This window comes from Paracoccus isoporae, assembly GCF_900101865.1.
GTDB lineage: Bacteria > Pseudomonadota > Alphaproteobacteria > Rhodobacterales > Rhodobacteraceae > Paracoccus > Paracoccus isoporae.
This window is the reverse complement of the sequence record NZ_FNAH01000001.1, coordinates 56,349-111,021: the sequence shown is the minus strand read 5'-3', so window position 1 is coordinate 111,021 and position 54,673 is coordinate 56,349. Positions and strand designations below refer to the sequence as shown.

The 54,673-nt window shown below is 66.7% G+C and carries 57 protein-coding genes and 1 tRNA gene (2 of these 58 only partly in view); 23 read left to right on the top strand and 35 right to left on the bottom strand.

All coding sequences use genetic code 11. The features are described 5' to 3' along the window. A protein-coding gene (locus tag BLT73_RS00560) for a DUF2155 domain-containing protein (RefSeq protein WP_090519938.1) crosses the window boundary here: on the top strand, positions 1 to 380 show its 3' portion. The gene continues 7 nt to the left of window position 1, outside the view; the window shows 380 of its 387 coding nt (coding positions 8–387); the start codon falls outside the window, past its left edge; it ends in the stop codon at positions 378 to 380. Here BLT73_RS00560 and aat read toward each other — a convergent pair. From aat to hisA, 7 genes are all read right to left on the bottom strand, one after another. Further along, entirely contained in the window at positions 344 to 958 is a 615-nt protein-coding gene (aat, locus tag BLT73_RS00555; protein ID WP_218132498.1) for a leucyl/phenylalanyl-tRNA--protein transferase, read from the bottom strand. The genes BLT73_RS00560 and aat overlap by 37 nt on opposite strands. Positions 959 to 972: 14 nt before the next feature. Continuing rightward, positions 973 to 2,322, bottom strand: coding sequence for an acetyl-CoA carboxylase biotin carboxylase subunit (gene accC, locus BLT73_RS00550; RefSeq protein WP_090519935.1), 1,350 nt, complete (start codon positions 2,320 to 2,322; stop codon positions 973 to 975). A 7-nt stretch (positions 2,323 to 2,329) separates the two neighbouring features. Then, the gene (gene accB, locus BLT73_RS00545; protein ID WP_090519933.1) at positions 2,330 to 2,851 is read right to left on the bottom strand and encodes an acetyl-CoA carboxylase biotin carboxyl carrier protein; all 522 of its coding nucleotides are present in this window, start codon (positions 2,849 to 2,851) and stop codon (positions 2,330 to 2,332) included. A gap of 298 nt (positions 2,852 to 3,149) precedes the next feature. Further along, entirely contained in the window at positions 3,150 to 3,473 is a 324-nt protein-coding gene (locus BLT73_RS00540; protein ID WP_090519932.1) for a phosphoribosyl-ATP diphosphatase, read from the bottom strand. After that, positions 3,470 to 4,231 (bottom strand): imidazole glycerol phosphate synthase subunit HisF, encoded by a 762-nt coding sequence (gene hisF, locus BLT73_RS00535; RefSeq protein ID WP_090519931.1) that lies wholly within the window; start codon positions 4,229 to 4,231, stop codon positions 3,470 to 3,472. Before hisF ends, BLT73_RS00540 begins: the two co-directional genes overlap by 4 nt. A gap of 39 nt (positions 4,232 to 4,270) precedes the next feature. Continuing rightward, positions 4,271 to 4,453 (bottom strand): hypothetical protein, encoded by a 183-nt coding sequence (locus tag BLT73_RS00530; protein WP_090519929.1) that lies wholly within the window; start codon positions 4,451 to 4,453, stop codon positions 4,271 to 4,273. A 66-nt stretch (positions 4,454 to 4,519) separates the two neighbouring features. Continuing rightward, the gene (gene hisA, locus BLT73_RS00525) at positions 4,520 to 5,242 is read right to left on the bottom strand and encodes a 1-(5-phosphoribosyl)-5-[(5-phosphoribosylamino)methylideneamino]imidazole-4-carboxamide isomerase (protein ID WP_090519928.1); all 723 of its coding nucleotides are present in this window, start codon (positions 5,240 to 5,242) and stop codon (positions 4,520 to 4,522) included. 173 nt (positions 5,243 to 5,415) lie between these two features. Between hisA and BLT73_RS00520 the strand changes: the two genes are divergently transcribed. Then, on the top strand, positions 5,416 to 5,802 hold the full coding sequence (locus BLT73_RS00520; protein ID WP_090519926.1) for a DUF2147 domain-containing protein: 387 nt from the start codon (positions 5,416 to 5,418) through the stop codon (positions 5,800 to 5,802). 53 nt (positions 5,803 to 5,855) lie between these two features. On the opposite strand, the gene hisH is transcribed toward BLT73_RS00520, so the two are convergent. Together hisH and hisB are read right to left on the bottom strand one after the other, a co-directional pair. After that, entirely contained in the window at positions 5,856 to 6,491 is a 636-nt protein-coding gene (hisH, locus tag BLT73_RS00515; protein ID WP_090519924.1) for an imidazole glycerol phosphate synthase subunit HisH, read from the bottom strand. After that, a complete protein-coding gene (gene hisB, locus BLT73_RS00510; protein ID WP_090519922.1) occupies positions 6,491 to 7,078 on the bottom strand; it encodes an imidazoleglycerol-phosphate dehydratase HisB in 588 nt (195 codons plus the stop codon). The genes hisH and hisB overlap by 1 nt, the downstream gene beginning before the upstream one ends. Positions 7,079 to 7,249: 171 nt before the next feature. Here hisB and BLT73_RS00505 point away from each other — a divergent pair, with 171 nt between their 5' ends. From BLT73_RS00505 to BLT73_RS00495, 3 genes are all read left to right on the top strand, one after another. Beyond that, a complete protein-coding gene (locus BLT73_RS00505) occupies positions 7,250 to 8,998 on the top strand; it encodes a BCCT family transporter (protein ID WP_090519921.1) in 1,749 nt (582 codons plus the stop codon). Between the two features lie 111 nt (positions 8,999 to 9,109). Next, positions 9,110 to 9,574 (top strand): hypothetical protein, encoded by a 465-nt coding sequence (locus BLT73_RS00500; RefSeq protein WP_176804828.1) that lies wholly within the window; start codon positions 9,110 to 9,112, stop codon positions 9,572 to 9,574. 4 nt (positions 9,575 to 9,578) lie between these two features. Next, the gene (locus BLT73_RS00495) at positions 9,579 to 9,926 is read left to right on the top strand and encodes a cell division protein ZapA (RefSeq protein ID WP_245726884.1); all 348 of its coding nucleotides are present in this window, start codon (positions 9,579 to 9,581) and stop codon (positions 9,924 to 9,926) included. Between the two features lie 114 nt (positions 9,927 to 10,040). On the opposite strand, the gene purF is transcribed toward BLT73_RS00495, so the two are convergent. From purF to radA, 3 genes are all read right to left on the bottom strand, one after another. Beyond that, positions 10,041 to 11,531: an amidophosphoribosyltransferase gene (gene purF, locus BLT73_RS00490; protein WP_090519919.1), complete on the bottom strand. Its 1,491-nt coding sequence runs from the start codon at positions 11,529 to 11,531 to the stop codon at positions 10,041 to 10,043. A 123-nt stretch (positions 11,532 to 11,654) separates the two neighbouring features. Next, complete coding sequence (locus BLT73_RS00485) at positions 11,655 to 12,302, bottom strand: CvpA family protein (RefSeq protein ID WP_090519917.1); 648 nt, start codon at positions 12,300 to 12,302, stop codon at positions 11,655 to 11,657. A 44-nt stretch (positions 12,303 to 12,346) separates the two neighbouring features. Further along, a complete protein-coding gene (radA, locus tag BLT73_RS00480) occupies positions 12,347 to 13,711 on the bottom strand; it encodes a DNA repair protein RadA (RefSeq protein ID WP_090519916.1) in 1,365 nt (454 codons plus the stop codon). Between the two features lie 209 nt (positions 13,712 to 13,920). Between radA and BLT73_RS00475 the strand changes: the two genes are divergently transcribed. Beyond that, entirely contained in the window at positions 13,921 to 15,210 is a 1,290-nt protein-coding gene (locus tag BLT73_RS00475) for a lipoprotein-releasing ABC transporter permease subunit (RefSeq protein WP_090519915.1), read from the top strand. Continuing rightward, entirely contained in the window at positions 15,203 to 15,883 is a 681-nt protein-coding gene (locus tag BLT73_RS00470) for an ABC transporter ATP-binding protein (protein ID WP_090519914.1), read from the top strand. The genes BLT73_RS00475 and BLT73_RS00470 overlap by 8 nt, the downstream gene beginning before the upstream one ends. A gap of 165 nt (positions 15,884 to 16,048) precedes the next feature. Here the strand turns inward: BLT73_RS00470 and BLT73_RS00465 are convergent, their stop codons facing one another. Beyond that, complete coding sequence (locus BLT73_RS00465; protein ID WP_090520881.1) at positions 16,049 to 17,713, bottom strand: chloride channel protein; 1,665 nt, start codon at positions 17,711 to 17,713, stop codon at positions 16,049 to 16,051. Positions 17,714 to 17,818: 105 nt separating this feature from the next. Between BLT73_RS00465 and BLT73_RS00460 the strand changes: the two genes are divergently transcribed. From BLT73_RS00460 to aspS, 5 genes are all read left to right on the top strand, one after another. Continuing rightward, positions 17,819 to 19,231: an FAD-binding oxidoreductase gene (locus tag BLT73_RS00460; RefSeq protein ID WP_090519912.1), complete on the top strand. Its 1,413-nt coding sequence runs from the start codon at positions 17,819 to 17,821 to the stop codon at positions 19,229 to 19,231. Between the two features lie 35 nt (positions 19,232 to 19,266). After that, the gene (locus BLT73_RS00455; RefSeq protein ID WP_090519911.1) at positions 19,267 to 19,473 is read left to right on the top strand and encodes a flagellar basal body-associated FliL family protein; all 207 of its coding nucleotides are present in this window, start codon (positions 19,267 to 19,269) and stop codon (positions 19,471 to 19,473) included. Between the two features lie 118 nt (positions 19,474 to 19,591). Then, positions 19,592 to 20,395, top strand: coding sequence for a glycoside hydrolase family 25 protein (locus BLT73_RS00450; RefSeq protein ID WP_090519910.1), 804 nt, complete (start codon positions 19,592 to 19,594; stop codon positions 20,393 to 20,395). Between the two features lie 62 nt (positions 20,396 to 20,457). Further along, positions 20,458 to 21,063: a CPBP family intramembrane glutamic endopeptidase gene (locus BLT73_RS00445; protein WP_245726882.1), complete on the top strand. Its 606-nt coding sequence runs from the start codon at positions 20,458 to 20,460 to the stop codon at positions 21,061 to 21,063. Between the two features lie 81 nt (positions 21,064 to 21,144). Further along, the gene (aspS, locus tag BLT73_RS00440) at positions 21,145 to 22,917 is read left to right on the top strand and encodes an aspartate--tRNA ligase (protein WP_090519906.1); all 1,773 of its coding nucleotides are present in this window, start codon (positions 21,145 to 21,147) and stop codon (positions 22,915 to 22,917) included. A gap of 187 nt (positions 22,918 to 23,104) precedes the next feature. Here the strand turns inward: aspS and BLT73_RS00435 are convergent, their stop codons facing one another. Continuing rightward, entirely contained in the window at positions 23,105 to 23,836 is a 732-nt protein-coding gene (locus tag BLT73_RS00435; protein WP_090519905.1) for a response regulator, read from the bottom strand. Positions 23,837 to 23,980: 144 nt separating this feature from the next. Here BLT73_RS00435 and BLT73_RS00430 point away from each other — a divergent pair, with 144 nt between their 5' ends. Next, a complete protein-coding gene (locus tag BLT73_RS00430; protein WP_090519904.1) occupies positions 23,981 to 24,250 on the top strand; it encodes a DUF1467 family protein in 270 nt (89 codons plus the stop codon). Here BLT73_RS00430 and BLT73_RS00425 read toward each other — a convergent pair. Continuing rightward, a complete protein-coding gene (locus BLT73_RS00425) occupies positions 24,207 to 24,923 on the bottom strand; it encodes an EI24 domain-containing protein (protein WP_245726880.1) in 717 nt (238 codons plus the stop codon). The genes BLT73_RS00430 and BLT73_RS00425 overlap by 44 nt on opposite strands. Further along, positions 24,920 to 25,492, bottom strand: a complete 573-nt coding sequence (locus BLT73_RS00420; RefSeq protein ID WP_090519903.1) for a nitroreductase family protein — start codon at positions 25,490 to 25,492, stop codon at positions 24,920 to 24,922. The genes BLT73_RS00425 and BLT73_RS00420 overlap by 4 nt, the downstream gene beginning before the upstream one ends. A gap of 86 nt (positions 25,493 to 25,578) precedes the next feature. On the opposite strand from BLT73_RS00420, the gene BLT73_RS00415 reads away from it, so the two are divergent. Next, a complete protein-coding gene (locus tag BLT73_RS00415; protein ID WP_090519902.1) occupies positions 25,579 to 25,845 on the top strand; it encodes a DUF167 domain-containing protein in 267 nt (88 codons plus the stop codon). Here the strand turns inward: BLT73_RS00415 and BLT73_RS00410 are convergent. Then, on the bottom strand, positions 25,842 to 26,078 hold the full coding sequence (locus tag BLT73_RS00410; protein WP_090519900.1) for a hypothetical protein: 237 nt from the start codon (positions 26,076 to 26,078) through the stop codon (positions 25,842 to 25,844). The two genes, BLT73_RS00415 and BLT73_RS00410, sit on opposite strands and share 4 nt — an antisense overlap. Positions 26,079 to 26,182: 104 nt before the next feature. On the opposite strand from BLT73_RS00410, the gene BLT73_RS00405 reads away from it, so the two are divergent. From BLT73_RS00405 to BLT73_RS00395, 3 genes are all read left to right on the top strand, one after another. Further along, a complete protein-coding gene (locus BLT73_RS00405) occupies positions 26,183 to 26,959 on the top strand; it encodes a M48 family metalloprotease (protein ID WP_090520877.1) in 777 nt (258 codons plus the stop codon). 6 nt (positions 26,960 to 26,965) lie between these two features. After that, positions 26,966 to 28,231 carry a DUF2254 domain-containing protein gene (locus tag BLT73_RS00400; RefSeq protein WP_090519899.1) on the top strand — a complete coding sequence of 422 codons (1,266 nt, stop codon included), beginning with the start codon at positions 26,966 to 26,968 and terminating at the stop codon, positions 28,229 to 28,231. 154 nt (positions 28,232 to 28,385) lie between these two features. Further along, positions 28,386 to 28,751, top strand: a complete 366-nt coding sequence (locus BLT73_RS00395; protein WP_176804826.1) for a hypothetical protein — start codon at positions 28,386 to 28,388, stop codon at positions 28,749 to 28,751. 58 nt (positions 28,752 to 28,809) lie between these two features. On the opposite strand, the gene ilvN is transcribed toward BLT73_RS00395, so the two are convergent. From ilvN to BLT73_RS00380, 3 genes are all read right to left on the bottom strand, one after another. Then, entirely contained in the window at positions 28,810 to 29,370 is a 561-nt protein-coding gene (ilvN, locus tag BLT73_RS00390; RefSeq protein ID WP_090519897.1) for an acetolactate synthase small subunit, read from the bottom strand. 12 nt (positions 29,371 to 29,382) lie between these two features. Then, complete coding sequence (locus BLT73_RS00385; RefSeq protein ID WP_090519896.1) at positions 29,383 to 31,128, bottom strand: acetolactate synthase 3 large subunit; 1,746 nt, start codon at positions 31,126 to 31,128, stop codon at positions 29,383 to 29,385. A 160-nt stretch (positions 31,129 to 31,288) separates the two neighbouring features. After that, a complete protein-coding gene (locus BLT73_RS00380) occupies positions 31,289 to 32,140 on the bottom strand; it encodes an arginyltransferase (RefSeq protein ID WP_090519894.1) in 852 nt (283 codons plus the stop codon). A gap of 219 nt (positions 32,141 to 32,359) precedes the next feature. Here BLT73_RS00380 and BLT73_RS00375 point away from each other — a divergent pair, with 219 nt between their 5' ends. Next, positions 32,360 to 35,179, top strand: a complete 2,820-nt coding sequence (locus BLT73_RS00375) for a [protein-PII] uridylyltransferase family protein (RefSeq protein ID WP_090519892.1) — start codon at positions 32,360 to 32,362, stop codon at positions 35,177 to 35,179. 86 nt (positions 35,180 to 35,265) lie between these two features. Here the strand turns inward: BLT73_RS00375 and BLT73_RS00370 are convergent, their stop codons facing one another. Together BLT73_RS00370 and carA are read right to left on the bottom strand one after the other, a co-directional pair. Beyond that, complete coding sequence (locus tag BLT73_RS00370; protein ID WP_090519891.1) at positions 35,266 to 37,416, bottom strand: glycosyltransferase; 2,151 nt, start codon at positions 37,414 to 37,416, stop codon at positions 35,266 to 35,268. 64 nt (positions 37,417 to 37,480) lie between these two features. Continuing rightward, complete coding sequence (carA, locus tag BLT73_RS00365; RefSeq protein WP_090519889.1) at positions 37,481 to 38,641, bottom strand: glutamine-hydrolyzing carbamoyl-phosphate synthase small subunit; 1,161 nt, start codon at positions 38,639 to 38,641, stop codon at positions 37,481 to 37,483. 130 nt (positions 38,642 to 38,771) lie between these two features. On the opposite strand from carA, the gene BLT73_RS00360 reads away from it, so the two are divergent. Then, complete coding sequence (locus BLT73_RS00360) at positions 38,772 to 39,233, top strand: GatB/YqeY domain-containing protein (protein ID WP_090520875.1); 462 nt, start codon at positions 38,772 to 38,774, stop codon at positions 39,231 to 39,233. A gap of 18 nt (positions 39,234 to 39,251) precedes the next feature. On the opposite strand, the gene BLT73_RS00355 is transcribed toward BLT73_RS00360, so the two are convergent. The 5 genes from BLT73_RS00355 to BLT73_RS00335 all read right to left on the bottom strand — a co-directional run bounded on the left by BLT73_RS00355 (position 39,252) and on the right by BLT73_RS00335 (position 43,174). After that, positions 39,252 to 39,761: a DUF2244 domain-containing protein gene (locus tag BLT73_RS00355; protein WP_090519888.1), complete on the bottom strand. Its 510-nt coding sequence runs from the start codon at positions 39,759 to 39,761 to the stop codon at positions 39,252 to 39,254. 114 nt (positions 39,762 to 39,875) lie between these two features. Further along, complete coding sequence (gene ctaD / locus BLT73_RS00350) at positions 39,876 to 41,549, bottom strand: cytochrome c oxidase subunit I (protein WP_090519886.1); 1,674 nt, start codon at positions 41,547 to 41,549, stop codon at positions 39,876 to 39,878. Between the two features lie 205 nt (positions 41,550 to 41,754). After that, entirely contained in the window at positions 41,755 to 42,231 is a 477-nt protein-coding gene (locus tag BLT73_RS00345) for a c-type cytochrome (RefSeq protein ID WP_090519885.1), read from the bottom strand. A gap of 85 nt (positions 42,232 to 42,316) precedes the next feature. Continuing rightward, positions 42,317 to 42,997, bottom strand: a complete 681-nt coding sequence (gene lipB, locus BLT73_RS00340) for a lipoyl(octanoyl) transferase LipB (protein WP_281246290.1) — start codon at positions 42,995 to 42,997, stop codon at positions 42,317 to 42,319. A gap of 90 nt (positions 42,998 to 43,087) precedes the next feature. Next, positions 43,088 to 43,174: transfer RNA gene (locus BLT73_RS00335), tRNA-Leu, on the bottom strand. Positions 43,175 to 43,365: 191 nt separating this feature from the next. On the opposite strand from BLT73_RS00335, the gene BLT73_RS00330 reads away from it, so the two are divergent. From BLT73_RS00330 to BLT73_RS00315, 4 genes are all read left to right on the top strand, one after another. Further along, positions 43,366 to 44,469 (top strand): ABC transporter ATP-binding protein, encoded by a 1,104-nt coding sequence (locus BLT73_RS00330; protein ID WP_090519882.1) that lies wholly within the window; start codon positions 43,366 to 43,368, stop codon positions 44,467 to 44,469. Between the two features lie 75 nt (positions 44,470 to 44,544). Continuing rightward, positions 44,545 to 45,618, top strand: coding sequence for an ABC transporter substrate-binding protein (locus BLT73_RS00325; RefSeq protein WP_090519880.1), 1,074 nt, complete (start codon positions 44,545 to 44,547; stop codon positions 45,616 to 45,618). A gap of 51 nt (positions 45,619 to 45,669) precedes the next feature. Beyond that, positions 45,670 to 46,968, top strand: coding sequence for an ABC transporter permease (locus BLT73_RS00320; RefSeq protein ID WP_090519879.1), 1,299 nt, complete (start codon positions 45,670 to 45,672; stop codon positions 46,966 to 46,968). A gap of 3 nt (positions 46,969 to 46,971) precedes the next feature. Then, on the top strand, positions 46,972 to 47,943 hold the full coding sequence (locus tag BLT73_RS00315) for an ABC transporter permease (protein ID WP_090519878.1): 972 nt from the start codon (positions 46,972 to 46,974) through the stop codon (positions 47,941 to 47,943). A gap of 11 nt (positions 47,944 to 47,954) precedes the next feature. On the opposite strand, the gene BLT73_RS00310 is transcribed toward BLT73_RS00315, so the two are convergent. From BLT73_RS00310 to BLT73_RS00275, 8 genes are all read right to left on the bottom strand, one after another. Further along, complete coding sequence (locus BLT73_RS00310) at positions 47,955 to 48,896, bottom strand: AEC family transporter (RefSeq protein ID WP_090519876.1); 942 nt, start codon at positions 48,894 to 48,896, stop codon at positions 47,955 to 47,957. Further along, positions 48,893 to 49,696: an MBL fold metallo-hydrolase gene (locus BLT73_RS00305; RefSeq protein WP_090519874.1), complete on the bottom strand. Its 804-nt coding sequence runs from the start codon at positions 49,694 to 49,696 to the stop codon at positions 48,893 to 48,895. Before BLT73_RS00305 ends, BLT73_RS00310 begins: the two co-directional genes overlap by 4 nt. Further along, on the bottom strand, positions 49,693 to 50,499 hold the full coding sequence (locus BLT73_RS00300; RefSeq protein ID WP_090519872.1) for a TatD family hydrolase: 807 nt from the start codon (positions 50,497 to 50,499) through the stop codon (positions 49,693 to 49,695). The genes BLT73_RS00305 and BLT73_RS00300 overlap by 4 nt, the downstream gene beginning before the upstream one ends. Positions 50,500 to 50,502: 3 nt before the next feature. Beyond that, positions 50,503 to 51,594 carry a DNA polymerase III subunit delta' gene (locus BLT73_RS00295; protein ID WP_090519871.1) on the bottom strand — a complete coding sequence of 364 codons (1,092 nt, stop codon included), beginning with the start codon at positions 51,592 to 51,594 and terminating at the stop codon, positions 50,503 to 50,505. Beyond that, positions 51,591 to 52,187: a dTMP kinase gene (gene tmk / locus BLT73_RS00290; RefSeq protein WP_090519870.1), complete on the bottom strand. Its 597-nt coding sequence runs from the start codon at positions 52,185 to 52,187 to the stop codon at positions 51,591 to 51,593. The genes BLT73_RS00295 and tmk overlap by 4 nt, the downstream gene beginning before the upstream one ends. Positions 52,188 to 52,194: 7 nt before the next feature. Further along, positions 52,195 to 53,337, bottom strand: coding sequence for a D-alanyl-D-alanine carboxypeptidase family protein (locus BLT73_RS00285; RefSeq protein ID WP_090519868.1), 1,143 nt, complete (start codon positions 53,335 to 53,337; stop codon positions 52,195 to 52,197). Positions 53,338 to 53,456: 119 nt separating this feature from the next. Beyond that, positions 53,457 to 54,131 carry a DUF2270 domain-containing protein gene (locus BLT73_RS00280; RefSeq protein ID WP_090519867.1) on the bottom strand — a complete coding sequence of 225 codons (675 nt, stop codon included), beginning with the start codon at positions 54,129 to 54,131 and terminating at the stop codon, positions 53,457 to 53,459. A gap of 80 nt (positions 54,132 to 54,211) precedes the next feature. Next, on the bottom strand, positions 54,212 to 54,673 hold the 3' portion of the coding sequence (locus BLT73_RS00275) for a thymidine kinase (RefSeq protein WP_090519865.1). The gene runs 111 nt beyond the window's last position; only the last 462 of its 573 coding nucleotides appear in the window; the start codon falls outside the window, past its right edge — the gene reads right to left on this strand; its stop codon occupies positions 54,212 to 54,214.

Below are 54,673 nucleotides of genomic sequence, written 5' to 3'. Positions count from 1 at the left end.
GATCCCGTCTTGCCGCCCTGTCCGTCACCGCCCTGATCTCCGGCGCGGCGGCGCTGCCCGCGGCGGCGCAGGACGGGGTGCAGACCGCGCGCGGCAGCGGCGCGATGCTGCGCGCGCTCGACAAGGTGTCGAGCGAGATCACCGATCTCGACCTCGCGCCGGGGGAAGCGGTGGATGTCGGGCGGCTGACGGTGCGGCTGGGGGAATGTCGCTATCCGTCGGGCGACCCGAACTCGGACGCCTTCGCGCAGCTTGTCATCACCGACCGCCACAGCCGCGCGACGCTGTTCGACGGCTGGATGATCGCCTCCTCGCCGGCCCTCTCGGCGCTCGACGATGCGCGCTACGATGTCTGGGTGCTGGCCTGCAGGACCGCCTGACGATCCGGCAGCGGCCGCGAGTCGATCGCCACCTCCAGCCGGATGGCGCGAGCCAGCGCGCGCCGATATGCGTGGCGCGGCATGGTCTGCCCGCCCATGCTCTGCAGGTGATCCGTCGGATACTGCGTGTCGAACAAGGTGAACCCGCACCCATCCAGATGCGCCGACAGCCAGAGCAGAGCGGCTTTCGAGGCATTGCGCCGGGCCGAGAACATGCTTTCCCCGAAAAACGCCCCGCCCAGCGTCAGCCCGAACACCCCGCCGATCAGCGCGCCGCCCTCGTCCCGCATCTCCAGCGAATGGGCGTGCCCCATCTCGTGCAATTCGAGGTAAAGCGCGAAAAGCGTGTCGTTGATCCAGGTCTCCTCGCGCGCCGCGCAGCCCGCGATGACCCCGGCGAAATCCCGGTTCAGCGTCGCAGACCAGCCCGATTGACGCAAGGCGCGCCGCATCGAGCGCGACATATGCACCCCGCCCACCGGCAGGATGCCGCGCTCGGCCGGATCGAACCAGTGCAGCGCGGGATCGCTGGCCGAAACCGCCATGGGGAAGGTGCCATTGGCATAGCCCCACAGCATTTCGGCCGCGCCGATCAAGCCGGTGCGTTGTCCGACAACCAGCGTTCCAGCCAGTGGATCGAGTAATTGCCGCTCAGGATGTCGGGCTCCTGAAGCAGCGCGGTGAACAGCGGCATGGTGGTGTCCACCCCGTCCACGATCAGCTCCGACAGCGCGCGCGACAGCCGCGCAAGGGCCTCGTCACGGTCGCGGCCATGCACGATCAGCTTGCCGACCAGGCTGTCGTAATAGGGCGGGATGACATAGCCGTCATAGATGGCGCTGTCCATGCGCACACCCAGCCCGCCCGGCGCGTGGAACTGGGTGATCTTGCCCGGAGAGGGGCTGAAATTCGGCAGCTTCTCGGCGTTGATGCGCACCTCGATGGCATGGCCGCGGATCTTCAGCCGGTCCTGCGCCAGCTCCATCTCCTCGCCCGCCGCCACCCGGATCTGCTCGCGCACCAGATCGACATCGAAGATCGCCTCGGTCACCGGATGCTCGACCTGAAGCCGCGTGTTCATCTCGATGAAGTAGAACTCGCCGTCCTCATAGAGGAACTCGATCGTGCCCGCACCGATATAGCCCAGCTTGCGCATCGCATCGGCGCAGATATTCCCGATCCGGGCGCGCTCCTCGGGCGTGATCGAGGGGCCGGGTGCTTCCTCCAGCACCTTCTGGTGACGGCGCTGCAGCGAACAGTCCCGCTCGCCCAGATGAACGGCATTGCCGCGCCCGTCGCCGAAGACCTGAATCTCGATATGGCGGGGCTTCTGCAGGTATTTCTCGATATAGACATCCGGGTTGCCGAAGGCCGCCTTGGCCTCGGAGCGCGCGGTGCGGAACGCGACCTCGAGCCCGGCCTCGTCCTGCGCCACCTTCATGCCGCGCCCGCCTCCCCCTGCGGTGGCCTTGATGATGACCGGATAGCCGATCTCAGCCGCGACGCGCTTGGCGTCCTCGACCTCGTTCACACCTCCATCGGAGCCGGGGACGACCGGGATGCCCAGATCCTTCGCCGTCTCCTTGGCGGTGATCTTGTCGCCCATGATGCGGATATGCTCGGCCTTGGGGCCGATGAAGGTGATGCCGTGATCTTCCAGCATCTGCGCGAAGCCGGCATTCTCCGACAGGAACCCGTATCCCGGATGAACGGCCTGCGCGCCGCTGATCTCGCAGGCGGCGATGATGGCGGCCGGGTTCAGGTAGGAATCCGACGACCGGTTCGGCCCGATACAGACCGATTCATCGGCCATGCGCACATGCATCGCGTTGGTGTCGGCGGTCGAATGGACGGCCACGGTCTGGATGCCCATCTCGCGGGCGGCGCGAATGACGCGCAGCGCGATCTCGCCGCGATTGGCGATCAGGATCTTGTCAAACATCCCGGCCTCATTCCACGACCATCAGGGGCGCACCGTATTCGACGGGGGTGCCGTCATCGACCAGAATGCGCTTGACCGTCCCCGATTTGGGCGAGGGAATGTGGTTCATCGTCTTCATCGCCTCGACGATCAGCAGCGTCTCGCCCTCGCTGACCTTCTGCCCGATGCTGACGAAGGGGGCGGAACCCGGCTCGGCCGCCAGATAGGCCGTGCCCACCATGGGCGAGGTCACCGCGCCGGGCAGATCGCCCGCATCCGCGTCCTCCGATGTCGCCCCCGGCGTGGCCGTCGGCGTCGCCGGAGAGGCGGGCAGGGGGGCCGCATGGGCCACCGGCTGCGGCGCGGGCGCGCCCTGCATCATCATCTGCTTGCCATGTTTCGACAGGCTGACGGTCAGGCGGTCATTCTCGCCATATTCGCGCTTGACCGACAGCTCCGACAGCTCGCTGCTGTTCAGAAGCTCGGCCAGCGACTTGATGAAAGCCACGTCGCCATCGTGATTCTTGCCGGATTTGGCATCTGCGGTCATGAGTGTCCTCTGCCTTTTTTCTTCCGCGTCTGCGGCGCGGTCTAATCGGTGGCTTTATATCAAGTATTTCCCGTCTAGGAAAAGCGAATAGGGTTTCGGGCGATTTCGGCCACATGCCGCCCGCCCGGCTGCGGGCTTGCGCGAACTATGCGGCCGAACGCGCCGGCCACACAAGCAATAGCAGCGATCTCAACCATCCCGCCGGCCCGACCGTTGCAAATTCCGCCCAGCCGTCGGGCGAGACGCCGCCGCCCCGGCCACGATCCTGTCGCCCGCGTCGGCCCGCGGCGCGGCCGGTTCAGCGCGCCGCCTTCTCCTCGATGCCCGACCGCCCCTCGCGCCGGGCCAGCTCGGCCGCGACATCTGACAGCGCCAGCCCCCGCGCCGCCAGCATCACCGCCAGGTGATAGACCGCGTCCGCCGCCTCGGCGGTCAGCTTCGCGCGGTCGCCCTTCACCGCCTCGATGATCGCCTCCACCGCCTCTTCGCCGAATTTCTCGGCGCATTTCTCCGGTCCCTTCGCCAGCAATGCGGCGGTCCAGCTTTCGCCCGCATCCGCCGATCTGCGCGCCGCGATGGTCGCGTCGAGCCGCGCGAAGGCGGCGTAATCGTCATCGCTCATGTCAGCCTCACCGGAATACCCGCCTGCGCCATATGCGCCTTGGCCTCGCCGATCGTGTGGGTGCCGAAATGGAAGATCGAGGCGGCCAGCACGGCGGAGGCTCCGCCTTCCGTGACCCCCTCGACCAGATGATCCAGCGTGCCAACCCCGCCCGAGGCGATGACCGGCACATCCACCGCATCGGCAATGGCGCGGGTCAGGGGCAGGTTGAATCCCGATTTCGTCCCGTCCCGGTCCATGCTGGTCAGCAGGATCTCGCCCGCGCCCTTCGATGCCACCAGCCGCGCAAATTCCACCGCGTCGATGCCGGTCGGCTTGCGCCCGCCATGGGTGAAGATCTCCCACCGCCCCTCCGCCACCGTCTTGGCGTCGATGGCGCAGATGATGCACTGGCTGCCGAACCGATCCGCCGCCGCCGCGATCACGTCCGGGTCGGCCACGGCGGCCGAGTTGAACGACACCTTGTCCGCACCCGCCAGCAGCAACGCGCGCACATCGCCCGGGCTGCGCACGCCCCCGCCCACCGTCAGCGGCACGAAGCACTGTTCCGCCGTGCGCGTGACCACGTCGAACATGGTGCCGCGGTTCTCATGCGTGGCGTGGATGTCCAGAAAGCAGATCTCGTCCGCGCCGGCGGCGTCATAGGCTTTCGCCGCCTCGACCGGGTCGCCGGCGTCGATCAGATCGACGAAATTCACGCCTTTCACCACGCGGCCATCGGCCACGTCGAGACAGGGGATGATGCGCGTCTTCAACATGCCGGACTGATAGCCCCGCTTGCCGGTCAGGGAAAGGGGTCAGCGATCCGGGCCGCGCAGGATCAGCACCGCGAACAGGTAGGCCCCGGCCGCCGCGAAGACCATGCCCCAGGCCACCGCGCCATTGGCGAACTCCACCCCCGCCCAGGCCAGCGGCAAGACCACGCAGAGGATCCGCACCCAGAGCTTGCGGAAAAACGGGTTGTTCGGATCAACAAGCATGTCGGGCCTCCGGCCGGATGGGTCTCACTGCGGGCGCGGCGCCTCCTTGCGGGGCGGCCGCGCGTCTCAGCCGCGGCGCAGCGCGGACAGGGCAGCACTCAGATCAATCGCACCGTCATAGAGCGCGCGCCCCGAAATCGCTCCCGCGATCACCCCGGTATCGCGCAGCCGCCGCAGATCGTCCAGCGAGGCGACGCCGCCCGAGGCGATCACCGGGATCGACACGGCGCGGGCAAGCGCCTCCGTCGCCTCGACATTCGGCCCGCCCATCGCGCCGTCGCGGTCAATATCGGTATAGATGATCGCCGCAACGCCCGCATCCTCGAAGCTGCGGGCCAGATCGGGGGCCATGACATCGGTTTCCTCGGCCCAGCCCTTGGTGGCGACGCGGCCCTTGCGGGCGTCGATGCCGACCGCGACCTGACCCGGAAAGGCCGCGGCCGCCTCGCGCACCAGATCGGGGTTCTCGACCGCGACCGTGCCCAGGATCACGCGGCGCAGCCCCTTCTTCAGCCACATCTCGATCGTGGCCATGTCGCGGATGCCGCCGCCAAGCTGAACCGGGATCTGCACGGCGGAAAGGATCGCCTCCACCGCCGCCGCGTTGACCGGCTGCCCGGCAAAGGCGCCGTTCAGATCGACCAGATGCAGCCATTCCGCCCCCGCCTCCTGGAACGAGCGTGCCTGCCGTGCCGGATCATCCCCGAACACGGTGGCCGCCCCCATGTCGCCGCGCAGCAGGCGCACGCAATTGCCGTCTTTCAGGTCGATGGCGGGATACAGGATCATCTGGGCGCTCCGTAACAGTCCGCGCGGCATTGCCACAGCGGGCTGGCGGGGGCAAGTCGGCGGCCCCCGGCACCTGCCGCCGCGTCAGGCGCGGCCCGGACCTCACGTCAGACTTGCAGGAATCGCGTCCCTGCCGGAGATTATCCTGCAATGATGATCTCAGGGAGGAGACCATGAAGACATTCGCACTCGCCGCCGCCATCAGCCTGCTGGGCGCGGCCTCGGCCATGGCCGACCCGATCGAAGGGCTGTGGCAGACCCAACCGGACGAGGGCGCCTTTGCCCATGTCCAGATCGGCGCCTGCGGCAACGCCTATTGCGGCACCATCACCCGCACCTTCAAGGGCACCACGGCCTACGATTCGCCCAATATCGGCAAGCAGATCGTCATCGGCATGGCCCCGCAGGGGGGGGGCAACTACAAGGGCAAGGTGCTGCGCCCGGCCGATGGCAAGATCTATAACGGCAAGGCCACGGTCAGCGGCAACCAGATGAGCCTCGCGGGCTGCGTCGCCGGCGGGCTGATCTGCAAGAGCCAGAACTGGGTGAAGCTGCAATAAGCGCCGCGCCACGCGGGTTTGCCGGGCGGTCCCGCCGGGGCCGCCCATGTTCGTCAGGGCGTCCAGTTCAGGAAATTCTCGATCAGCCGCAGCCCCACCGCCTGCGATTTCTCGGGGTGGAACTGCGTGCCGATGATGTTGTCGCGCCCGACAATGGCGGTGACCGGCCCGCCGTAATCGACATCGGCCAGCAAGTGATCGGGATTGGCCGGCATGAACTGCCAGCCATGCACGAAATAGGCATGATCGCCGTCGCCGATCCCGTCCAGCACCGGATGGCTTTTGCGCAGCCGTAGATCGTTCCAGCCCATATGCGGCACTTTCAGTGCCGGATCATCCGGCCGGATCGCCTCGATCTCGCCGCCGATCCAGCACAGGCCGGGCGTGTCGCGGTACTCATGGCCCAGATCGGCCAGCATCTGCATGCCGACGCAGATCCCCATGAACGGCACCGCCCGCGCCTCCACCGCTTCGCGCAGCGCCTCGACCATGCCCGGCACCGCGTCGAGCGCCGCCTTGCAGGCCGGAAACGCCCCGTCGCCCGGCAGGACGATCCGGTCGGCCGCCGCCACGATCTCGGGATCGGCGGTCACGAGCACCTCCGCCCCCAGCCCGCGCCCGGCCAGCGCAAACGCCTTCTCCGCCGAATGCAGATTGCCGCTGTCGTAATCGACCAGCGCCACCCGCATCACAGGCTGCCCTTGGTCGAGGGCAGGATGTCCTTCATCCGCGGATCGGGCTCGACCGCCTCGCGCAGGGCGCGGGCCACCGCCTTGAACGCGGCCTCGGCGATGTGATGGCTGTTGACGCCGTGCAGCGCCTCGACATGCAGGGTGATCCCGCCATGGGTGGAGAGCGCCTGGAAGAATTCCCGCACCAGCTCGGTGTCGAATGTGCCGATCTTCTCGGTCGGGAAGCCCACATCCCAACGCAGATAGGGCCGCGCCGACAGATCCAGCGCCGCGCGCAGCAGCGCGTCATCCATCGCCAGCAGGAACGAGCCATAGCGGCGGATGCCGCGCTTGTCGCCCAGCGCCCGGCTCAGCGCCTGGCCGATGGCGATGCCGCAATCCTCGACCGTGTGGTGATCGTCGATATGCAGATCCCCCGTCGCCGCGACGCTCAGATCGATCAGCGCATGCCGCGACAACTGGTCCAGCATGTGATCGAAGAACCCCACTCCGGTCCGGTTCCGGTACTGCCCGGTTCCATCCAGATTGATCTGCACCTCGATCTCGGTTTCCGCCGTTTTCCGGCTGATCGTCGCCTCGCGCATGGGTCTGACCTTTCAGCAATTCCGCCGCCTTATAGCCCCTGCCGCGCGGAACCCCAATCCCCGGACCCACGTTCTCCTGACCGGACGGGTGGCCAATCTCTCGCGATTGTGACATAACAGCCACCCTCCGTAAGCAAGCTTTGTTATCGTACTCAAGTCGAAAGGATTTTCATGTCCGATCCGAACGATCCGCCGTCACGAACGACCGGCGACCCACACCGAAACGCGCAGGGCCATCCCGGCGATCCCGCTTACGAGCGGCATGTCCTTGATGGCCGCGACGATCTCGTGGAAGAGGAAGCGCCTCTTCCTGAACCAGAAGGGCCGACTGAGGTCATCGATACCGAATACGAGATCGGTCAGGACAACCTCAACCACACCTTCAAGCTGGAATTCGACGTTCACCGGCCGGTCTTCACCATCTCCGCCCTGGCGGTGATCGCGGTCACGCTGGCGGCGCTGATCTTCCAGTCGCAGCTCGATCCGTTCTTCTCGGCGATGCGCGACTGGCTGACCGGCAATCTCGCCTGGTTCTTCATCATTTCCGGCAACATCTTCGTGCTGCTCTGCGCGGGGCTGATCCTGTCGCCCTTGGGCAGCGTCCGCCTGGGCGGGCCGGAGGCCACGCCCGACTTCACCCTGACCGGCTGGTTCGCGATGCTGTTTGCCGCCGGCATGGGCATCGGTCTGATGTTCTACGGCGTCTCCGAACCGATGAGCCATTTCGACACATCGCTGGCCGGGGTGACGGTGGGCGAGAACGGTCTGCGCACCGACTGGGCGCCCCTGGGTGCCGCCGAGGGCGACGAGACCGGCGCGCGCCGTCTGGGCATGGCCGCGACGATCTATCACTGGGGTCTGCACCCCTGGGCGATCTATGCGGTGGTGGCGCTGGCGCTGGCGCTGTTCAGCTTCAACAAGGGGCTGCCGCTGACCATGCGCTCGGTGTTCTACCCCTTCCTGGGCGAGCGTGTCTGGGGCTGGCCGGGCCATTTCATCGACATCCTGGCGGTGTTCGCAACCATTTTCGGCCTGGCCACTTCGCTGGGTTTCGGGGCGCAGCAGGCCACGGCGGGGCTGGATTTCCTGTTCGGCATCCCGGCCAGCAGCACCTCGATGATCGTGCTGATCCTGGCCATTACCGCTGTCGCCATGCTCTCGGTCATCGCCGGGGTGGACAAGGGCGTCAAGCGGCTGTCCGAGATCAACATGGTTCTCGCCATGCTGCTTCTGCTCTTCGTGATCCTTGTCGGCCCGACCATGGCGATCCTCACCGGCTTCTTCGCCAATCTGAAGGCCTATGCGCAGGAATTCATCCCGCTGTCGAACCCGTTCGGCCGCACGGATGACAATTTCCGCCACGGCTGGACGGCGTTCTACTGGGCCTGGTGGATTTCCTGGTCACCGTTTGTCGGCATGTTCATCGCGCGGGTGTCGCGCGGGCGCACCGTGCGGCAATTCCTGATCGCGGTGCTGCTGGTGCCGGCGCTGATCTCGGTGCTGTGGATGACCACCTTCGGCGGCACGGCGATCACCATGACGCTGGCCGGCTTCTCGGGCATCTCGGATGCGGCGCTGGAACTCAAGCTGTTCCAGATGCTCAGCCAGTTGCCGCTGACCCAGATCACCAGCTTTATCGGCATCGTGCTGGTGGTGGTGTTCTTCATCACCTCCTCGGATTCCGGCTCGCTGGTGATCGACACCATCGCGGCGGGCGGCAAGGTGAACTCGCCCACCCCGCAGCGCGTGTTCTGGTGCACGATCGAGGGGCTTGTGGCGATTGCGCTGCTGCTCGCGGGCGGGCTGAACGCGCTGCAGGCGATGGCGGTCTCCACCGGGTTTCCGTTCACCATCGTCCTTCTGGGGGCCTGCTGGGCCATCGTGAAGGGGCTGATGGCCGAACGCCGCGAGGCGCGCTGATCGCAGCTTGCGCAGACAAGTGCCGGGCGGGCGGGGATTTCCCCGCCCGTTCTTGTTTTTCACCGACAGTGTAGTAAGAAGTTTGCTCATGTTTTTTCGTCGGGATCGCCCATGACCAGTTTTGCGGAAAGCGAGAAGCGCCTTATCGCAGCGCTTGGCCGCATAGATCGTGCGCTCGAGGCGGGGCCGGCGGCCGCGGATCAGCCCGAACGGGACGGCGAATCAGACGAATCGGCGGCGCGGATCACCGCCTTGCGCGACGAGAACACGGCGCTGAAGCGCCGGCTGGCCGAGGCGGGCGAGGATGCGACGCGGCTGGCCCGCGCCAACGAGATGCTGGCGGCAGAGAATGCGACGCTGACCAAGGCCGGCGGGGGCGAGGCGGAGGCGGCGCTCCGCGCCGAGATCGAGGCGCTGAAGGCCGCGCGCGCGGCCGAGATCGCCGCGCTCGAAGACATCATGGCCTCGCTGGAGACGTTCGCGGCAGAGGCTCCGCGCGCCTCGGACGCGCCTTACGCCGAGGATGTGGCGCCCGCGCCGGGCGATGTCGTGGCCTTCGATCAGAGCGAGGGGTGATCCCGTGGATGTGACCTTCACCATCGGCCACAAGGAATACACGCTCCAGGCCCAGGACGGCGAGGAGCGGCTTCTGCGCCGCGCCGCCGCCATGCTGGACGAGGAGGCGGGAAAGATCCTCGAACAGGCCGGGCGCGTGCCCGAGCCGCGCCTGCTTCTGCTGGCCGGGCTGATGCTGGCCGACCGGATGAACGCGATGGAGGACCGCGCGCTGACTGCCGAGCGGGAACTGACCCGCACCCGCAGCGCGGCCTCGGGCACGATCACCTCCGATGTGCTCGACGCGATGGCCGAACTGGCGGCGCGGGCGGAATCGCTGGCCGACAAGGCCGAGGAGCCGCGCCGGGGCTGATCCGCGCGCCCCGCGACCCGCCAGCCCGACCCCGCACATCCCTGCGCCGCGCCGGTCGGCTGTGTCTGCCCTCTGCTGATCCGGCCCGGTCAGTTCCGGCCGCCCGGCGTCAGCTCACTCCGCCGCGTGGGTCTGATGCGCCGTCTCGGAGCCGTCCTTCATGCGGAACCCCCGCTCCAACTGGTCGAACGGCGCCACCGGGTAGTCGCCCGAGAAACAGGCGTCGCAATATTGCGGACAGGCGCTGTTGCGGCCCTTGGCCTCTCCGGCGGCGCGATACAGCCCGTCCAGCGTCACGAAGGACAGGCTGTCCACCCCGATCCATTCGCGCATCTCCTCGGCCGACATCTGCGCGGCCAAGAGCTTGCCGCGCTCCGGCGTGTCCACCCCGTAGAAACACGGCCACGCCGTCGGCGGGCTTGCGATGCGGAAATGCACCTCGCGCGCGCCGGCATCGATGATCATGTCCTTGATCTTTCGGCTGGTGGTGCCGCGCACCACCGAATCATCGACCAGCACCACCCGCTTGCCCGCGATCAGCGAGCGGTTGACGTTCAGCTTCAGCCGCACGCCCATGTTGCGGATCTGGTCGGTGGGTTCGATGAAGGTGCGCCCCATATACTGGTTGCGGATGATCCCCATCCCGTAGGGGATCCCCGATTCCTGCGCATAGCCGATCGCCGCCGGCGTGCCGCTGTCGGGCACCGGGCAGACCAGATCGGCCTCCACCGGCGCCTCGCGGGCCAGTTCCACCCCGATCTGGCGGCGCGTTTCATAGACCGAGCGCCCGCCGATGATCGAATCGGGGCGGCTGAAATACACATGCTCGAAAATGCAGAACCGCGAACTCTGCGGCTGGAACGGGCGCGAGCTTTCGATCTTGCCCTTGGAGATCACCACCATCTCCCCCGGCTCGACCTCGCGCAGGAACTCCGCGCCGATAATGTCCAGCCCGCAGGTCTCGGAGGACAGCGCATAGCCGTCATCGCCCAGCTTGCCGATCACCAGCGGCCGCACGCCCAGCGGATCGCGCACCCCGATCAGCTTGGTCCGGGTCATGGCGATGACGGAAAACGCCCCCTCGACCCGGCGCAGCGCATCCTTCATCCGCTCGGGGATGTTGCGCTGCAACGACCGCGCCATCAGATGAATGATGCACTCGGAATCGCTGCTCGACTGAAAGATCGAGCCGCGCTCGATCAGCTCGCGGCGCAGCGCGCTCGCGTTGGTGATGTTGCCGTTATGCGCAATCGCGCAGCCGCCCATGCTGAACTCACCGAAAAACGGCTGCACATCGCGGATATGGGCGGCTTTCGATCCGGCGGTGGAATAGCGCACATGCCCGATGGCCAGTGGCCCCGGCAGCGTCTCCATCAGCGATTGTTTGGTGAAATTGTCGCGCACATAGCCAAAGCGATGCGCGCTGTTGAATCCGCGCTCGCCGTCATGGCTGATGATGCCGCCCGCCTCCTGCCCGCGATGCTGAAGCGCATGCAGGCCGAGCGCCACGAAATTTGCCGCCTCGGCCACGCCGATGACGCCGAAAACACCGCATTCCTCGTGCAGACGGTCATCGTCGAAAGGATGCGCGAGGAAGGGTTCCATGAAACGCTCACCTGGCTGCGTGGATCGGTCCCTAAATAGGGAGGAACTCGCCAAGAGTCACGCCCCGCAACCGGGGCCTGCCGCAAAAATGTCACATCCGGGCAACCCGCGCCGGTTGAAGGCTCAGTTGCCGCTCGCCTCGTCCGCGGCATCCTCGACCGCGGCGGCGGCTTCGTCGGACACGGCCGGACCCACCGCCTCGGCCGGCTCCAGCCCGTCGCCCGCGCAGCCCGAAACGAGCTGGTTGTAGCGATTGGTGATCCAGCCCGGCGCGTCCTGCGGAATCTCCGCATCCAGCCGCCCGGTCATGCGCTGAAACACCTTGGCAGAGCGCGAATTGTCCACCATCGGCACCGGCGTGGTCGCCATCACCCGGTCATAGACGATGAAGGCAATCGCCACCAGCAGGATGCCGCGGGCCACGCCGAACAGGAATCCCATCCCCTGATCGACCCCGCCAAGCGCCGAACGCTGCACGACCGACGAAAACAGCGGCGTGATGATCGAGAACAGAACCAGCGCCAGCGCGAACACCACCGCGAAGGCGGCGATGGTGGCCAATTCGCAGCTTTCGCCCAGGAATTGGTCCAGCACCGGGATCTGCGCGATCATCGGGCGCACCGCGCCGGCAAAGATGAAGGCCAGCACCGCGGCCCCCAGCCAGCCCAGAATGGCCAGTGATTCGCGCACGAAGCCACGCGCATAGGCCAGAATTGCCGACAGGATGATGACGGCCGCCACGATGCCGTCAATGATGGTGAAGCCGTCCATGTAACCACCTTATTTGCGGCAAGGATGGCCGCTTTGTCCCTCGTTCAGCCGGCGCCGAACACCTCCCCGACAAAGCCTGTCAGGTCCGCGATCCGGTCCAGCCGCATACCGCCCGCGCCGTCGATTTTCTGTGGCGCAGGGATTATCGCCTGTGAAAAACCAAGTTTCTGCGCTTCTTTCAACCTGTTTTCCGCCTGCGCGACGGGACGTAGCGCGCCCGACAGGCTGATTTCACCGAAGCTGACGCATTCCGCGGGCAGGGCGCTGTCCTCGCGCGCGCTCAGCAGGGCGGCGGCAATGGCAAGGTCCGCGGCGGGCTCCATCACGCGCATCCCGCCCGCGACATTCAGGAACACATCCAGCCCGGTGAACGGAATCCCGCAGCGCGATTCCAGCACCGCAAGGATGGTGCTGACGCGGCCAGAATCCAGCCCCACCACCGTCCGGCGCGGGCTGGCCAGCGTGGACGGCGCGACCAGCGCCTGAATTTCCGTCAGCACGGGCCGCGTGCCCTCAATGCCCGCGAACACCGCCGATCCGGGCGAGGGCTGGCCGCGCTCGGACAAGAACAGCGCCGAGGGGTTGGCGACCTCGGCCAGCCCGCCGCCGGTCATCTCGAACACGCCGATCTCGTCGGCCGGGCCGAAGCGGTTCTTCACCGCGCGCAGGATGCGGAACTGATGGCCGCGCTCGCCCTCGAAATACAGCACCGTATCGACCATATGCTCGACCACGCGCGGCCCGGCGATCTGGCCCTCCTTGGTGACATGGCCCACCAGGATCACCGCCACGCCGCGGCGCTTGGCGAATGTGACCAGCTCATGCGCCGCGGCGCGGACCTGGCTGACGCTGCCGGGCGCGGATTCCACCGTGTCCGACCACAGGGTCTGGATCGAATCGATCACCGCCAGGTCGGGGCGCTCGGCATCCAGCGTGGTCAGGATGTCGCGCAGCGCGGTCTCTGCCCCCAGCCTGACCGGCGCGTCGGCCAGCCCCAGGCGCTGCGCCCGCATCCGCACCTGCGCGCTCGCCTCCTCGCCCGAGATATAAATCGCCTCTATACCGCGCTTGGCGAACTGGGCCGCCGCCTGAAGCAGCAGCGTCGATTTCCCGATCCCCGGATCGCCCCCCACCAGCAGGGCCGAGCCGGGCACCAGCCCGCCGCCCAGCACCCGGTCGAACTCCGCCAGCCCGGATTGCGCGCGCGGCGGCGGCGGCTCTTCGGTGGACAGCGCGCTCAACGGAACGGTCCTGCCCTTCGCCGCCCCCAGCCCGCGACCGGGGCCCTGGCTCAGCGGGGTTTCCTCGACCAGGCTGTTCCATGCCCCGCAGGCATCGCAGCGCCCCGCCCATTTGCGATGGGTGGCGCCGCATTCCTGGCAGGTGAAGGAGGTGACGGGTTTTGCCATGCGCCGCTTTCTGGCAGAGCCGCGCGGGCCGGGCAAGCGCCGTGATCCCGCGGCAACCGCACCGCGCGTTGCCTGTGTACGCGCGGTGTACAGCCTGTGCACGCGCGGTGCATGCCCCGTGCGGCCCCCTCACGGCCCCGCTCACGCCAATGTCGGCTTGCGCTCTGATCGGTTTCGCCGCAATTTCCGCGCGACCCGAAGGAGAGCGGATGCCCAGCCCAAGACCCTTTTCCGGCTATGAATTCCTGATCGCCTGGCGCTATCTGCGCGCCCGCCGCGCCGAGGGCGGGGTGTCGGTGATGACCTGGATCTCGCTCATCGGCATCGCGCTTGGCGTGGCCGCGCTGATCGTGACGCTGGCCGTCCGCACCGGCTTCCGCGCGGAGTTCGTGGACACAATACTTGGTGCCAACGCCCATACCACCGTCTACATGTCGCCCACCAGCTTCGAGAATGAGCTGACCGGAGAAATCTATACCCAGCCCGGCCGGATCAGTGATTACGACGACATGGCCACACGTCTCGCCGCCATCGACGGCGTGATCCGCACCGCGCCGGTGGTCAAGGGACAGGTCATGGCGACAGCCGATGGCCGCGCGAACGTGGCCGAGGTGTTTGGCATCAGCGCCGAGAACCTGGCCCGGATCCCGCGCATCGCGGACCCCGAAACCGCTTACGGAAATTTGTCAGATTTCGAGAACGGCATCGCCATCGGCTCCGGCATCGCCCGCGAGCTTGGCGTCGGCATCGGCGACCGGATCCGGCTGATCGCGCCCGAGGGCGCGCAGACCGCCTTCGGCACCACGCCGCGCGTGAATGCTTATGAAATCACGTATATCTTCACCGCGGGGCGCTATGACATCGACCGCACGCGGGTCTATATGCCGCTGGCGGAGGCGCAATCCTATTTCAACCGCGAGGACGTGGCCGACGAGATCGAGATCTATGTGGACGACCCCGAACATGTTGCCAACTGGACCCTGCCGCTGATCGAGGCCGCGGGCGAGGGCGCGCAGGTCTGGACCTGGCAGGACAGCTCCGGCAGCTTCCTGCGCGCGCTCGACATCGAGGATGACGTGATGTTCATCATCCTGTCGGTGCTGGTGCTGATCGCAACGATGAACATCACATCGGGGCTGATCATGCTGGTCAAGAACAAGGGCCGCGACATTGGCATCCTGCGCACCATGGGTCTGACCGAAGGCGCGGTGCTGCGGGTGTTCTTCCTGTGCGGCGCGTTCACCGGCGTGATCGGCACCGTCATCGGCGTGGTCCTCGGCGTCATCGTTGCGCTGAACGTGGATCACATCATGGCGCTTCTGGGCAGCGGGGCCTGGGATGCCTCGGTCCGCGGGATCTATGAATTGCCGTCAAAACTGCGCGCGGTCGATATCGGCAAGGCGGTGGCGCTGTCGCTGACGCTGAGTTTCCTCGTCACCATCATCCCGGCCGCGCGCGCGGCCCGGATGAACCCGGTGGAGGCGCTGCGCTATGAATGAGGTCTTGCAGCTTCAGGGCATCACGAAAACCTATCACAAGGGCGCGCCGGGGCAGATTGACGTGCTGCGCGGGCTTAACCTGACGGTAGCGCGTGGAGAGGTCGTGGCCCTGGTTGCGCCGTCTGGTGCGGGCAAGTCGACCCTGCTGCATATCGCCGGTTTGCTGGACACACCCGATGCGGGCCAGGTCGTGCTGAACGGGGCCGACCTGACCGGCCAGCCGGACCGGACCCGGACCACCGCGCGGCGCCGCGATCTGGGCTTCGTCTATCAGTTCCACCATCTGCTGCCGGAGTTCAGCGCCGCCGAGAACATCATCCTCCCGCAGCTCGCGAATGCGGTGCCCCGGCGCGCGGCGCAGGCCCGCGCGGCCGAATTGCTGGACCATGTCGGGCTGAAGCCGCGCGCGGATCACCGCCCGGCCGAATTGTCGGGGGGTGAACAGCAGCGCGTGGCGTTCTGCCGGGCGCTTGCCAATCAACCCGCGCTGCTGCTGGCGGATGAGCCGACGGGCAATCTCGACCCCGAGACCTCGGACCGGGTGTTCTCCGTGCTGATGAATCTTGTGCGTGACACCGGCCTGTCAGCGCTGATCGCGACGCATAACCTTGAACTGGCAAGCCGGATGGATCGTGTGCTGAGGCTGGAGGCCGGGCAGATCAGTAACGCGTAGAGCCGTCCGGAGATAAGCGGAAGCGAAATATTGGGCTGCGCTCAGCGGTAAGCGTCTGCCCGGGTGGGCGCGGAACGCGCCCGCCATGGGGCGGGCGGACGCGTGCCTGCCGCTGGCGCGACAGGCGGGGCTGAGCAGCGATGTGTGAATTTCGTTCGCAGAGGTTCACCCATGCTCCTCCGCCGCGGCCTCCGCGAGCGCCTGGTTCAGCGCCCGCAGCGCATCGACATGATAGAGCGTGCCGATGATCTCCGGCGGGGCGGGCGGGCCGATCATCGCCGGATCGCGCGGCTCGGGCGGGCGGATCACCGGCAGGAAGGCGCCCCCCATCCGCTCGAATTCCGACAGCGCCAGATCCAGCGTCGCGCCATCCACCAGCGTCCGCCCGCTCAGCGCCAGATTGCGCACCAGATCCGCCGCCGGCGCATTCTCCGCCCCCGGCAGCCGCATCAGCGAATTGATCCGCATCTTCTGCGGCAACCAGACCTGCGGCCCCTCCGCGACATGTATGCCGCGCAGCTCAAGCTGGGTCAGGAAGAAGGAGCGGTGCAGCAGCCTAGACGCCAGTGCCGAGGACAGAGAGACCGCCGTCATCACCGCGATCCCGGTCTGAAAATCGCCGGTCATCTCGAAGATGATCAGCGCGGTGGAAATCGGCGCCCCCAGCACCGCTGCCGCGACCGCGCCCATTCCGGCCATGGCATAGATCGTCGTGCCGCCCGACAGGTTCGGGGCCACCGATGTGGCGATCATGCCGAAGGCCAGCCCGGTCAGCGCCCCCAGCACGAGCGCGGGCGAGAACACGCCGCCGCCCATCCGCCCGCCCAGGGTGATCGCGACGGCAACCACCTTGACCAAGGCAAACACGATCACCTCTCCCAGACCAAAGGCGCCATTCAGCGCTGCAAATGTCGTCTGATATCCGACGCCAATGATATGGGGAAAGGGAATGGCGATGACGCCCAGCATCGTGCCGGCCAGCATGGGGCGCAGCCAGCGGGGCCAGCCGGTGCGCTGAAACAGCGCTCCTGCGGTCGCATCCGCGCGCAGGATGGCAAAGACGAGCGCCGCCGCGACAAGCGCCGAGACGAGACCCAGCAGCATGAAAGCGGGCAGTTCGACGAAAAAGCCCAGGCCCGGCTCTCCGGTCAGGGCGAACTCCGTGGCGCCGCCGAAGGCCTGCCGGTTGATGACCGTGCCCGCGACCGCGGCAATCGCGATGGGCGCGAAGGCATGGGCCGAGAAATGCCGCAGGATCACCTCATGCGCAAAGAGCGCGCCCGCGATCGGGGCGTTGAAGCTGGCGGCGACGGCGCCGGACACCGCACAGCCCAGCAATTCGCGCCCGGTCATCGGGCTCGCATTGATCCGCGCCGCGAACCAGGTGGAGATCACGCCCGCCAGATGGACCACGGGCCCCTCGCGTCCCGACGACCCGCCCGTGCCGAGCGTGATCAGCGAAGCCGCGGCAGAGGCCAGCCCCTCGCGCTGCTCGACCCGGCCGCCCTCAAGTGCCGCATCTTCGATCACGTCGCTGACCGTGCGCACGCGCCCGTCGCCGGTGAAGCGATCGAGGATCAGCCCCACGGCCAGCCCGCCCATTGTCGGCACCGCCACCAGCCACCACCAGGGCAGGCGATGCGCGTCATTGGTGAGCGATTGATCGTCGATCCCGTATGCGCCGCGTTGCAGCGCGTCGATCCCCAGCCGGAAGAACAGCGCCGCCAGCCCTGCGCCGATCCCGATCAGCAGCGCCAGCAGCCAGAACTGCATCTTGCTGGGCCCCTGCGTGCGCAGAAGCTGCATCCCCACCGCCGCCTGCTTGCGCATCTGCGAGAAACCGCCTGCCAGCCAGTGGCCGGGCGCGGCATCATTGCGGGGCTTTCGTGGCGGCGGAGCATGGGCCATTCTGGCATCAAGCAAAAGGGGAGACGCATGGTCAACCATCGACAGGCTTTCGATGAAATTCGGGCGCTGATCGGGGCGCGGCTGTCACAGGGCGAGGCCGATCGCGACCAGCACGGGCAATCCGAGACCTGGCACCGCGCGCCTCCGCCCGACGCCGTGGCCTGGCCCGAAACGACGCAGGAGGTCAGCGCGATCCTGGCCATCTGTCACCGCCATCGCTGTCCGGTCATCGCCTGGGGCACCGGCACGTCGCTGGAAGGCAATGCGCTCGCCACGCAAGGCGGGTTGGTGCTGGACCTGATCCGCATGAACCGTGTCCTCGACATCCGGGCTGAGGACATGCTGGCCGTGGTGCAGCCCGGCGTGACGCGCGAGGCGCTGAACACCGATCTGCGGGCCACGGGGCTCTTCTTTCCCATCGACCCCGGCGCGAATGCCAGCCTGGGCGGCATGGCCGCCACCCGCGCCTCGGGCACGATGGCGGTGCGCTATGGCACGATGCGCGACGCGGTGCTGGGGCTGGAGGTGGTGCTGGCGGATGGCACGGTGATCCGCACCGGCACCAAAGCCGCGAAGTCCAGTGCCGGCTATGACCTGACCGCGCTGATGGTCGGATCGGAGGGCACGCTCGGCATCATCACCGAGCTGACCCTGCGCCTTCACGGCCAGCCCGAGGCCGTGTCCGCCGCCGTCTGCGCCTTCGACAGCATGCAGGATGCGGTGAATTGCGTCGCCGTGACCATGCAGAGCGGCATCCCCATGGCGCGGATCGAGTTCATGGATGCGGTGGCGATGCGCGCGGTCAACCTGAATTCGGGCACCGATTACCCCGAACAGCCGCATCTGATGATCGAGTTCAACGGCTCTCCTGACGGGGTGAGATCCAATGCCGAGGCATTCGGCGAAATCGCCGCGGATTGCGATGGCCGGGGCTTCAGATGGGCCTCGACGCCCGAGGACCGCACCCGGCTGTGGGAGGCGCGCCACGCCGCCTATTGGGCGACGCTGAAGCTGCGCCCCGGCGCGACGGGCGTGGTCACCGATGTCTGCGTGCCGATGTCGGAACTCCCTGCCGCGGTGGAGGCCGCGTCGGCGGATATGGAGGCGGCGGGGCTGATGGGCAACATCGTCGGCCATGTCGGAGACGGCAATTTCCACACGCTGATGCTGGTCGAACCCGGAAATGCGCAGGAGCTGGCGCGGGCCAAGGCCGCCGCCGACGCGATGGCCCGCCGCGCCCTTGCGGTGGGCGGCACGGTCAGCGGCGAGCACGGCATCGGGCTGGGCAAGCGCGCATTGATGGGAGAGCAGCACGGCGCGGCCTGGCCGCTCATGGGGCAGATCAAGCGCGTGCTCGATCCGCACGGCATCCTGAACCCCGGAAAGCTGGTGCCGGATCACGAAGATGCGTCGGAACCGGCAGGCTCGGCTCCGGGTTGATCCTGCAACCAACCTGTTGCCATGAGGTATCCGACATGTCCGCCGATCCTGACCAGCCCCCCGAAAAGGAAGCCCGCCGGCATGTCCCCGCGCTGATCGCCATCGTCGTGGCGCTGATCGTCGCCGTGATCGCGGCGCTTGTCTTCGGCGGGACCGAGCCCGAGGAGGTGACCGACGAACCCACGGCGAACACCACCGAGGAGACGGCCGGCACCGAGGCGGAAGGCGACGGGACGGAGTAGCTCGGTCGATGATAATTCCCACGCGATCTTCGGCTTCTGACGCGTTCGTGAGCGCGTGGCGGTCGTGACATGGTAAGGCAATGCTGCGATAACCCTCAAAAACCGGGCAGGGGGCATCATGTCGCGCATCATCACCATATTTTCGGCTTTGGCATTGCTGCTTCTGGCGGCCTGTGGCGGCGGTGCGCCGCGCGAGGTCGTCGTGCAGAACAATGGCGGCGGCTGGGTCGGCGGCAGCGTGCCGCGGCTTGGCGACAACAAGCCCCATACGTGGCGTGGCGGGCACCCCTACAACCTGGCCGTGCACGGCATCGACATCTCGCGCTGGCAGGGCAATATCGACTGGAACCAGGTCCGCAGCTCTGGCGTCAGCTTCGCCTTTCTGAAGGCCACCGAGGGGGGCGATCACACCGACCCGGAATTCCGGCGCTACTGGCGCGAGGCGGGGCAGGCGCGGATCCCGCGCGGCGCCTATCACTACTACTATTTCTGCCGCTCCGGCGCCGAGCAGGCGGCGTGGTTCATCCGCAACGTCCCGCGCGAGGCAGGCTCGCTGCCGCCGGTGCTGGACATCGAGTGGACCAATTCGCGGACCTGCCCGCGCCGCCCCGGCTCGGCCGAGATCCTGCGCGAGGCCTCCACCTTCCTCTCGGTGCTGGAGCAGTATTACGGCCAGCGACCCATCGTCTACACCACGGTGGATTTCTACCGCGAGACCGGCATCGGGCGGCTGAATGCAGAGTTCTGGCTGCGCTCCGTCGCGGATCATCCGCGCAATGTCTATCCCGGCCAGAACTGGACCTTCTGGCAGTATACCGGGACCGGCAGCGTGCCGGGGATAAGCGGAAATGTTGATATCAACGCCTTTGCGGGCAATGTGGGACAGTGGCGTACATGGTTGAATCGTCGGCTCGTTCGGTAAGCCATCGTGTCGTGTGGGGCCGGCCCGGACAGCCGGGCCGGGTCCGCAGAGCTGTCGAGTTCATGCTTCTGTTCGTGGCGATCCCCGTCGGGATCGCGCTGTTCCTGCCGCCGCAACAGATGTTTCAGGCGCTGTTCATGTTCTCGATCGTCGGGATGGGGCTGTTATGGTTCACCGGCGGCTTCGACTGGCGGGCGCTGCTGCATGGCTGGGGACGGTTCGACTGGCGGCTGTTTCTGGCCTTCGGCCTGCTGACCTTCACCTGCTCGGTCGTCGTGCTTTACCTGACCCGGCCCGATGCGCTGTTCGGCTTCATCCGCCGCGATCCGCGGTTCCTGATCGTGATCTGGGCGCTCTATCCCCTGCTCTCCGCGCTGCCGCAGGAGCTGATTTTCCGGGTGCTGTTCTTTCACCGCTATGGCTGGCTGTTTTCCGGCCCGCGCCAGGCGGTGCTGGCGAATGCGGCGCTCTTCAGCCTCGCCCATCTGATGTATTGGAGCTGGATCGTCGCCGTGTTCACCTTCTTTGGCGGGCTGATCTTTGCCAGCGGCTATCTGAGACGGGGCTTTCCCTGGGCCTGGGCGCTGCATGCCGTCGCCGGCAACATCCTCTTTGCCGTGGGCATGGGGGTGTATTTCTATTCCGGCAATGCCGTGCGCCCGTTCTGACGGGTCGCGAAGGGCCGGGCCGTGGCTTGACTTCACCCCCGTCCCGCTGTTCATGCGGGGGCTGAACGAAAGAGGTCCGCCATGCACGCCTATCGCAGCCACACCTGCGCCGATCTGAGAGCCGAACACGCCGGGCAAGAGGTCCGCCTGTCGGGCTGGGTTCACCGCGTCCGCGATCACGGGGGCGTGCTGTTCGTCGATCTGCGCGACCATTACGGCATGACGCAGGTGCTGGCCGACAGCGATTCGCCCGCCTTCGCGGCGATGGAAAAGCTGCGGGCGGAGACGGTGATCCGCATCGACGGCCGGGTGAAGATGCGTGACGAGGCGCTGCGCAATCCCAAGCTGCCGACCGGGGACATCGAGGTCTATGCCACCGATCTGGAGGTTCTGGGTCCGGCCGAGGAGTTGCCGCTGCCGGTCTTTGGCGATCAGGACTATCCCGAGGAGACGCGGCTGACCTATCGCTTCCTCGATCTGCGCCGCGAGAGCCTGCACAACAACATCATGCTGCGCTCACAGGTGATCCGCAGCTTGCGCAACCGCATGTGGGACACCGGCTTCACCGAGTTCCAGACCCCGATCATCACCGCCTCCAGCCCCGAGGGCGCGCGGGATTTCCTCGTGCCCTCGCGCCTGCATCCGGGCAAGTTCTACGCGCTGCCGCAGGCCCCGCAGCAGTTCAAGCAGCTCATCATGGTGGCGGGGTTCGACCGCTATTTCCAGATCGCGCCCTGTTTCCGCGACGAGGATCCGCGCGCCGACCGCTCACCCACGGATTTCTACCAACTCGACGTGGAAATGAGCTTTGTCGAGCAGGAGGACGTGTTCGCCTCCATCCAGCCGGTGATCCAGGGCTTGTTCGAGGAGTTCGGCGGCGGCCGCCGCGTCGACGCGGACTGGCCGCGCATCCCCTATGCCGAGGCGATGCTGAAATACGGAAGCGACAAGCCCGACCTGCGCAACCCGATCGAGATGCAGGTTGTGAGCGAGCATTTCCGCGGCTCGGGCTTTGCGATCTTCGCCAAGCTTCTGGAACAGGACGGGACAGAGGTGCGCGCGATACCCGCGCCGACCGGCGGCAGCCGCAAATTCGCCGACCGGATGAATGCGTTCGCGCAGCGCGAGGGGCTGCCGGGGATGGGCTATATCTTCTGGCGCAGGGGCGAGGACGGGATGGAAGCCGCCGGGCCCATCGCCAAGAATATCGGCCCCGAGCGGACCGAGGCGATCCGCCAGCAGCTTGGTCTGGGCGAGGGCGACGCGGCGTTTTTCCTTGGCGGCAAGCCCGAGGCGTTCGAGGCCGTGGCGGGACGCGCGCGCAATGAAATCGGGCGCGAGCTGGGGCTGACCGACGAAGACCAGTTCAAATTCGCCTGGATCGTCGATTTCCCGATGTATGAGAAAGATGACGAGGGCCGTATCGACTTCAGCCATAACCCCTTCTCCATGCCGCAGGGCGGGATGGAGGCGCTCAACGGCGATCCGCTGGCGGTGAAGGGCTATCAGTACGACCTGGCCTGCAACGGCTACGAGCTGATCTCGGGCGCGATCCGTAATCACAAGCCGGAGATCATGTTCAAGGCGTTCGAACTGGCCGGCTATCCGGCCTCCGAGGTCGAGAGCCGGTTCGGCGGCATGGTCAAGGCGTTCCGCTATGGCGCGCCGCCCCATGGCGGCTGTGCGGCGGGGATCGACCGGATCGTGATGCTGCTGGCTGACGAGCAGAATATCCGCGAGGTCATCATGTTCCCGATGAACCAGCGGGCCGAGGATCTGATGATGAACGCGCCGTCCGAGCCGACGAACGAACAGCTTCGTGAATTGCGGCTTCGGGTTCTGCCGAAGGAATGACGCGGGCGGAGCATCGCGCGGCGCTCGGCTGCGCGCTCGCGGCCGCCGGGCGGGACGGGTCTGTCTGATCGGTTGAGAGATCGGCTGTTGCGCTGCGCGCACGGGCACGGGGAAACGCCAGCCAAGCGCATTCGCATTCTGATTCACGACTGCTGGTCCGGACTCAGGTGAGCGATGCGCGCGGCACCTATCCCTGGCTCAATCTCGACAGCCTCTGATGAACCAACGCGCTGATCCTGGTCAGATCGGTGGCCAGGGCCCGCCCTGCGGCGTGGTCGCGCGACAGCGCCTCGGCCGCCTCGGCCAGCACCGGGTCATGGGCCGAGCGGGCCACGCCCGCCAGGAATTTCGCGATATAGCCGACCGCCGATCCATCCCCGGCCGTCGCCAGCACCTCGGCCACGTGGCGCAGATCGTCGCGCAGGGCGGCATGGTTGGGCGTTACCCGGTCATCGGGCAGCAGGCGCGGCCCTGAAGGCGCGACCTCGGAAGGCAGGGTGGACAGGATGGCCTGCTGGAACACCGCCAGGTTGTCGATGGGTTTTTCCAGAAAGCCTTCGGCGCCCGCCGCCAGGGCGTGATCGCGCTCTGCCGGGTCGCCGGAAATTGCCAGCACGGTCGGTGCCTGGGTCTGCAGCGAGCGGATCTTGCGGATCAGATCGGCACCGCTGCCATCGGGCAGCCCCATATCCACGATCACCACGCAGGGCCGGTAGGTCCGCAGATGACGCATCGCCGCGCCCAGGCAATCGGCGCGGCGAATCCGCGCACCCGAGCGCAGGCACAGCAGCCGTATCGCCTCGGACGCGTAAAGGGAATCCTCCACCACCAGGACCGTCAGCCCCGAAAGGGGGCGGCCCGGCAAGGGCGCGCTCCACAGCGGCAGCGGCACATCGGTCGTCACGCGTTCCGTCAGCATCGTTCCGTCCCCTTCTGGAATCACCCTGTAGCCCGAAGCTAGCGGGCAAGCTGCTAAGGGAGGGTTAAGGCCCGGGCCGATCCGCTTGGCATTCCCCGGGCCAGGGCGTATGAGCGGGCACGCAATTCCATCGGGTGGCCGACGATGAATCTGACCGGCGCAATCGTGCTTTATGCGGTGCTGTGGTTCCTGACCCTGTTCCTGCTTCTGCCCATCGGGCTCGTCAGCCAGGAAGAGGCGGGCGAGGTCGTGCCCGGCACCCATGCGGGCGCGCCGGCGCGGTCCGGGCTGAAGAAGAAGGCGCTGTGGGCGACCGTGGTGTCTGCCGTGCTTTGGGCGGGTTGCGCCTATGTGATCCTGGGCGGACTCGTCACCCGCGAGGATGTGATGGGCTGGGACCAGTTCCTGCGCTGAGCAGATGGAACAGATGGGTGAATGAGGCGGCGGCCAGAACCGGCACCGCGATATTCGCCACCGGCACTGTCAGCGCGAAGGCGATCATCACGCCGAGCAGGGTGACGCTGGTCCCGTGGCGCTGCCGCAGCGCGGTCGCGGCCGGCGCATCCAGATGCCGCCGCGCGGCCATCTGGAAGAACTCCCGCCCCAGAAGCCAGCCATTCGCGGCATAGAACAGCAGCGGCGCAAACGGCCCCAGAAGCGGCGTGGCGATCAGCGTCAGCAGCCCCACGACCAGCACCGAACCCATCACCGGCAGCGATTCGAGCAGGCCGTCCCAGAAATCCGGCTCGGCACCCGGCCGGGCGGGGTAATGGATGGCCTCGACCTGCCGTGCGACCCGCTCCGCGTAGAGCCCCGCGAAGGCCGCCGCCACCGGCGCCATCAGGAAAAAGCCGAGGATCGGAAACAGCGCCAGGCTGCCCAGGCTCAGCGCCGGGCCGAGCGTGATCTCGCCCCAGAAGGGCAGGGTCACGCTGCCGCCCACGAAAAGCCGCAATGCCCAGAAAATGGCGATCTGCAACAGGATGAACAGCCCGATCGTCAGCCCGATCCCGCGCAAGAGCAGGCTGAAGATCCGTGGCCGCAGAAGATCCGCCCAGCCACGCAGCAGGGCCTGCATCGCGCTCATTCAAGGACCGTCGTCTTGGCGGCGATGTCGGGGCGCGGGCGCTCCGGCGGTGCACTGCTGCCCGCGCTGCCGATATGGATCAACCCGACGACCTGTTCCCCCTCTGCCACTCCCAGATGGGTGCGGGCGAAATCCCTGTGCGAGGCCATGCCGGTCAGCCAGCTTGCGCCGAACCCGGCCGCAAGGGCTGCGTTCAGAAGGCTAAGGCAGACCGCGCCTGCCGACAGGACCTGCTCCCATTCCGGCACTTTGGCGCCTTCGACCGGGGCAGAGACCACCGCCACAACCACCGGCACCCGCATGGCGTTGCCGTGTTTCGCCGCCTTCTCCGGCGGGTTACCGGCCTCGGCCGAGGCGGTCTCGACCAGCGGGGCCAGCTTTTCGAGGGCGGCGCCGCGCATGACGATGAACCGCCAGGGTTCCAGCTTGCCATGGTCCGGCACGCGCGCGGCGATGGTCAGCAGATCCTCCAGCTCCTCCGCGGTGGGGCCCGGCCCGCCGAGCAGGGCGGGCGGATGCGAACGGCGGCGGCGCAGAAACTCGAGCGCGGCGGGATTGGCTTGGGTCATGCAGATCTCCTTTGCAGAGTGATCTAGCGTCGGGACTGCGCCGCGCCAAGCCTTGACGGGCGGAGGAGGGTGTCAGAGCGTGACGCATGGCGAAATCCCTGCCCGATCTGTCCCACCTCTCCGCCACCGGCACCCGCTTCGATGTCCGCGTGACGCCGCGGGCCTCGGACAACGCGATCCGGCTGGATGCGAACGGCGCGATCCGGGTTTCGGTGACGCAGGTGCCGGAGAACGGCAAGGCGACGGCGGCGGTCATCACATTATTGTCACGCGCCATCGGAGTGCCGAAATCCCGGCTGGTGCTGATCCGCGGGGCCAACTCGCGCGACAAGAGCTTCCGGGTCGCGCCCTAGCGGCGGGTCAGCCGATACCCGCCTTCCGGCAGGTTCAGCGCCGCGCGCAGCTCGTCCAGTTGGCGCGCGCTCAGCGTGATCTCGCTGTAGCGGTCGGAATCCGGCTCGTCCTGGCGCAGCACCACGCGATCGTCAAAGGCGGTGATGATGACATCACCCTGAAGCGGTGCGGCCTCCGGCTCGTCGATCAGGGTGATGACCGTGGCGTCGAAATCATGCTCGATGGTAAACATTGCGGCTCCGTGTCCTGAGCTATGGGGGCAACCTGACCGGAACCGGTTTGCCTCGCAAGGGGGGCTTGTCTATTCTCCCCCCAGCCTGTCGTGAGAGTATGCGCATGATCCTTCGTCACGTTCGTTCGTTCTGCCTGTCGGCCGTCGCCGCCCTTGCCGTGACGGCCTGTGCGCCGGTCGTGGTCACCGACACGCCGCGGGTGCCGGTGCCGGATCGCCCGACGGCCGAGGTGACCGTCGTCCGCCCCTCCGCGACCACGCCGCAATCGCCCCGCCAGGCGGCGCGCAACTTCCTCAGCGTCATCCGCCGGATGGAGCCCGCGATCGAGCGCGAATGCGTCGCGCGGCGGTCGAGCAACATCAACTGCGACTTCCAGTTCGTCGTCGACGACCGGCTGGAGATGGAGCCGAACGCGTTCCAGACCCTCGACAGCACCGGACGGCCGATCATCGGTTTCACGGTGTCGCTGATCGCGGCGGCGCAGAACGCGGATGAGCTGGCCTTCGTGGTCGGCCATGAAGCCAGCCATCACATCCTGAACCATCTGGACCGAAAGGCCAGCTCGGCCACGGCGGGCGCCGTGATTCTGGGAGGTCTAGCGGCGGCGGCGGGGGCGGATGCGGACACGGTCAGCACGATTCAGCGCATGGGCGCGTCGGTGGGTTCGCGGGTCTATTCGCGCGACTGGGAGCTTCAGGCGGATTACATGGGGGCCATCGTGACGCTGAATGCCGGCTACGATCCGATCAACGGCGCCGAGTTCTTCCGACGGATGCCCGATCCCGGCGACCGGATCCTCGGCTCGCACCCGTCGCGCGCCTCGCGCATGGCGCAGGTGCAGCGTGCGGTCGCCGATGTCAGGGCCGGACGGACCCGGTAGGTTGGGGTGAGCTGGTCCAAGCTGTCCTACCAGCTTCAGGAGCTGCTGGCGCAGATCTGGGTGAAGGTATTGGCCTTCGCGATCCTCGGGGTGGCGACGGCGCTGATCGCGCTGCTGCTTCGGCCGGTGATCCCGATCTGGCTGACCAGCAGGCTCGGCATCGACGCGGTCGGTGTGGTGCTGCAGATCATCGCCTCGTCGATGCTGGCGGTGACGATCTTCTCGCTCTCGACGCTGGTGAATGCCTGGACCAATGCGCAGCAGCACGCCACGCCGCGTGTCCTGCCGCTCATCGTGGCGGATGGTCGCAGCCAGACGGTGCTGGGCACGTTCATCGGCGCCTTCGTGTTCAGCCTGGTCGGCATCATCATGCTGCAGACCGGGGTCTATGGCGGGCCGGGCCGGGTGATCCTGTTTGCCGCGACCGGCGTGGTGGTGCTGCTTGTGATCGCTGCGCTGATGCAGTGGATCGAGATCCTGAGCGATCTCGGCCAGATCCGCGACGTGCTCGACCGGCTGGAACGCGCCACGGCGGAGGCGGTGGAGTATCGGCAGACCGCGCCTTGGCTGGGCGGGCATCGCTGGTCCGGCGATCCGCCCGAGGGGGCCGAGGCGCTGCTGACCGAGGCGGTGGGCCGGGTGCGTCATGTCGATGCCGGAACGCTGCAATCCATTGCAGAAGCGCATGGGCTGACGATCTATCTCGACGGGATACCGGGCAGCCATGCCCATGCCGCCCGCCCGATGCTGCATGTCGCCGGACTGCCCGGACCCGGCGAGCCGCGTGAGGTTCTGCTGCGCCGGTTGATGGGCTGTTTCACCATCGGGGCGACCCCCAGCTTCGAGCAGGACCCGCTGCACGGCCTGTCCGCACTGGCAGAAGTCGCGCAGCGCGCCCTGTCCCCGGCGATCAATGATCCCGGCACGGCGAATGAGGTGATACAGCGTCAACTGAAGCTGCTGACCAAGGCCGGACCTGTTGCTCCCGGCGAGGAGATCCGCCGTCCGAACCTGCATGTGCGCGAAATCACGGCGCGCGACATGATGGATGCCGCGTTTGCCCCGATCGCGCGGGATGCCGGGGCGATGATGGAGGTGCAGTGCGCGCTTATGGACGCAGTGCTGGCGCTGACCAAATTGCAGCCCGATTTTTACCGTGACTCGGCGCGGAGAATCGCCGATCTTGTGCTGTATTATGCCGAGTTGAAGGGGATTCCCGACCCGATGCTGGCCGAGCTGCGCGACCGGGCATCCGCCATGAACGGGTTGTAGCCGTTAACTTTTTTCATGTTGTGACGTGGCGTCATATTTTTAGTGAAACATCCAATCACATGCAAATCGTCTTTGTGAAATTTAGAAAATGATTTATCCAAACCGGGCTATCAAAGGTGAATCGCCCAACCAGATTCATCGTCGGGAGGCAGGCATGATCGGAGTCGTGATCTGGAGCAGCGAATCCAGCCGCAAAGCTGTTGTCTGGTGTGAGGACCAGGGTCCGCTGGCCTATATGCGCGGCTCCGAAAGTCTGTCGCAAGACGGCAACTGGCCGATGCCGGGCGACCTGCTGCGCATGGAATGCGAGACCGTCGGCAATCTGCGCCAGGCGCGGGCGGTCTGCGTCATCGGGCCGAAATGCTGTCCGCAGCTTCCGGCGGCGCTGATGGGCCAGACCAACCGTCCGGCCTCGCATCTGCGGGTGGTGGCGCGAAACGACGATCCCAAGCCGCGCGCGAGTTCGGACCGGCAGGTGGCGCGACGCCGAAAGCGGCTTTCCTCGGCCATCAGCTCCTGACCGGCGGGCGGGTCGGGCGGCGGCTGCGCCGCGCCGACCCAATGTCAGACCCGCGACATCATGCGCCGCGGGCGAGTGCTGCCACGCCGGTGCGCGCCTGATCGGTCAGCCCGAGCGGTCGGACAAGCTCTGCGAAGGCATCCAGCTTATCCGGCGTCCCGGTGATCTCGAAGACAAAGCTGTTCAGGGTCGAGTCGACCACATTGGCGCGGAAGATCTCGGCAATGCGCAGCGCCTCGACGCGGTGATCGCCGGAGCCTGCGACCTTGAACAGGCCCAGTTCGCGCTCGACGCTGGGCCCTTCGGCGGTCAGGTCGTGCACGTCATGGACCGGCACGATGCGCCCGAGCTGCGCCTTGATCTGTTCGATCACCGCCGGGGTGCCGCGCGTCACGATGGTGATGCGCGAGCGGTGCCCCTCATGGTCGGTCTCGGCCACGGTCAGGCTGTCGATGTTGTAGCCCCGGCCCGAGAACAGCCCGATGACACGCGCCAGAACGCCCGGCTCGTTCTCGACCAGCACCGCCAGCGTGTGCTTCTCCACGATCTCGGCATTGGGATCGCGAAGGTCATAGGCGGAATGGCTGGTCGCGCCCTGCTTGATGTTCAATGCTGCCATGATCCTGTCTCCTTACACCAGTGCGGCGCCGCCGGCGAAGGCTTCTGCCTCGGGCGAGAGCAGCATCTCGTTATGCGGCTTGCCCGACGGAATCATCGGGAAGCAGTTCTCGTGCTTTTCCACCAGCACATCCAGGATGAACGGCCCGTCATATTCGATCATCTCGCGGATGGCGTCGTCCAGCTCGGCCGGGTCGCTGACCTGCCGGCCCTTGCAACCGAAGGCTTCGGCCATCTTCACGAAATCGGGCAGGCTCTCTGACCAGGACTGGCTGTAGCGCTCACCATGCAGCAATTGCTGCCATTGCCGCACCATGCCGAGGCGTTCATTGTTCAGAATGAACTGCTTGACCGGGGCGCGGAACTGCACCGCGGTGCCCATTTCCTGCATGTTCATCAGCCAGGACGCATCGCCCGCCACGTTGATGACAAGCGCCTCGGGATGGGCGACCTGCACCCCGATCGAGGCCGGCAGACCGTAGCCCATGGTCCCGAGCCCGCCGGAGGTCATCCAGCGATTCGGCCCCTCGAAGCCCAGATATTGCGCCGCCCACATCTGGTGCTGCCCGACCTCGGTGGTGATGTAGCGGTCACGGTCCTTGGTCAGCGCCTCAAGCCGTTCCATTGCGTGCTGCGGCTTGATGATCTTGTCGGAATTCGCATAGGCGAGGCAGCGTGTCTCCTTCCACTGTTCGATCTGGACCCACCATTTCCGGACCGCGTCCGACCGGGTCTTGCGGCCGCGGGATTTCCAGATCTTCAGCAGATCCTCCAGCACGTGGCCGACATCGCCTTGGATGGGGATCTCGACATTGATGATCTTGTTGATGCTGGACGGGTCGATGTCGATATGCGCCTTGAGCGAGCCGGGGCTGAAATCATTGACCCGCCCGGTGATCCGGTCGTCGAACCGCGCGCCGATATTGATCATCAGGTCGCAGCCATGCATCGCCAGATTGGCCTCGTAGGTGCCGTGCATCCCCAGCATGCCCAGCCAGTGCTTGCCCGAGGCCGGGTAGCTGCCCAGCCCCATCAGCGTCGAGGTGATGGGAAAGCCCGTGGCCTCCACCAGCTCGCGCAGCAACTGGCTGGCGCCCGGACCGGAGTTGATGACCCCGCCGCCGGTGTAGAAGATCGGCCGTTCGGCCTGCTCCATCGCCTCGACCAGCCGGGTGATCGCGTCCGTGTCACCTTTTTTCCTGGGCTGATACGGGCCGGGCTCCACCTGCTTGGGAGAGACATAGTCGGCCTCCGCGAATTGCACATCCTTGGGAATGTCGATCAGCACCGGACCGGGCCGGCCGGAGGTGGCGACGTGAAAGCCCTGATGGATGGTCTGGGCCAGCTTGCCCGGCTCCTTGACCAGCCAGTTATGCTTGGTGCAGGGCCGCGTGATGCCGACCGTATCGGCCTCCTGAAACCCGTCCGTGCCGACCAGGAAGGTCGGAACCTGGCCCGACAGGACCACCAGCGGGATCGAATCGAGCAGCGCGTCGGTCAGCCCGGTCACGGCGTTGGTCGCACCCGGCCCGGATGTGACGAGGACCACGCCCGGCTTTCCGGTCGAACGCGCATAGCCTTCTGCCATATGGACCGCGCCCTGCTCGTGACGGACAAGGATATGCTTGATGTCGTTCTGCTGAAAGATCTCGTCATAGATCGGCAGCACCGCCCCGCCCGGATACCCGAATACCGTGTCGACGCCCTGATCGCGCAGTGCTTCGACAACCATTTTCGCACCCGTCATCTTTCGGGACATCGGCTCAACCCTCTTTGTCTGGTGGCAGCGCCGGATGCACCGCCATTCGGGCGGCATCCATGCCGCGCCGCCGCAAACTATGGGCGGCGCTGCGAGGCGTCAATGGCGAAAGATACAAAAGTGACGTTTAATCCGCAGTTCACGCAATAATATTGCGCGGTCAGGGCAGGTCGATCCGCGCCACCTGCTCGACGATCGGATCAACCGCAAGCGGGTGCGCCTCATCGCAATGATCGGCCGGGTTGCCGATATCCTGCCAGACCCCGCCCTTGTAGATCTCGAGCGCGCCGAACCTGGCCTTGTAGTCCATCTTGCGGCTGCCCGGCACCCAGTATCCGAGATAGACATAAGGCAGTCCGGTTTCGCGGGCCAGCTCGACATGGTCGAGGATCACATGCGTGCCGAGGCTGCGATGGCTGAGCCGCGGGTCGAAGAAGCTGTAGACCAGCGACAGCCCGTCATCGAGAATATCGGTCAGGCAGACCGCCGCCAGATCGGGATCGGACAGCACCGAGTCGCCCGCGTCCGCGCCGGTGGTGTCGGTGCCGAGGATGCCGCTGCCACGATACTCGATGACCCGTGTGCGCACCGCGGTCTCCTCGACCATGGCGGCGAATTCAAAAATATCCATATCCGCCATCCCGCCATCGGCATGGCGTTGGTCGAGATAGCGGCGGAACAGGTCGAACTGCTCCTCCGTGGCCCAGGCACTCGTCGCCAGCCGGGACAGGTCGGCATTGCGCCGCGCGACCCGGCGCTGCGTCCGGCCCGGCTCGAAATCCTTCACCCGGATCCGCGCCGACATGCAGGCCACGCAGCTTTCGCAACTGGGGCGGTAAAGCACGTTCTGCGACCGGCGGAAGCCCTGGCGCGACAGCGCGTTGTTCAACTCCTGCGCGTTTCCGGGGTGCAGCGCGGTGAACAGCTTCCGCTCCGCCCTTCCATGCAGATAGGGGCAGGGCTGCGGGGCGGTGACGTAGAATTGCGGCGAATGGGTCAGCGTGTGCCGCATGGCAAACTCCGTTCATGGGGCCCGCAGGCCGGTGCGCTGCGGGGCTTGATTGCCGGACTCGCGGACATGAAATCCTGTGAAAGATGGCGTCTTATCGGGGACGGTAGCAACAGAACAAGCCAACGCCAAGCCCAACATCGCCCGCGCGAGGCGAGAGCCGTGCCGCATCCGATCCGGGGGCAGATTGACCTTCGCGCCGCGAATTGCCTAACTCCCCCCATGGATTTTTCAGCCGCCATCCGCCGAAGCCCGATTCCGCATGACCGGCAGCGCGCGGGTGACGCACGCGGATTGTTCGGCGGCATGGATCAGCCGAGCCTGGAGCTTGTGGCCGGTGCAGCAGGTTGCAGCCCCTATCTGTGGTCGCTGATGCAGAAAGAGGCCGAGTGGCTGCCCGACGCCCTGTCCGGCGCCGATCAGGATCTGGTCGGGCGCGAGACGGACGGTCTGGGCGAGCTTGATGCGGCAGAGCTCGCCCCCGCGCTGCGCCGCGCGAAGCGTCGGGTGGCGCTTCTGGCCGGGCTGGCCGATCTGGGCGGGGTCTGGAGCTTGGCCCAGGTCACCGGCGCGCTGACCGAGCTTGCCGATCGTGCGACCGACCTGGCCTTGCGCGCGCATCTGCGCCAGGAAATCGCGCGCGGCAAGCTGCCCGACACAGATGCCGATGCGGGCGGGATCTTCGCGATGGCGATGGGCAAGATGGGCGCGGCGGAGCTGAACTACAGCTCCGACATCGACCTGATCGTGCTCTATGACGACGCAGCCTATGACGAGGCCGACCAGCATGAGGCGCGTGCCTCGCTGATCCGGGCGACGCGCAAGGCGGCGGCCACGCTGTCCGACAACACCGAGCATGGCTATGTGTTTCGGACCGATCTGCGGCTGCGTCCCGATGCGGCGGTCACGCCGGTCTGCCTGTCGGCCTCGGCCGCGCTCAGCTATTACGAGGCCGAGGGGCGGACATGGGAGCGCGCCGCCTATATCAAGGCGCGGCCCTGCGCGGGCGACATCAAGGCGGGAGAGCAGTTCCTGACCGATCTGCGCCCCTTCGTGTGGCGCAGGCATCTGGATTTCGCGGCGATCCAGGACGCGCATGACATGCGGCTGCGGATCCGTGATCACAAGGGGCTGGGCGGCAAGCTGAGCATTCCCGGCCACAACATGAAGCTGGGTCAGGGCGGCATCCGCGAAATCGAGTTCTTCACCCAGACCCGGCAGCTCATCGCGGGCGGGCGCGACCCGGATCTGCGCCGGCGCGGCACGGTCGAGGCCCTGGAGGCCCTGGCCGAAAAGGGCTGGGTGCCTGCAGATATCGCCGAGGAACTGGCGGAGCATTACCGCGCCCATCGTGACATCGAGCATCGCATCCAGATGGTGAACGATGCCCAGACCCATGAATTGCCAAAGGACGAGGACGGGTTGGAGAATATCGCCCTGATGATGGGCGAGGCCGATCTGTCCCGGTGGTCGGACAGGCTGCGCGAAAGGCTTGAGCGGGTCGAGACCCTGACCAACGCCTTCTTCGCCCCGTCCGAAGCCGCGCCGCTGCCCGAGATCTCCGAAGCCTCGCAGAAGATCATCGATGGCTGGGATGCCTATTCGGCGCTGCGTAGCACGCGGGCCCAGCAGATCTTCCGCCGCATCAAGCCCGAGCTGATTGGCCGGATGAACCGCGCCGCCCATCCCGAGGAGGCGCTGTCGCGCTTCGACGGGTTCCTGCAACGCCTGCCCGGCGGGGTGCAGCTCTTCTCGCTGTTCGAGGCCAACCCCTCGCTCATCGATCTGATCGTCGATATCTGCGCGACCGCGCCGGGGCTTGCCGCCTATCTGGGCCGCCATCCCGAAGTTCTGGACGCGGTGCTCGGCGGGTCGTTCTTCGCGCCGTGGCCGGGCGGCGAGGCGCTGACCGACACGCTGTCCCGGCGGTTGCGGCAACGCATGACGGCGCGCGATGGCGGCTATGAACAGGCGCTCGACGAGGCGCGGCGATGGGCGCATGAATGGCAGTTCCGCATCGGGGTGCATCACCTGCGCGGCCTGTCCGACGCAGCCCAGGTGGGGCGGGAATACGCCGACATCGCGGATGCCGCGATCACCGCGCTGCTGCCGCTCGTCAGCGAACAGATTGCCGAGAAACACGGCGCGCCCCCCGGCAGGGGCGCGGTGGTGCTGGGAATGGGATCGCTTGGCGCGCAGCGGCTGAATGCAGCCTCCGATCTCGATCTCATCGTGATCTATGACGCCGCCGATGCCGAGGAAACCGACGGCCGCAAGCCGCTTGCGCCCCGCGCCTGGTATTCGCGTCTGACCCAGTCGCTGATTACCGCGCTGTCGGCGCAGACGGCGAACGGACGGCTCTACGAGGTCGATATGCGGCTGCGCCCCTCCGGGCGTCAGGGGCCGGTGGCGACGTCGCTGCAATCCTTCACCAGCTACCAGATGGACGAAGCCTGGACCTGGGAACATCTCGCCCTGACCCGCGCGCGGGTGATCGCCGGATGCGGCGCGGATGCGGTTGCGCTCGGCGACGAGGTGGAGGCGGCGCGCCTCGACGTGCTGCAGCGCCGCGGCAGCGACGACCGCGTGATCCCCGACCTGGCCGGGATGCGGGCCCGAATCTTCGCGGCCAAGGCTCCGGACGGCGCGTGGGAGGCGAAGACCGGGCGGGGCCGGCTTCAGGATATCGAGTTGCTGGCCCAGTCTTTCGCGCTGCGCGGTGCCGATCCGGCGCGCCGCATGACGGCGCAGCTTCGCGCCGGCGCGCGCCATGATCTTCTGTCGAAGGACGACATGGAGACGCTGCTCACCGCCGACCGCTTCCTGTGGCGGTTGCAGGCGGCGGGGCGGCTGATCAGTGAAAAGGCGCTCGACATGGACAGGCTGGGCGCGGGCGGGCAGGAATTCCTGTTGCGCGAAACCGCGACCGAGGATTTGGATGCCCTGGCCGCCCGGCTTGCGGAGACGATTGCCGAGGCGGGTCGGATCGTGGATCTCTTCGCCCCGGCATCGCCGGACGATGCGGGGCGCGGGACCGACTGATCCTGACCTGCCCCGGCGCGCGGCCGGTCGGATCGGGCCGCGCCAGATCGTCACCCGCCGCCCCTGTGTTGTCGTGAACCGTTTGTTCATCCTGTCCGCCGCGCCTTCGCAGCGTTCGGCGGATCCTCTGACGCCTCCTCCGGGTCAGGCACAGGCGGCGCGGACGGTTTGCGGTGCGGAGCCGCGCGTCGCCGTATTGTTCTGGCCGTGCCGCCACGCGCCTCGCCATTTTCGATGGCGCCCAGAAAGGGAACGCGGGCGATGCCGGACTCCGCGAGATCGGCTTGCGGCGCAGGCTCGACCTCGTCGAACACGCCATGCACCGTCTTGTCCCAGTAGAACGGCTTTCGCACCACCTCGTAGATGGCCTTCCAGCCCGCCACGCAGCCGAGCGGAAAATAGATCGGCATCAGGGCGGCATAGGGCAGCAGATGGCGGTGCTTTTCGCCCCTGACCGACCAGAGATTGACCGCGAGCGCAATCAGCTCCGACGCGACGCAGAGCGTAAACAGCACGGGCACCGCATTGCCGCCCCAGATCAGCGCCAGCGAGTCGCGCATCAGATGCGGATAGCCGAAAGAGAGCAGCCACAGGCTACACAGCACCGGGGCCAGCAGATATTGCGAGAGCGTGCCCAGGAACTGCACCTGGAAGGCCAGGAACCGTCGCGGCCCCAGCTCGCGCCAGAGCCGCGCCGGATCGCGCATATGCACAGACCAGGTCATGGCATAGCCCTTCAGCCAGCGGGACCGCTGCTTGATCCAGGGCAGAAGCCGGCAATTCGCCTCCTCATCGGTGGTGGTGTCGATCAGCTCGGTCCGCCATCCGCGCCGGGCCAGCCTGACGCCCAGATCGGCGTCCTCGGTGACGTTCCAGCTATCCCATCCGCCGATCTCCTCCAGCACGTCGCGCCGGAAGAACAAGGTGGTGCCGCCGAGCGGGACCACCAGACCCAGCCGCGCGAGCCCCGGCAGGTTGGTGCGGAACCAGCTTGCGTATTCGATGGTGAAACAGCGTGCGACCCAGTTGCTGCGCGGGTTGAAATAGTCGAGCTGCCCCTGCAGGCAGGCGATATCTGGCGCGGCACAGGCAAAGCCGCGCGCGATCCTGTGCAGTTGATCCGGATCGGGCCTATCCTCCGCATCCCAGATCCCGACGATCTCCCCGCGGCAGAAGTTCAGCGCGTAGTTCAGCGCCCGCGGTTTGGTCCTGACGCGGCCGGGCGGAACCGTCACCACGCGGATCCAGAAGGGCAGGCGGACATCCTTCAACGCGGACTGGGTGATCCTGTCATCGGCCTCGACCACCAGCAGGATGTCGGTCAGCTCGCGCGGGTAATCCAGCCGCGACAACCGCCCGACCAGCTTTCCGGCCACCTCGCTTTCCTGCAACAGCGGCACCAGCACCGAAATGACGGGCAATGGGCCGCGCAGTTCCGGCGCGGGTCTGACCCCTGCTGCGACCAGATGGCGCTCGGCCGCCTCCTCCGTCCGCCGCCGCAGCGCGGCCTGAAACGTTGCCACGCGCAACACCGTGCCGCACAGCAATGTCAGCGCGGCCCAGCCGGTCAGCAGCGCAATCACCGCATGCGGGTTGGCGATCATCGCCGCGATCAGCGCTGCGAGCGACATGATCGTCCATCGTCGGATCCGCCCCTCGTTCCGGCTGCGGCAGCTCTCGGCGGCGGGCACGCTGCATTCCGCCTGAAGGGTCAGCGCAGCGGAGCGCAGCGACATGATCGCGGAATGGATGCGGCTCTCTCCGGCAAGCAGCATCCGCACCGGACCCAGCCGCGCCTCGATCGTCGGTTTCAGCGCGTCGAAATCCTCCGGCCGCGCGGTCGCCATGAAGGTCACCCCGGCGACCCGCCGCCAGGGCAGCACGGCATTCTTGAGGCAGTAGGCCGGGCCAACACGGTCGATCAGCCGCGAATCCGGCGCGAGCGCCACGGGATCGACCGCGCTTATCCGCCATTGCCGGGTCAGGGCGCGGGTCAGCGCCGCCTCGGTCACCCAGCCCTGCGCGAGCAGGATTTCACCCAGCCGGACATTCTGCCGTTCCCGCATCACCGTGGCCTTCAGCAGATGCGAGGTGCGGACCGCCCCGTCTTCCTGGAGGATCTGGCCGAGCGGACGCAGATCGCGCCCGGCGATCGGCGGCGATCCCGCCTCGCCCGGCGCGGTGTCGTCGGCTTGGATCGTGGAAGCGCGCAGCGGCGCGGCACGGTCTGCGGACATGGCGGCCCCCTGTCTGTCTCAGCAGGGGTGCCACGCCGTCCCTTAAAATTGCATTAAACCACGCTCAGGCGTCGCGGCGGCCGCGCATCTCATCGGCGAAACGCGTGAACAGATAGGCCGAGTCCTGCGGACCGGGGCTCGCCTCGGGGTGATATTGCACCGAGAAGACCGGCTTTCCCTCCACCGCCAGCCCGCAATTCGATCCGTCGAACAGGCTGACATGCGTCTCGCGCACCCCGTCGGGCAGGCTCTGCGCATCGACCGCGAAGCCGTGATTCATCGAGGTGATCTCGACCTTGCCGGTGTCCACGTCGCGCACCGGATGGTTCGCGCCGTGATGGCCGTGACCCATCTTGACGGTCTTCGCCCCGAGCGCGAGCGCCAGCATCTGATGGCCGAGACAGATGCCGAAGATCGGCAGGTCGCGGTCCAGCAATTCGCGGATCATCGGCACCGCATACTCGCCGGTGGCGGCGGGATCGCCCGGTCCGTTCGACAGGAACACGCCTTCGGGCTCATGCGCCAGCACCTCTTCGGCCGTGGCGGTGGCGGGCAGGACCGTGACATCGGCGCCCGATGCCACCAGCGAGCGCAGGATGTTCCGCTTCGCACCGTAATCGAGCGCCACGACCCGGAACGGCGTGTCCTCGGTGGTCTTGCCGAACGCGCCGGGCCAGTCCCACAGCCCGTCCGACCAGCGATAGCTCTGCCTTGTGGAGACCTCCCTGGCCAGATCCAGCCCCACCAGACCCTGCCAGTCGCGGGCGCGCGTGATCATCGCCTGAATGTCGAATTCGCCCTCAGGGTCATGGGCCAGGACCACGTGCGGGCTGCCCTGCTGGCGGATGGCGCGGGTCAGGCGGCGGGTGTCGATGCCGCCGATCCCGATCCGGCCCCGGCGGCGCATCCAATCCTGAAGATCGGCACTGGCGCGCCAGTTCGACGGCTCGGTCGGGTCCCATTTCACGACGATGCCGCTGGCGACGGGGTCCGGCGCCTCGTCATCCTGTTCGGTGATGCCGGTATTGCCGATATGGGGGAAGGTGAAGGTGACGATCTGGCTGGCATAGCTGGGATCGGTCATGATCTCCTGATAGCCGGTCATCGCGGTGTTGAACACCAGCTCTGCCACCACCTCGCCCGTTGCCCCGAAGCCCTGGCCGGTGAAGATCGTGCCGTCTGCAAGGGCAAGGCAGGCGGTCGGTTTCGCGGCAGGCGCGGTCATGGGCGGGCTCCGAGTCTGGTAATCGCGCGGAACCTAGTGAAAGGGTGCTCTCTGGTCAAGCGACGCCGGGGTTGAACCGGCCCCAGATCTTAACTATCTGCAAGCGCTTGAACCTGACATGGGGACCACCATGGATTTGAGAAGCAAGATACAGAGCGCAACCAAGGACGCGATGAAATCACGCGACCAGCTTCGCCTGTCCACGCTGCGGCTGATCTCGGCCGCGATCAAGGACCGCGAAATCGCCGCTCGCACGGGCGAGGGCGAGGGTGCCGGGCTGAGCGATGCCGATCTGGTCGCGATTCTGGCCAAGATGGTCAAGCAGCGTCAGGAATCGGCCCGCAGCTATGAAGAGGGCGGGCGGCTGGAACTGGCCGAAAAGGAAAACGCCGAAATTGCCGTGATTCAGGAATTCCTGCCCCGCCGGATGAGCGACGACGAAGCGCGCGCGGCCATCGCGGCGGTGATCGCGGAGCTGGGCGCGGGCTCGGTCCGCGATATGGGGCGCGTCATGGGCACGCTGAAGGCACGCTATGCCGGTCAGCTCGATTTCAGTGCAGCGGGTCAGATGGTGAAGGAAAAGCTGCTCTAAAGCGATGGCGCGCCGGGGTCATCTGGCCGGCGTGATGCCTTGCGACCGCATCTCGGCGAGGGCGTCGTTCATCTCGACCGACAGCTTGCGACGTTCCTCCGCCGTCAGGAACGCGCCGAGTTCGACCTCGCGCCCGGATTCGTGATCGCCGGTCAGCACCAGATAGCTGTCCACCGGGCCGGGCCGCAGCGTGGCGCGGATCCAGTAGGGTCGGGCCGACCATGTTCGGTCGGCGCGCCCCGGATCGCTGCGGATGAGCATGATCCGCCCGGCCGTAAGCGTCAGGCATTCGCGCGTGGTGCCGCTGCGATAGCTGTGCCCGATGGCCCACCAGATCCCGGCAATTGCCGCCAGCATGAACGGCAGAAGCCCCCACAGCACGGCACTGCCCAGAACCGCGATCAGCGGGAAGGACAGCAGCACGGACGTCACCCCGATGAACCAGACGAACCCTTTTCGCGGCAGCGATCGATGCGGCCAGAGATGCAGCACATGCCGCCCGTCTTGCTGCTGCCACTGATAGGGCATGTGCGGTTCCTTCTGTCGGAAGATCACGCGCGGCGCTGACACCGGGTCCGGCGCTGCGCGAAACGAAAAACGGCCCCGGATCGCTCCGGGGCCGTGATGTCTTTGAGCCTGCCGTTAATGGGCGTGGCTGCGGTCCCAGTCCTCGCGCTTGGGAAGCTGCTCGAACGTGTGTTCGGGCGGCGGCGAGGGCAGGGTCCATTCCAGCGTGTCGGCGTATTCGTTCCAGTAATTCGCCTCGGTCACGCGCTTGCCGGCGAACAGCGTGTAGAAGACGATCCCGATGAAGAACAGGAACGATGCGAAGGCGATATAGGCGCCGATCGACGAGATGTTGTTCCAGTAGGCGAAAGCCTCCGGGTAGTCGATATAGCGGCGCGGCATGCCCTGGCGGCCAAGGAAATGCTGCGGGAAGAAGATCAGGTTCGAGCCGATGAACATCGCCCAGAAATGAACCTTGCCGGCCCATTCGGGATATTGGCGGCCGCTCATCTTGCCGATCCAGAAATACACCCCGGCAAAGATCGCATAGACCGCGCCGAGCGACATCACGTAGTGGAAATGCGCCACCACGTAATAGGTGTCGTGATAGACCCGGTCGAGCGGCGCCTGGCTCAGAACCACGCCGGTCACGCCGCCGACGGTGAACAGGAACAGGAAGCCGAAGGCCCAAAGCATCGGTGTCTTGAACTCGATCGAGCCGCCCCACATCGTCGCGATCCACGAGAACACCTTGATGCCGGTCGGCACCGCGATGGTCATGGTGGCCAGCATGAAATAGCTCTGCTGGGTCAGCGACATGCCGACCGTGTACATGTGGTGCGCCCAGACCACGAAGCCCAGGATCCCGATGGCGGCCATCGCCAGCACCATGGGCAGGTAGCCGAAGATCGGCTTGCGCGAGAAGGTGGCGATGACGTGGCTGATGATGCCGAAGCCGGGCAGGATGATGATATACACCTCCGGATGGCCGAAGAACCACAAGATGTGCTGATACAGGATCGGGTCACCGCCGCCTGCGGGGTTGAAGAAGTTCGTCCCGAAATTGCGGTCCATCAGCAGCATGGTGATCGCACCGGCCAGAACCGGCAGGGCCAGCAGGATCAGCCAGGCGGTGATGAAGACCGACCAGGCAAACAGCGGCACCTTGAACAGCGTCATGCCCGGCGCGCGCATGTTCAGGAAAGTGGTGATGATGTTGATCGCCCCCAGGATCGAGGAGGCGCCCGAGACGTGGACGGCGAAGATCGCCAGATCCATGGAATACCCGCCCTCGGTCGTCGACAGCGGCGGATACAGCACCCAGCCCACGCCGGAGCCGGCTTGCTGGTTGCCGCCCGGAGCCAGCAGCGACGCGACACCCAGAGCCACGCCGCAGACATACATCCAGTAGGACAGGTTGTTCAGACGCGGAAACGCCATGTCCGGCGCGCCGAGTTGCAGCGGCATGAAGAAGTTGCCGAAGCCGCCGAACAGCGCCGGAATCACCACGAAGAACATCATCAGCACGCCATGATAGGTGATCATGACGTTCCACAGATGGCCGTTCGGGGTGCATTCGGCCGCGCTCGGGAACAGGCGCGCGCCCTCCATGCACATGTATTGCACGCCCGGATGCTGCAGTTCCATGCGCATATAGACGGTGAAGCAGACCGAGATCAGGCCGACGACGCCAGCCGTGAAAAGGTAAAGGATACCAATATCCTTGTGGTTGGTGGACATGAACCAGCGGGTGAAGAACCCGCGCTCGTCGTGATGTCCGCCGGATTCGTGAACGGCTGCGTCGGCCATTGCGCGATCTCCCTGGGTTGATCCTGAGGCGGCCGGCTCAGGCCGGCAGATGGCTGCACCTTATCGCTGATGGCCGGATGCGGCAATGCGACTCGATGCGGAAACTGCAACCTCCGATGCAGTTTTTCACCGCAAAACAAGGCCCCCGCGCCCGAAGCTCCGGCGGCCCATGTCACTCATGCGACATTCTGTCGCGACCTTGCATCTACTGGCCCGGCGCGCGGGGGGCGCCGTCGCTTTCGGCGGGCTGTTCGGGCGCGTCGGGCGAGACGCTGAGCAGGAAGGCCACCAGATCACCCTGATTCCGCGTCAGCTTGAAGGTCATCTTGGAGCGGGCGCCGTCATCGCCCGTATGCTCGGCCAGATAGCCGGTCGGGTCGGTGACATAGGCCTCCAGCGAGTGAACGTCCCAGACCGCGTCGGGATTGGTCTCGGCCAGGGTCATCAGCCCCTCGCCATAGCGGAAATCCTCCTGCGCGGCGAATTTGCGGCCCACGATGCCGAACAGGTTCGGCCCGGTGCGCCCGCCCTTCACGATATCCTCGCCCGCCGGATTCTGGATCATGTGGCAGGCCTTGCACTTGTTGAACTCCTTCTCGCCGGCGGCCGGGTCGCCGTTTTGGGCGATGGCCGGGCTGGCGAGTGCCAGGAGCGAGAGCGTGGCGATGTGGCTGGGCTTCATTGGCTGGTCCTTTCAATGCGTCTGGCGAAGAATCCATGTCTCTGCGCCACCCGAGATGCACTCTGCTCAGCCGGGTCGGATGCGGTCAAATCACATCTGGCGGCGTCGCGGGGGCGGGGCCGAAAACCTCAGTGAACCGTGTCTTCAGCGCATTGTCCAGATCACCCATTTCGACCGGCAGACCCAGATCGACAAGGCTGGTGACGCCGTGGCCCGAAATGCCGCAGGGCACGATGCCGCCGTAATGCGACAGGTCCGGTTCGACATTGATGGCGATGCCGTGAAAGCTAATCCAGCGGCGCAGCTTGATCCCGATCGCGGCGATCTTGTCCTCGCGCGGGGATCCGTCCGGCAGGGGCGGCTTTTCGGGGCGCGTGACCCAGACACCGACCCGGCCGTCGCGGATCTCGCCCCGCACGCCGAATTCGGCCAGCGTGGCGATGACCCAGGCTTCCAGAGACTGCACGAAGGCCCGCACATCGCGGCCGCGCCGGTTCAGATCCAGCATGATGTAGACCACGCGCTGACCCGGCCCGTGATAGGTATATTGCCCTCCGCGCCCGACCGCGTGGACCGGAAAGCGCGCATCCAGCAGATCGGCATCGCGGGCCGAGGTGCCTGCCGTGTAAAGCGGGGGATGTTCGACCAGCCAGATCCGTTCGCCCGCCTGACCGGCATGCATCGACGCGACATGCAATTCCATCTCCGCCACGGCATCCGCATAGGGGGTCAGGCCCGGCGCAATCACCCATTCCGGCTCTGTCAGGGCGGTCCCAGACAACGGATCTGCAGGCTGAGCTGATGACATCCATCGCCTCCGAGACGCGAAACGGCACCACGCGGGCGCGGGTTTCGCTGGTGCGGTCGAGAAGACTCGAACTTCCACTCCGGTTAGGGAACAGCGACCTCAACGCTGCGCGTCTACCAATTCCGCCACGACCGCATCGCGACACCGCGTGCAGATAACGCCTCGACGCGCGGTTGAAAAGGGGGATTCGTCGGATTGCCGCCGAAAATGGCAGGGACGGCTTGGCTGTCGGAATGACCACCATCGCTGTTGCCAATCCGCCGCGGCGCCGCTTAACCTGCCCGCAGCGGATAAGAACAAACACGACGCATGACAGGGAGCCGGATTTGACGACAGGGAGCCGCGACGCCGATTTCGTCGTCTTCGACCATGTGCAGAAGAGCTATGACGGGCAGGTGCTCGTCGTCAAAGACCTGAACCTGACCATCGCGCGGGGCGAATTCCTGACCATGCTGGGGCCGTCCGGCTCGGGCAAGACCACCTGCCTGATGATGCTGGCCGGGTTCGAGACCGCGACCCATGGCGAGATCCGGCTGGGCGGGCGCAACATCAACCAGGTGCCGCCGCATAAGCGCGGGATCGGCATGGTGTTCCAGAATTACGCGCTGTTCCCGCATATGACGGTGGGCGAGAACCTGTCCTTTCCGCTGGAGGTGCGCGGGCTGTCCAGATCGGACCGCGCCGAACGCGTGCGCCGCGCGCTCGACATGGTGCAGATGGCCGGGTTCGAGACCCGCCGCCCCGCCCAGCTTTCCGGCGGTCAGCAGCAGCGCATCGCGCTTGCCCGCGCGCTCGTCTTCGATCCCGAGCTGGTGCTGATGGATGAACCGCTCGGCGCGCTCGACAAGCAGTTGCGCGAGCATATGCAGTTCGAGATCAAGGCGCTGCATGAACGGCTGGGGATCACCGTGGTCTATGTCACCCATGACCAGTCCGAGGCGCTGACCATGTCGGATCGGATCGCCGTGTTTAACGATGGCCGGATCCAGCAACTCGCGACCCCGTCGGAACTGTATGAGCGGCCGCAGAACAGCTTTGTCGCCAGCTTCATCGGCGAGAACAATGCGCTCGGCGGCACCATCGCCAGCCTTGACGGGGACAAGGCCACGGTGCGGTTGTCGAATGGCGAGATCATCGACGCGACCGCGGTGAATATCCGCGAGGTCGGCCAGCCCACCACCGTGTCGATCCGCCCCGAGCGGGTGGAGTTCAAGCCGGGCATGATGGCCGAAGGCGCGCATACGATCGACGCCGAGGTGGCCGACGTCATCTATATGGGCGACATTCTGCGCGCGCGGCTGAAGGTCGCCGGGCAGGAGGATTTCGTGATGAAGTTCCGCAACACGCTTGGCCAGACGAAACTCTCGGCTGGCGAACATATCCGCGTTGGCTGGCATCCGCAGGATGCCCGCGCGCTCGATCCGGTCTGAGATGACCGGCCTGACGCAGATCCGCGTCCAATGATAACGGCCAATGCGCCGACCAGATCCAATGGGAGATTTCACATGAAGAAGACCCTGATTCTGACCACCGCACTTTGTGGCATGGCGTTCGGCGCCTCCGCGCAGGAGGTGAACCTGCTCAGCTGGGGCGGCGCCTATGGCAATTCGCATCTGGAAGCCTATGCCAAACCCTTCACCGCCGAGACCGGCACCGCCGTGAACATCTCGGATGCCGACAATCCCGCCACCCCGATCAAGGCCATGGTCGAGGCGGGCAACGTGACCTCGGACGTGGCCTCGGTCGAATATGCCGATGCCGTGCGGCTCTGCGACGAGGGGCTGCTGGAGGAAATCGACGCGTCCGCGCTCGAGGCGGCCGAGGACGGGACCGCCGCGACCGACGACTATATCGAAGGCGGGGTGACGGATTGCTTCGTGGCCACCGATGTCTATTCGATGGTGCTGGTCTATAACGACTCGCAATTCGAGGACGCGAAGCCCGCCACGCCGGCCGATTTCTTCGATCTGGAGGCCTTCCCCGGCAAGCGCACCATGCGCAAGGGCGCGAAGTTCAACCTGGAGCTGGCGCTGATGGCCGATGGCGTGCCCGCCGATGAAGTCTATGCGACGCTTGAAACCGCCGAAGGGGTGGACCGCGCCTTCGCCAAGCTGGACAGCATCAAGGATGAGGTCGTCTGGTGGGAGGCCGGCGCGCAGCCGCCGCAGCTTCTGGCCGATGGCGAAGTCTCGATGGCATATGCGTTCAACGGGCGGATCTTCGATGCGGTGCAGCAGGACGATCAGCCCTTCGAGATCATCTGGGACGGCCAGATCTATGAGATGGAAGGCTGGGTGATCCCGATGGGCGCGCCGAACATGGACGAGGCGCTGGAATTCATCGCCTTCTCCACCGCGCCGGCCAACCAGGCGCGGGCGGCGGAGTTCATCAGCTACGGGCCCCCGCGCCGGTCCGCCGCGGCAATGGTCGGCAATATCCAGGGCACCGAGGAGCCGATGGGCCCGAACCTGCCGACCTCCGAGGAAAACATGACCAATGCGCTCGGCTCCAATCTCGATTTCTGGGTCGATTACGATTCGGAACTGAACGAGCGCTTCAACGCCTGGCTCGCAGGCTGATGCAACGGCCCGGCCGTGCCGTTTGCGCGGCCGGGCAGACCGGACGGACCGATGGCAAGCTCGCTCGACCCACATGCGGTAATCGTCACCGAGGCCGGCAGCGTCTCAGAAGGCCCGCTGACCACGGCCGATGGCCAGCCCTTGCAGAAGGCGCTCGCGCGGTCATCGCGGGCGGCGCGGCGGCGCGCCTTCTGGCTGGTCGCGCCGCTGCTGGCGTTCATCGTCATCACCTTCGTGATCCCGATCGGCCAGCTTCTCTATCGCTCGGTCCATAATGACGGGTTTTCGGCCAACATGCCCGAGATCTCGGCCTGGTTCGCTGTCACCGAACCCGGCACCGCGCCAGACGAGGCGGCATTCACCGCGCTTGCCGCCGATCTTCTGGCCGCGTCCGAGGCGCGCAGCATCGGCACGGTCGGCACACGCATCAATTACGACGTGCCCGGCACGCGCTCGCTCTTCACCTCGACCGGGAGGCAGGTCCGGCGCGGGATCGAACCGCCCTACCAGGCGGCACTGCTGGAGATCGACGCGGAATGGGGCGATGCCGAGATCTGGGCGGCGATGCGCGGGGCCTCGACGCCTTACACGGACGGGTTCTATCTGGCCTCAGTTGACCGGACGCGCGACATAGACGGCAATGTCACGATGGTTGCGGAGCATCGGCAGGTCTATGTCATGCTGTTTCTGCGCACGCTGTGGCTGTCGGGGCTGATTACGGCGCTGACCTTTCTGCTGGGCTTTCCGGTCGCCCATCTTCTGGCGACGCTGCCGATGCGGAAATCCAACCTGCTGATGATCCTGGTGCTGCTGCCCTTCTGGACCTCGCTTCTGGTGCGGACGAGTTCCTGGATGGTGCTGCTCCAGCAGCAGGGCGTGGTGAATGACCTGCTGGTCTGGCTGGGCGTGATCGACGATGGCGGGCGGCTGGCGATGATGTACAATCAGGCCGGCACGATCATCGCGATGACGCATATCCTGCTGCCCTTCATGATCCTGCCGCTCTATTCGGTGATGCGCACGATCAACCCGGCCTATGTCCGCGCCGCCCGCTCGCTCGGCGCGACAAGCTGGACGGCGTTCCGCCGGGTCTATTTCCCGCAGACCCTGCCGGGGCTGGGGGCGGGGGCGCTGCTCGTCTTCATCCTCGCGGTCGGGTATTACATCACGCCCGCGCTTGTCGGCGGCTCTTCGGGTCAGCTCATCTCCAACATGATTGCCGAGCACATGACCGGGACGCTGAACTGGTCGATGGCGGCGGCGCTTGCGGCGATCCTGCTGGCGGGCGTGCTGATCCTTTACTGGGTCTATGACCGTCTGGTCGGCATCGACAATCTGAAACTGGGATAGATCATGGCCCTGCCTTCCTACGCCTCACCGCTGGAACGGATCTGGCACCGGAGCTATCTGGTGATCTGCGCGCTGATCTTTATTTTCCTGATCGCGCCGATCCTCGTCATCATCCCGCTCAGCTTCAACGCCGCACGGTTCTTCACCTTCACCCGCGAGATGCTGTCCTTCGATCCGGCGGGCTACTCGATGCAGTGGTATGACACGCTCGCCACCTTCGGCATGGCCAGCCCGGACGCGCCCCGCGATGCGAACTGGTTCGCGGATATGTGGGCAAATGCGAAATGGGTGAACGCGGCGAAGAACTCGGTGCTGATCGGCATCCTGTCCACCGCGCTCGCGACAGTGCTGGGGACGCTTGCAGCGTTGGGGCTGTCGCGGCCGGAGATGCCGTTCCGCCGCCTCATCATGGCGACGCTGATCTCGCCGATGATCGTGCCGCTCATCATCACCGCGACGGGGCTGTTCTTCTTCTACTCCTCCGCCTGCCTGCCGGAGGGGTCCTGGCTGCAACAGGCATTCTCGCCGATCTTGTCCAACCGGGGCTGCCTGGCCAATACCCATCTGGGGGTGATCCTGGCGCATGCCACGCTGGGTGTGCCCTTTGTCATCATCACCGTCACCGCCACGCTGATCGGGTTCGATCAGTCCCTGAACCGTGCCGCGGCCAGCCTTGGCGCCAGCCCGAGGACGACCTTCTTCCGCATCACCATGCCGCTGATCCTGCCCGGCGTGATCTCGGGCGCGCTGTTTGCCTTCGTCACCTCGTTCGATGAGGTGGTGGTGGTGTTGTTCATCGCCGGGCCCGATCAGCAGACCATCCCGCGCCAGATGTGGATCGGCATCCGCGAACAGCTCTCCCCCGCGATTCTGGCGGTGGCGACGCTGCTGGTGGTGTTCTCCATCGCCCTGCTGGCCACAGTGGAGATCCTGCGGCGCCGATCCGAACGCATTCGCGGCATCACGCCAAGCTGAGCGCGACCGATTCAGGGCAGGATCTGCAACCAGACCGAGATCGACAGGATCGAGAGCGCCGTGGCAACCAGCACGGCAGACGCCGCGACGCGCTTGGCCACACCGTAGATCGAGGCGAAGAGATAGGCGTTCACCCCCGGCGCCATCGCGGCGGTCAGAACGGCAGAACGCAGCGATGACAGTTCCAGATCGAACAACCGGCCCAGCCCGAACGTGACCGATGGATGCAGGATCAGCGACGCCACGCAGCAGATCGCGATGGCGCGGCTGTCGCCCTCGGGCCGGTAGCGATAGAGGATCCCGCCAAGCGCGAACAGCGCCGAGGGCAGGGCGGCCCGCGACATCATCTCGATCCCGGCCCAGAACCCGCCGGGCAGCACCAGACCGGCCTGGAGCATCACATTCATCGCGATCCCGCAGACGATCCCGATCACCAGCGGCGTGCGCAGCACCCCGGTCAGCGCCCGCAGCGCCACCCGGCCCACCGACAGATCCTCGCCCCGCGCGCGGGTGAACTCCATTACCGTGATCCCGAATGTATAGAGCAGGGGCGAATGCACCGCGATGATCGCCCAGTTCCCGGCAAGCGCCTCGGCGCCATAGGCGCGTTCGGTGATCGGCACACCCAGAAGCAGGGAGTTCGAGAACAGGCAGGCAAAGCCGATCGCCACCGCGTCCTGCGGCGGCCGCCCGATCCGGCGCGCCCCGAACGCGCCCAGCATGAACGAGGCAAACGCGCCCACGTAGAACGCGGCCAGCATCGGCAGGTCGAAATCCGCCGACAGATCCAGCGTGGCGATGGAGCGGAACAGCAGCACCGGCACGGCGAAGTTCTGCGCAAACCGCATCACCCCATCGACGGCAGACTCCGAAAACCATCCCCGCCACGCTACCGCATAGCCGAAGCCGACCACCAGGAATACCGGCAGCACGACATCGAAAAGCTGGGTCACGGCTGCGCCTCGATCACCATCCCGTCATGGGCCGGGGTGATATGGGACGGGGTTTCGGCATCGGTCAGCGCATAGTCCAGATCGATATGCATATTGGTCAGCACGCCGCGTTTGGCCCCCGCTGACAGAATCCACTCCACCGCCAGCGACAGATGGGCATGGCTGGGATGGGGGTCGTGGCGCAGCGCGTCGCAGACAAAGATTTCCGGCTGGCCGATCACCTCCCAGGCTTCGTCGGGGATATGCTGCACGTCGGGCAAATAGATGATCCCGCCGCCCGCCGTCCCGATCCGCAGACCAAGCGCGGTGATCGCGCCATGCGGCACGGTAAAGGGCGTCAGCGCCACCGGCCCGCCTGCACCATCGATGCGGATCGGCCCGTCAAGCGGGTGCAGATCGCAGATCGGCGGGTATTGCGAGCCGGGCGGGCTCTGGAAGATATAGCCGAAACGGTCCATCAGCGCCCGCGTGGTGGGCGCATCGGCAAAGCCCTGAACCCGCGCGCGCGCGTTATAGGCAAGCTGGCGCAGATCATCGATGCCGTGGATATGGTCGGCATGGGCGTGGGTCCAGACCACCGCATCCAGCGTGCGCACATCCGTATCCAGAAGCTGCGGCACCAGGTCCGGGCCGGTATCGACCAGCACAACCGTGCGGCCCGCATCCCCGATCCGCTCGATCAGGATCGAACAGCGCCGCCGCCGGTTGCGCGGCTCTCCCGGATCGCAGGCGCCCCAATTGCCCCCGATCCGCGGCACCCCGCCCGAGGAGCCGCAGCCGAGGATGGTGACACGGATCATGCCGCCGCCTTGCTGAACAGCCGGTCGAAGTTCTTCGAGGTCTGCGCCGCGAAGGCCGCGTAATCCAGCCCGAAGACCTCGCCCCCTTTTGCTGCGGTGTGCGCCACGAAGGCGGGCTCGTTGCGCTTGCCGCGATGCGGCGGCGGGGCGAGATAGGGCGCGTCGGTCTCGACGACGATCCGGTCTATGGGTGCGGCGGCAAATATCTCGCGCAGCTCGGCCGAACGCGGGAAGGCCGCGATCCCCGACATGGACAGGTAGAACCCCAGATCGAGCGCCGCGCGGGCCAGCCCCGCGCCGGAGCTGAAGCAATGCATCACGCAGGAATAGGCCCCGGCCCGATGCTCCTCGGTCAAGATGCGGGCCATATCGTCATCGGCATCGCGCGCGTGGATGATCAGCGGCAGGCCGGTCTGCCGCGCCGCCTCGATATGGATGCGCAGGCTCTCCTGCTGCGCGGCCGCGCTTTCGGCGGTGTAGTGATAATCCAGCCCGGTCTCGCCGATGCCGACGAATTTCGGGTGATCCGCCAGGGCCACCAGATCCGCGACCGCCACCATCGGTTCCTCGGCCACGCTCATCGGGTGGGTGCCTGCGGCGTAGAATACACCCTCATGCGCTTCGGCGATGGCGCGGACCTGCGGCTCCTCGCGCAGCTTGGTGCAGATCGTCACCATCCTGGTCACACCGGCGGCGCGGGCGCGGGCGATCAGCGCGTCACGCTCGCCCTCGAACTGGGGAAAATCGAGATGGCAATGGCTGTCCACGATCGGGACCGCCGTGCCGGCATCGGAAACGGACATCGGTCAGACTTTCGCGTGCGCCGGGGCCAGCCCGGCAAGTTGGGTGAGCATATCCATGACGAGCGCCGCAGGGTCAAGGTTGACCGCCCGCCCGGCGCGGGCCCGCGCCGACAGATCCGCCTGCGCCCCGGCCCAGATCCGCGCCGCCGCGGCGTCGGGGCAAAGCCGCGCCATCAGCTCCGCCTCGCCCGGCGCGGCCTCCGGCACGGGCGCGCCGAGCAGCCCGGTCCGTGCCAGCCGGGTCAGGAATCTGTCCAGAAGCGTCACGCGCAGATCGAAGGGATCTCCATCCGCCGTGGCGCGCCCTCCCGCCGCGTCCGCGATCACCCGCGCCTTCATCCGGTCAAAGCGGGGGCATGTCGCGAACAGTGCGACGATCTGGCGGTACACCTCCAGCCCGTCCTGCCCCGCAAGCCGCAGCGCCTCGCCCGCCGATCCGCCCGAAAGCGACGACAGCGCGTCGGCATCGCCCTCCACGCCGAGCGCGGCCATGACCCGGCCCGTCTCCTGCGGCGTCAGCGGCGACAGGCGCAGCTCCCGGCAGCGGGACCGGATCGTCGGCAGCAGCCGCGCGGGCTGATGCGCGATCAGCAGGATCACCCCGCCGGCTGGCGGTTCTTCCAGCAATTTCAGCAGCGCATTGGCGGCCGCGCCGTTCATCTGGTCCGCTGCATCGACGATGGCGACCCGCCTGCCACCCTCCGCCGCGCTCATGTGGAAGAAGGACAGCAGGGCGCGGATATCCTCCACCCCGATCTCGGCGCGCAGCCGCCCGGTCTTGTCGTCGAAGCCGCGCCGAATCAGGTGCAGGCGCGGTTCCGACAAGGCCGCCAGCCGACGCGCCACCGGATGATCCGGCGGCACCGACAGATCGCCGGGCGGGCCATCCGCCAGCAGCCAGCGGGCGAGCGCCCAGCCAAGCGTCGCCTTGCCCACCCCGCGCGGCCCGGTGACGAGCCAGGCGTGATGCAGGCGCTGCGCCTCAGCCGCACCGAGGAAATCGGCAATCGCCGCGCCGTGACCCACCACGCCTGCCGCGTGGCGCGGATGTGGCGCGCCCGGCACGCGGTCGGATTCGGGCCGATCCTCGCTCATAGCGCCGCCCGGACGCGCGAGGCGACCTGGTCCGGCGTGCCGCGCCCGTCGATCAGACGGACCCGGCCGGGATGCGCGCGGGCCAGATCCGCAAACCCGTCGCGCAGCTTATGCTGGAACCCCAGCCCCATCGATTCGAAGCGATCCTCGATGCCGCCGCGCGCAGCACCGCGCGCCAGACCCTCCGCCGGGTCGATATCGATCACGAAGCTGCGGTCCGGCTCGATCCCGATCATCAGCCCGTGCAAGGTCTCGACAGCCTCGGTCAGATCGCCGCGCGTCGCACCCTGATAGACCCGCGTCGAATCGGCAAACCGGTCGGTGATGACAACCGCCCCGCGGTCGAGCGCGGGGCGGATCGTGCGTTCCAGATGATCGCGCCGCGCTGCGTTGAACAGCAGGATCTCGGTCTCTGCCGACCAACGCTCGGCCCCGCCCTCGACCAGCAGGCGCCGGATCAGCTCCGCCCCGTCCGAGCCGCCCGGCTCGCGGGTCAGCACCACCTCGCGCCCCTCGCCGCGCAGCGTCTCCGCCAGCAGCCGCGCCTGCGTGGTCTTGCCGCTGCCGTCGATGCCTTCAAAGCTGATGAACATGAGGGGCTTACTGCCGCGCGGCCTGCCAGGCCTCGCCCCCCAGCCGCATGGCGGCGCTGCGCAGCCGGCCGACGAACCCGGCCGCCTCCACGGTCTCGGCCGCGACCAGGGGCACATTGGCCGGCCCGACGCCCGGAATCTGGATCTGCAGCATCCCCAGCCGGTCGCCCTCGCTGATCGGCGCGTGGATCGGGCCGGAATAGACCGCCTCCGCCGTCACACCGGATTCCGAACCGACCGGCATCAGCACGTTCAGCCCGTTCTGCGTGGTCAGCGCGACCGAGGATTTCGCCCCCAGCCAGACCGACGCGGAGGCGACGGTCTCGCCTTGCGGCACGACCTCCTTCATGGTGAAGTCGCGGAATGCCCATGCGGCGATCCGCTCTGCTTCCTCGGCGCGCGCGCTTTCGGTCGGCAGGCCGGTGACGACGAAGATCACGCGGCGATTGCCCTGCACGGCCGAGCCGACCAGGCCGTACCCCGCCTCCTCCGTGTGTCCGGTCTTCAGACCGTCCGCGCCGATCCCCAACTCCAGCAGGGGATTGCGGTTGAACCGGTTGGCGGGCGCGCGATTGTCGAACGGAAACTCGGTCAGCGCGAAATATTCATACAGCTCCGGGAAATCATTGATGAGATGCTCGGCCAGAATGCCCAGATCATGCGCCGACATGACATGGTTGGGCGCGGGCCAGCCGGAGCTGTTGACGAAATTGGAATTGTCCATTCCCAGCGATGTCGCCTTGTCGTTCATCTGCCGGGCAAACGCATCCTCGGTCCCGGCCAGCCCTTCGGCCACGACCACGCAGGCATCATTGCCCGACAGCACGATGATGCCCTTGATGAGTTCCTCCACCGTCGGCCGGTCCTGTTCGTTCAGGAACATGGTCGAGCCGCCCATCTGCCGCGCCTTGGTCGAGACCGGCAGCCGCGTATCCATCTGCAACCGCCCGTCGCGCACCGCCTCGAACAGCATGTAGATCGTCATCAGCTTCGACATGGAGGCGGGCGGGACGGCCGTGTCGGCGTTCTTTTCCAGCAGCACCGTCCCGGTGCCCACGTCATAGACCCAGGCGGTCCGCGCATTGGTCTCGAAGCCGAAGGCGTTGAGGGGCAGAAGCAGGAGAAGGACGGAAATCAGGGCTGCGCGCATGGGAAATGCCTGTCATTGGGCGGAACGCCGGAATTTCCGATAGCAGTAGCGCATGCGCGCGGCTGTCGCAACGATGGGGCGAGCGATGCGGCCGCCGGTTGCGGCGGCGCGGCGCAACGCTATCCCATCCCCAGCGGATCGCGTCGCTTCCGGGCGCGGACGGCATCGTCGCGGGCGCTGATGATGGCGATCACGCCCCAGGTGACGCAATAGACCGCGCCCAACAGCAGGATCAGCCAGCCCGGCAGCGGCCCGATCGAGGCGCGCTCCAGGAATTGCGCCGTGGATTGCAGGGGCGTTGGGTGCACGATCAGCTTGCCCAGATAGGCGATGGTCTGGATCAGCAGGATCCAGATATAGTTGCGCCGGATCCGGCGCCCCACCGCCGTCCACATGCTGACATGATAGCGCGGATGAAGGTAATCATCCGCCAGCCGGTCCTGCCAGTGTTCTTCCAGATGCAGATCCCCCTCGCGCAGCATGGGGGCATAGAAATGCAGCTCCATCCAGCGGCAGCGCGCGCGCCAGACGTTGAAATAGCGATAGCGCCGCGCCTCCTGCATCAGGAAGAAGATGATGAGAATGCCGACCAGCACCAGCGGCAGCGGCGAGGCCTGCGGCGCGGAATAGGTGATCGACAGCGCCACACCCAGCGTCACCACCGACCAGTTCGTTGTCGTGTCCAGCCTGGTGCGCCAGATGGTCGAGCGATAGACCTCGCCACGATAGAGATGCGCAATCGCCCCGATCTCGGCCGAATCGAGCTTCTTTCTGGTCTTGATCTCGCTGTCCATGCCGCGCCCCCCTGCTCGGCAAACTTGCAGGAGAATGCCCTAACGGCAAGCAGTTCCGCGCGAAATTGCCGGTTTCCTGTTCAGCCGGCGACCGCCTCGCGCCAATGGCGGCGGCAGAGCGAGACATAGGTTTCATTGCCGCCCACCTGCACCTGCGCCCCGTCGGTCACGGCGCGGCCGTCCGGCCCGCGCCTGATCACCATCGTGGCCTTGCGGCCGCAATGGCAGATCGTGCGCACCTCGCGCAGATCATCCGCAAGCGCCAGCAGCGCGGCCGATCCGGGGAACAGCTCGCCCCGGAAATCCACCCGCAGCCCGTAGGCCATGACCGGGATGCCCAGATCGTCGGCCACGCGGGCCAACTGCCAGACCTGTTCGCGCGACAGGAACTGCGCCTCGTCGATGAACACGCAGGAGAGCGGGCGCGGGTCGTCGTCGATCAGCGCGAACAGATCGGCATTCGGGCCGAAGGCGGTGGCCTCGCAGGAAATGCCGATCCGCGAGCCGATCCGGCCATGCCCGGCGCGGTCATCGAGCGACGC

What these genes read in the sequence shown, in the direction of transcription:
- aat (WP_218132498.1), bottom strand. Translation starts at nt 958, where the DNA reads ATGCTGTGGGGCTATGCCAATGGCACCTTCCCCATGGCGGTTTCGGCC.
- accC (WP_090519935.1), bottom strand. Translation starts at nt 2,322, where the DNA reads ATGTTTGACAAGATCCTGATCGCCAATCGCGGCGAGATCGCGCTGCGC.
- accB (WP_090519933.1), bottom strand. Translation starts at nt 2,851, where the DNA reads ATGACCGCAGATGCCAAATCCGGCAAGAATCACGATGGCGACGTGGCT.
- BLT73_RS00540 (WP_090519932.1), bottom strand. Translation starts at nt 3,473, where the DNA reads ATGAGCGATGACGATTACGCCGCCTTCGCGCGGCTCGACGCGACCATC.
- hisF (WP_090519931.1), bottom strand. Translation starts at nt 4,231, where the DNA reads ATGTTGAAGACGCGCATCATCCCCTGTCTCGACGTGGCCGATGGCCGC.
- BLT73_RS00530 (WP_090519929.1), bottom strand. Translation starts at nt 4,453, where the DNA reads ATGCTTGTTGATCCGAACAACCCGTTTTTCCGCAAGCTCTGGGTGCGG.
- hisA (WP_090519928.1), bottom strand. Translation starts at nt 5,242, where the DNA reads ATGATCCTGTATCCCGCCATCGACCTGAAAGACGGCAATTGCGTGCGC.
- BLT73_RS00520 (WP_090519926.1), top strand. Translation starts at nt 5,416, where the DNA reads ATGAAGACATTCGCACTCGCCGCCGCCATCAGCCTGCTGGGCGCGGCC.
- hisH (WP_090519924.1), bottom strand. Translation starts at nt 6,491, where the DNA reads ATGCGGGTGGCGCTGGTCGATTACGACAGCGGCAATCTGCATTCGGCG.
- hisB (WP_090519922.1), bottom strand. Translation starts at nt 7,078, where the DNA reads ATGCGCGAGGCGACGATCAGCCGGAAAACGGCGGAAACCGAGATCGAG.
- BLT73_RS00505 (WP_090519921.1), top strand. Translation starts at nt 7,250, where the DNA reads ATGTCCGATCCGAACGATCCGCCGTCACGAACGACCGGCGACCCACAC.
- BLT73_RS00500 (WP_176804828.1), top strand. Translation starts at nt 9,110, where the DNA reads ATGACCAGTTTTGCGGAAAGCGAGAAGCGCCTTATCGCAGCGCTTGGC.
- purF (WP_090519919.1), bottom strand. Translation starts at nt 11,531, where the DNA reads ATGGAACCCTTCCTCGCGCATCCTTTCGACGATGACCGTCTGCACGAG.
- BLT73_RS00485 (WP_090519917.1), bottom strand. Translation starts at nt 12,302, where the DNA reads ATGGACGGCTTCACCATCATTGACGGCATCGTGGCGGCCGTCATCATC.
- radA (WP_090519916.1), bottom strand. Translation starts at nt 13,711, where the DNA reads ATGGCAAAACCCGTCACCTCCTTCACCTGCCAGGAATGCGGCGCCACC.
- BLT73_RS00475 (WP_090519915.1), top strand. Translation starts at nt 13,921, where the DNA reads ATGCCCAGCCCAAGACCCTTTTCCGGCTATGAATTCCTGATCGCCTGG.
- BLT73_RS00470 (WP_090519914.1), top strand. Translation starts at nt 15,203, where the DNA reads ATGAATGAGGTCTTGCAGCTTCAGGGCATCACGAAAACCTATCACAAG.
- BLT73_RS00465 (WP_090520881.1), bottom strand. Translation starts at nt 17,713, where the DNA reads ATGCGCAAGCAGGCGGCGGTGGGGATGCAGCTTCTGCGCACGCAGGGG.
- BLT73_RS00460 (WP_090519912.1), top strand. Translation starts at nt 17,819, where the DNA reads ATGGTCAACCATCGACAGGCTTTCGATGAAATTCGGGCGCTGATCGGG.
- BLT73_RS00455 (WP_090519911.1), top strand. Translation starts at nt 19,267, where the DNA reads ATGTCCGCCGATCCTGACCAGCCCCCCGAAAAGGAAGCCCGCCGGCAT.
- BLT73_RS00450 (WP_090519910.1), top strand. Translation starts at nt 19,592, where the DNA reads ATGTCGCGCATCATCACCATATTTTCGGCTTTGGCATTGCTGCTTCTG.
- BLT73_RS00445 (WP_245726882.1), top strand. Translation starts at nt 20,458, where the DNA reads ATGCTTCTGTTCGTGGCGATCCCCGTCGGGATCGCGCTGTTCCTGCCG.
- aspS (WP_090519906.1), top strand. Translation starts at nt 21,145, where the DNA reads ATGCACGCCTATCGCAGCCACACCTGCGCCGATCTGAGAGCCGAACAC.
- BLT73_RS00435 (WP_090519905.1), bottom strand. Translation starts at nt 23,836, where the DNA reads ATGCTGACGGAACGCGTGACGACCGATGTGCCGCTGCCGCTGTGGAGC.
- BLT73_RS00430 (WP_090519904.1), top strand. Translation starts at nt 23,981, where the DNA reads ATGAATCTGACCGGCGCAATCGTGCTTTATGCGGTGCTGTGGTTCCTG.
- BLT73_RS00425 (WP_245726880.1), bottom strand. Translation starts at nt 24,923, where the DNA reads ATGAGCGCGATGCAGGCCCTGCTGCGTGGCTGGGCGGATCTTCTGCGG.
- BLT73_RS00420 (WP_090519903.1), bottom strand. Translation starts at nt 25,492, where the DNA reads ATGACCCAAGCCAATCCCGCCGCGCTCGAGTTTCTGCGCCGCCGCCGT.
- BLT73_RS00415 (WP_090519902.1), top strand. Translation starts at nt 25,579, where the DNA reads ATGGCGAAATCCCTGCCCGATCTGTCCCACCTCTCCGCCACCGGCACC.
- BLT73_RS00410 (WP_090519900.1), bottom strand. Translation starts at nt 26,078, where the DNA reads ATGTTTACCATCGAGCATGATTTCGACGCCACGGTCATCACCCTGATC.
- BLT73_RS00405 (WP_090520877.1), top strand. Translation starts at nt 26,183, where the DNA reads ATGATCCTTCGTCACGTTCGTTCGTTCTGCCTGTCGGCCGTCGCCGCC.
- BLT73_RS00395 (WP_176804826.1), top strand. Translation starts at nt 28,386, where the DNA reads ATGATCGGAGTCGTGATCTGGAGCAGCGAATCCAGCCGCAAAGCTGTT.
- ilvN (WP_090519897.1), bottom strand. Translation starts at nt 29,370, where the DNA reads ATGGCAGCATTGAACATCAAGCAGGGCGCGACCAGCCATTCCGCCTAT.
- BLT73_RS00385 (WP_090519896.1), bottom strand. Translation starts at nt 31,128, where the DNA reads ATGTCCCGAAAGATGACGGGTGCGAAAATGGTTGTCGAAGCACTGCGC.
- BLT73_RS00380 (WP_090519894.1), bottom strand. Translation starts at nt 32,140, where the DNA reads ATGCGGCACACGCTGACCCATTCGCCGCAATTCTACGTCACCGCCCCG.
- BLT73_RS00375 (WP_090519892.1), top strand. Translation starts at nt 32,360, where the DNA reads ATGGATTTTTCAGCCGCCATCCGCCGAAGCCCGATTCCGCATGACCGG.
- BLT73_RS00370 (WP_090519891.1), bottom strand. Translation starts at nt 37,416, where the DNA reads ATGTCCGCAGACCGTGCCGCGCCGCTGCGCGCTTCCACGATCCAAGCC.
- carA (WP_090519889.1), bottom strand. Translation starts at nt 38,641, where the DNA reads ATGACCGCGCCTGCCGCGAAACCGACCGCCTGCCTTGCCCTTGCAGAC.
- BLT73_RS00360 (WP_090520875.1), top strand. Translation starts at nt 38,772, where the DNA reads ATGGATTTGAGAAGCAAGATACAGAGCGCAACCAAGGACGCGATGAAA.
- BLT73_RS00355 (WP_090519888.1), bottom strand. Translation starts at nt 39,761, where the DNA reads ATGCCCTATCAGTGGCAGCAGCAAGACGGGCGGCATGTGCTGCATCTC.
- ctaD (WP_090519886.1), bottom strand. Translation starts at nt 41,549, where the DNA reads ATGGCCGACGCAGCCGTTCACGAATCCGGCGGACATCACGACGAGCGC.
- BLT73_RS00345 (WP_090519885.1), bottom strand. Translation starts at nt 42,231, where the DNA reads ATGAAGCCCAGCCACATCGCCACGCTCTCGCTCCTGGCACTCGCCAGC.
- BLT73_RS00325 (WP_090519880.1), top strand. Translation starts at nt 44,545, where the DNA reads ATGAAGAAGACCCTGATTCTGACCACCGCACTTTGTGGCATGGCGTTC.
- BLT73_RS00320 (WP_090519879.1), top strand. Translation starts at nt 45,670, where the DNA reads ATGGCAAGCTCGCTCGACCCACATGCGGTAATCGTCACCGAGGCCGGC.
- BLT73_RS00315 (WP_090519878.1), top strand. Translation starts at nt 46,972, where the DNA reads ATGGCCCTGCCTTCCTACGCCTCACCGCTGGAACGGATCTGGCACCGG.
- BLT73_RS00305 (WP_090519874.1), bottom strand. Translation starts at nt 49,696, where the DNA reads ATGATCCGTGTCACCATCCTCGGCTGCGGCTCCTCGGGCGGGGTGCCG.
- BLT73_RS00300 (WP_090519872.1), bottom strand. Translation starts at nt 50,499, where the DNA reads ATGTCCGTTTCCGATGCCGGCACGGCGGTCCCGATCGTGGACAGCCAT.
- BLT73_RS00295 (WP_090519871.1), bottom strand. Translation starts at nt 51,594, where the DNA reads ATGAGCGAGGATCGGCCCGAATCCGACCGCGTGCCGGGCGCGCCACAT.
- tmk (WP_090519870.1), bottom strand. Translation starts at nt 52,187, where the DNA reads ATGTTCATCAGCTTTGAAGGCATCGACGGCAGCGGCAAGACCACGCAG.
- BLT73_RS00285 (WP_090519868.1), bottom strand. Translation starts at nt 53,337, where the DNA reads ATGCGCGCAGCCCTGATTTCCGTCCTTCTCCTGCTTCTGCCCCTCAAC.
- BLT73_RS00280 (WP_090519867.1), bottom strand. Translation starts at nt 54,131, where the DNA reads ATGGACAGCGAGATCAAGACCAGAAAGAAGCTCGATTCGGCCGAGATC.